44 protein-coding genes, 2 pseudogenes and 1 riboswitch are annotated in these 48,140 nt (G+C 72.5%); of the genes and pseudogenes, 30 read left to right on the forward strand and 16 right to left on the reverse strand.

Annotated features, from left to right (window positions below; genetic code table 11):
- Both IEY93_RS31400 and hpnH read left to right on the forward strand, forming a co-directional pair.
- A partial coding sequence (locus IEY93_RS31400) for a phosphorylase family protein (RefSeq protein WP_444544679.1) occupies positions 1-635 on the forward strand: 635 nt, incomplete at its 5' end.
- Positions 632-1,636: an adenosyl-hopene transferase HpnH gene (gene hpnH, locus IEY93_RS31405; protein ID WP_189166785.1), complete on the forward strand. Its 1,005-nt coding sequence runs from the start codon at positions 632-634 to the stop codon at positions 1,634-1,636. The genes IEY93_RS31400 and hpnH, both read left to right, overlap by 4 nt.
- Before the next feature lie 17 nt (positions 1,637-1,653).
- On the opposite strand, the gene IEY93_RS31410 is transcribed toward hpnH, so the two are convergent.
- From IEY93_RS31410 to IEY93_RS31440, 7 genes and pseudogenes are all read right to left on the reverse strand, one after another.
- Positions 1,654-2,436: an SDR family NAD(P)-dependent oxidoreductase gene (locus tag IEY93_RS31410; RefSeq protein ID WP_229691638.1), complete on the reverse strand. Its 783-nt coding sequence runs from the start codon at positions 2,434-2,436 to the stop codon at positions 1,654-1,656.
- A 96-nt stretch (positions 2,437-2,532) separates the two neighbouring features.
- A complete protein-coding gene (locus IEY93_RS31415; protein ID WP_189166786.1) occupies positions 2,533-3,741 on the reverse strand; it encodes a cytochrome P450 in 1,209 nt (402 codons plus the stop codon).
- 20 nt (positions 3,742-3,761) lie between these two features.
- On the reverse strand, positions 3,762-4,175 hold the full coding sequence (locus IEY93_RS31420; protein WP_189166787.1) for a DUF1048 domain-containing protein: 414 nt from the start codon (positions 4,173-4,175) through the stop codon (positions 3,762-3,764).
- Positions 4,176-4,177: 2 nt separating this feature from the next.
- Positions 4,178-4,507: a PadR family transcriptional regulator gene (locus tag IEY93_RS31425; RefSeq protein WP_189166788.1), complete on the reverse strand. Its 330-nt coding sequence runs from the start codon at positions 4,505-4,507 to the stop codon at positions 4,178-4,180.
- Positions 4,508-4,978: 471 nt separating this feature from the next.
- On the reverse strand, positions 4,979-5,497 hold the full coding sequence (locus IEY93_RS31430) for a cupin domain-containing protein (RefSeq protein ID WP_189166789.1): 519 nt from the start codon (positions 5,495-5,497) through the stop codon (positions 4,979-4,981).
- Between the two features lie 300 nt (positions 5,498-5,797).
- Positions 5,798-5,893 (reverse strand): annotated as a pseudogene (locus IEY93_RS39845) (hypothetical protein); the annotation flags it as partial.
- A gap of 70 nt (positions 5,894-5,963) precedes the next feature.
- Positions 5,964-6,866, reverse strand: coding sequence for an LLM class flavin-dependent oxidoreductase (locus tag IEY93_RS31440; protein ID WP_189166790.1), 903 nt, complete (start codon positions 6,864-6,866; stop codon positions 5,964-5,966).
- 96 nt (positions 6,867-6,962) lie between these two features.
- On the opposite strand from IEY93_RS31440, the gene IEY93_RS31445 reads away from it, so the two are divergent.
- Positions 6,963-7,334: a winged helix-turn-helix transcriptional regulator gene (locus IEY93_RS31445; RefSeq protein WP_203968160.1), complete on the forward strand. Its 372-nt coding sequence runs from the start codon at positions 6,963-6,965 to the stop codon at positions 7,332-7,334.
- A gap of 99 nt (positions 7,335-7,433) precedes the next feature.
- A pseudogene (locus tag IEY93_RS31450) lies at positions 7,434-7,588 on the forward strand (IS5/IS1182 family transposase); the annotation flags it as partial.
- 30 nt (positions 7,589-7,618) lie between these two features.
- Here IEY93_RS31450 and IEY93_RS31455 read toward each other — a convergent pair.
- Positions 7,619-8,053 carry an NUDIX domain-containing protein gene (locus tag IEY93_RS31455; RefSeq protein WP_189166791.1) on the reverse strand — a complete coding sequence of 145 codons (435 nt, stop codon included), beginning with the start codon at positions 8,051-8,053 and terminating at the stop codon, positions 7,619-7,621.
- 143 nt (positions 8,054-8,196) lie between these two features.
- On the opposite strand from IEY93_RS31455, the gene IEY93_RS31460 reads away from it, so the two are divergent.
- Complete coding sequence (locus tag IEY93_RS31460) at positions 8,197-9,438, forward strand: ImmA/IrrE family metallo-endopeptidase (RefSeq protein WP_189166792.1); 1,242 nt, start codon at positions 8,197-8,199, stop codon at positions 9,436-9,438.
- A 2-nt stretch (positions 9,439-9,440) separates the two neighbouring features.
- Complete coding sequence (locus IEY93_RS31465) at positions 9,441-10,091, forward strand: PIN domain-containing protein (protein ID WP_189166793.1); 651 nt, start codon at positions 9,441-9,443, stop codon at positions 10,089-10,091.
- A gap of 84 nt (positions 10,092-10,175) precedes the next feature.
- Here IEY93_RS31465 and IEY93_RS31470 read toward each other — a convergent pair whose 3' ends face one another.
- Both IEY93_RS31470 and IEY93_RS31475 read right to left on the reverse strand, forming a co-directional pair.
- Positions 10,176-11,135 carry a TolB-like translocation protein gene (locus IEY93_RS31470; RefSeq protein ID WP_189166794.1) on the reverse strand — a complete coding sequence of 320 codons (960 nt, stop codon included), beginning with the start codon at positions 11,133-11,135 and terminating at the stop codon, positions 10,176-10,178.
- Positions 11,136-11,662: 527 nt separating this feature from the next.
- Entirely contained in the window at positions 11,663-13,039 is a 1,377-nt protein-coding gene (locus tag IEY93_RS31475) for an NsdA family TPR-like regulatory protein (RefSeq protein WP_189166795.1), read from the reverse strand.
- A gap of 296 nt (positions 13,040-13,335) precedes the next feature.
- On the opposite strand from IEY93_RS31475, the gene IEY93_RS31480 reads away from it, so the two are divergent.
- Positions 13,336-13,941, forward strand: a complete 606-nt coding sequence (locus IEY93_RS31480) for an ATP-binding protein (RefSeq protein ID WP_189166796.1) — start codon at positions 13,336-13,338, stop codon at positions 13,939-13,941.
- 138 nt (positions 13,942-14,079) lie between these two features.
- Here the strand turns inward: IEY93_RS31480 and IEY93_RS31485 are convergent, their stop codons facing one another.
- Complete coding sequence (locus IEY93_RS31485; protein ID WP_189166797.1) at positions 14,080-14,310, reverse strand: hypothetical protein; 231 nt, start codon at positions 14,308-14,310, stop codon at positions 14,080-14,082.
- Between the two features lie 204 nt (positions 14,311-14,514).
- The gene (locus IEY93_RS31490; RefSeq protein WP_189166798.1) at positions 14,515-16,197 is read right to left on the reverse strand and encodes a GAF domain-containing SpoIIE family protein phosphatase; all 1,683 of its coding nucleotides are present in this window, start codon (positions 16,195-16,197) and stop codon (positions 14,515-14,517) included.
- A gap of 559 nt (positions 16,198-16,756) precedes the next feature.
- Between IEY93_RS31490 and IEY93_RS31495 the strand changes: the two genes are divergently transcribed.
- From IEY93_RS31495 to IEY93_RS31505, 3 genes are read left to right on the forward strand one after another with little or no spacing between them, the layout of a single operon-like run.
- On the forward strand, positions 16,757-17,797 hold the full coding sequence (locus IEY93_RS31495; RefSeq protein WP_189166799.1) for a methionine ABC transporter ATP-binding protein: 1,041 nt from the start codon (positions 16,757-16,759) through the stop codon (positions 17,795-17,797).
- Positions 17,798-17,811: 14 nt separating this feature from the next.
- On the forward strand, positions 17,812-18,450 hold the full coding sequence (locus IEY93_RS31500; RefSeq protein WP_189166825.1) for a methionine ABC transporter permease: 639 nt from the start codon (positions 17,812-17,814) through the stop codon (positions 18,448-18,450).
- A 54-nt stretch (positions 18,451-18,504) separates the two neighbouring features.
- On the forward strand, positions 18,505-19,332 hold the full coding sequence (locus tag IEY93_RS31505; protein WP_189166800.1) for a MetQ/NlpA family ABC transporter substrate-binding protein: 828 nt from the start codon (positions 18,505-18,507) through the stop codon (positions 19,330-19,332).
- A gap of 36 nt (positions 19,333-19,368) precedes the next feature.
- Here IEY93_RS31505 and IEY93_RS31510 read toward each other — a convergent pair whose 3' ends face one another.
- Complete coding sequence (locus tag IEY93_RS31510) at positions 19,369-19,950, reverse strand: histidine phosphatase family protein (protein ID WP_189166801.1); 582 nt, start codon at positions 19,948-19,950, stop codon at positions 19,369-19,371.
- 256 nt (positions 19,951-20,206) lie between these two features.
- A riboswitch (cobalamin riboswitch) is annotated at positions 20,207-20,319 on the forward strand.
- A gap of 34 nt (positions 20,320-20,353) precedes the next feature.
- Here IEY93_RS31510 and IEY93_RS31515 point away from each other — a divergent pair.
- From IEY93_RS31515 to IEY93_RS31560, 9 genes are all read left to right on the forward strand, one after another.
- Positions 20,354-20,566, forward strand: coding sequence for a CbtB domain-containing protein (locus IEY93_RS31515; protein ID WP_189166802.1), 213 nt, complete (start codon positions 20,354-20,356; stop codon positions 20,564-20,566).
- A gap of 22 nt (positions 20,567-20,588) precedes the next feature.
- Positions 20,589-21,353: a CbtA family protein gene (locus IEY93_RS31520; RefSeq protein WP_189166803.1), complete on the forward strand. Its 765-nt coding sequence runs from the start codon at positions 20,589-20,591 to the stop codon at positions 21,351-21,353.
- A 240-nt stretch (positions 21,354-21,593) separates the two neighbouring features.
- A complete protein-coding gene (locus IEY93_RS31525; protein WP_189166804.1) occupies positions 21,594-23,978 on the forward strand; it encodes a VWA domain-containing protein in 2,385 nt (794 codons plus the stop codon).
- Positions 23,979-24,035: 57 nt separating this feature from the next.
- On the forward strand, positions 24,036-24,638 hold the full coding sequence (gene cobO, locus IEY93_RS31530) for a cob(I)yrinic acid a,c-diamide adenosyltransferase (protein WP_189166805.1): 603 nt from the start codon (positions 24,036-24,038) through the stop codon (positions 24,636-24,638).
- Positions 24,632-26,179, forward strand: coding sequence for a cobyrinic acid a,c-diamide synthase CobB (locus tag IEY93_RS31540; RefSeq protein ID WP_229691640.1), 1,548 nt, complete (start codon positions 24,632-24,634; stop codon positions 26,177-26,179). The genes cobO and IEY93_RS31540 overlap by 7 nt, the downstream gene beginning before the upstream one ends.
- 79 nt (positions 26,180-26,258) lie before the next feature.
- Complete coding sequence (cbiE, locus tag IEY93_RS31545; RefSeq protein ID WP_189166806.1) at positions 26,259-27,689, forward strand: precorrin-6y C5,15-methyltransferase (decarboxylating) subunit CbiE; 1,431 nt, start codon at positions 26,259-26,261, stop codon at positions 27,687-27,689.
- Between the two features lie 79 nt (positions 27,690-27,768).
- Complete coding sequence (gene cobM / locus IEY93_RS31550; RefSeq protein WP_189166807.1) at positions 27,769-28,524, forward strand: precorrin-4 C(11)-methyltransferase; 756 nt, start codon at positions 27,769-27,771, stop codon at positions 28,522-28,524.
- Positions 28,525-28,558: 34 nt separating this feature from the next.
- Entirely contained in the window at positions 28,559-29,185 is a 627-nt protein-coding gene (locus IEY93_RS31555; RefSeq protein WP_189166827.1) for a precorrin-8X methylmutase, read from the forward strand.
- 7 nt (positions 29,186-29,192) lie between these two features.
- Positions 29,193-31,274, forward strand: a complete 2,082-nt coding sequence (locus IEY93_RS31560; protein WP_443728963.1) for a precorrin-2 C(20)-methyltransferase — start codon at positions 29,193-29,195, stop codon at positions 31,272-31,274.
- Positions 31,275-31,337: 63 nt separating this feature from the next.
- Here IEY93_RS31560 and IEY93_RS31565 read toward each other — a convergent pair whose 3' ends face one another.
- Positions 31,338-32,174: a cobalt-precorrin-6A reductase gene (locus IEY93_RS31565; protein ID WP_229691641.1), complete on the reverse strand. Its 837-nt coding sequence runs from the start codon at positions 32,172-32,174 to the stop codon at positions 31,338-31,340.
- Positions 32,175-32,600: 426 nt separating this feature from the next.
- Between IEY93_RS31565 and IEY93_RS31570 the strand changes: the two genes are divergently transcribed.
- The 3 genes from IEY93_RS31570 (at position 32,601) to IEY93_RS31580 (ending at position 38,961) form a co-directional block, all read left to right on the forward strand.
- Entirely contained in the window at positions 32,601-35,498 is a 2,898-nt protein-coding gene (locus IEY93_RS31570) for a type 2 lanthipeptide synthetase LanM family protein (protein WP_189166808.1), read from the forward strand.
- Positions 35,488-35,739, forward strand: coding sequence for a hypothetical protein (locus tag IEY93_RS31575; RefSeq protein ID WP_189166809.1), 252 nt, complete (start codon positions 35,488-35,490; stop codon positions 35,737-35,739). Before IEY93_RS31570 ends, IEY93_RS31575 begins: the two co-directional genes overlap by 11 nt.
- 282 nt (positions 35,740-36,021) lie before the next feature.
- The gene (locus IEY93_RS31580) at positions 36,022-38,961 is read left to right on the forward strand and encodes a helix-turn-helix transcriptional regulator (RefSeq protein WP_189166810.1); all 2,940 of its coding nucleotides are present in this window, start codon (positions 36,022-36,024) and stop codon (positions 38,959-38,961) included.
- 171 nt (positions 38,962-39,132) lie between these two features.
- On the opposite strand, the gene IEY93_RS31585 is transcribed toward IEY93_RS31580, so the two are convergent.
- Together IEY93_RS31585 and IEY93_RS31590 are read right to left on the reverse strand one after the other, a co-directional pair.
- Positions 39,133-40,251, reverse strand: a complete 1,119-nt coding sequence (locus IEY93_RS31585) for a hypothetical protein (protein WP_189166811.1) — start codon at positions 40,249-40,251, stop codon at positions 39,133-39,135.
- Entirely contained in the window at positions 40,248-40,766 is a 519-nt protein-coding gene (locus IEY93_RS31590) for a SigE family RNA polymerase sigma factor (RefSeq protein ID WP_189166812.1), read from the reverse strand. The genes IEY93_RS31585 and IEY93_RS31590 overlap by 4 nt, the downstream gene beginning before the upstream one ends.
- A 181-nt stretch (positions 40,767-40,947) precedes the next feature.
- Here IEY93_RS31590 and IEY93_RS31595 point away from each other — a divergent pair, with 181 nt between their 5' ends.
- From IEY93_RS31595 to IEY93_RS31630, 8 genes are all read left to right on the forward strand, one after another.
- On the forward strand, positions 40,948-44,271 hold the full coding sequence (locus IEY93_RS31595; RefSeq protein WP_189166813.1) for a type 2 lanthipeptide synthetase LanM family protein: 3,324 nt from the start codon (positions 40,948-40,950) through the stop codon (positions 44,269-44,271).
- Positions 44,271-46,436 (forward strand): peptidase domain-containing ABC transporter, encoded by a 2,166-nt coding sequence (locus IEY93_RS31600; protein WP_189166814.1) that lies wholly within the window; start codon positions 44,271-44,273, stop codon positions 46,434-46,436. The genes IEY93_RS31595 and IEY93_RS31600 overlap by 1 nt, the downstream gene beginning before the upstream one ends.
- Before the next feature lie 80 nt (positions 46,437-46,516).
- A complete protein-coding gene (locus IEY93_RS31605) occupies positions 46,517-46,699 on the forward strand; it encodes a hypothetical protein (protein WP_189166815.1) in 183 nt (60 codons plus the stop codon).
- A gap of 89 nt (positions 46,700-46,788) precedes the next feature.
- Positions 46,789-46,974: a hypothetical protein gene (locus tag IEY93_RS31610; protein WP_189166816.1), complete on the forward strand. Its 186-nt coding sequence runs from the start codon at positions 46,789-46,791 to the stop codon at positions 46,972-46,974.
- A gap of 30 nt (positions 46,975-47,004) precedes the next feature.
- Complete coding sequence (locus tag IEY93_RS31615) at positions 47,005-47,175, forward strand: hypothetical protein (RefSeq protein ID WP_189166817.1); 171 nt, start codon at positions 47,005-47,007, stop codon at positions 47,173-47,175.
- Positions 47,176-47,200: 25 nt separating this feature from the next.
- On the forward strand, positions 47,201-47,380 hold the full coding sequence (locus tag IEY93_RS31620) for a hypothetical protein (RefSeq protein WP_189166818.1): 180 nt from the start codon (positions 47,201-47,203) through the stop codon (positions 47,378-47,380).
- 107 nt (positions 47,381-47,487) lie between these two features.
- On the forward strand, positions 47,488-47,664 hold the full coding sequence (locus IEY93_RS31625; RefSeq protein ID WP_189166819.1) for a hypothetical protein: 177 nt from the start codon (positions 47,488-47,490) through the stop codon (positions 47,662-47,664).
- A gap of 97 nt (positions 47,665-47,761) precedes the next feature.
- Positions 47,762-47,938, forward strand: coding sequence for a hypothetical protein (locus IEY93_RS31630; RefSeq protein ID WP_189166820.1), 177 nt, complete (start codon positions 47,762-47,764; stop codon positions 47,936-47,938).
- Positions 47,939-48,140 lie beyond the last annotated feature (202 nt).

Consider the following 48,140-nt stretch of genomic DNA (forward strand, 5'->3'; position numbering starts at 1 on the left):
CCCGCGCGGCGGCCGCGCTGCCCCCGTTCGACGCCCTGGCCGTGGTCGGCTTCGGCGGTGCGCTCGACGCGCGGCTGCGGCCGGGCGAGGTTCTGGTCGCCACCGAGGTCCGCTACGGCGACCTGGTGATCCCCTGCCCGTCGGCGCGGCGGCTCGCCGCGGAGCTGGCCCGCGCCGGACTGCCCGCCCGGCTCGGCCCGCTGCTGACCAGCGACCACCTGGTCCACGGGGCACAGCGCGCGCGGGAGGCCGCCGGGGGAGCGCTCGCGGTGGACATGGAGACCGGCCCGCTGGCCGCCGCCGCGGGCGGACGGCCACTGGCGGCGGTACGGGTCATCGTCGACGCCCCCGGCGCGCCGCTGCTCAGCCCCGGCACGCCCCGCCGCGCCGCCGCGGCCCGTCGTACCCTCCGCCGCCTCGGCCCGCCCCTCACCCGCTGGTCCGCCGCGGCCGGTTCGTCCATCCCCGCTGTCCCGCCGGCCGCAGAGCCGTCCAGCGCCGTCATCCCGTCCGCCGCCGGTTCCTGCGCCGCGACCGGGCCACCTGCCGCCGATCCGGGCGCGCCGGAGCCGGCGCGTACCGGGGAAGCCCGCCGGACCGTACGGGTTCCGCCCCCGAAGGAGATGCGGTCATGACGATCCCGGTTCGGCAGGGCCTGCGCGTCGCCGGCTACATCCTTCGCCAGAAGCTGCGGCGGAGGGCGAAGTTCCCGCTGCTGGTGGAGCTGGAGCCGCTGTTCGCCTGCAACCTCAAGTGCGCCGGATGCGGCAAGATCCAGCATCCCGCCGACGTCCTGCGGCGGCGCATGCCGGTCGAGGAGGCGGTGGCCGCGGTCGAGGAGAGCGGCGCCCCGATGGTGTCGATCGCGGGCGGCGAACCGCTCATGCACCCGCAGATCGCGCAGATCGTCCGCGAGCTCATCGCCCGGAAGAAGTACGTCTACCTGTGCACCAACGCGCTGCTCATCCCCAAGAAGATCGACGAGTTCGCGCCGTCCCGGTACTTCGCCTGGACCGTGCACATCGACGGCCTGCGGGAGCGCCACGACGCCTCGGTGTGCAAGGACGGCGTGTTCGACGAGGCGGTCGCCGCGGTCCGCGAATGCCGGCGGCGCGGCTTCCGGGTCACCACGAACACCACCTTCTTCAGCACCGACACGCCGCAGACGGTGATCGACGTGCTCGACTACCTCAACGACGACCTGGCCGTGGACCAGATGATGATCTCTCCCGCGTACGCCTACGAGAAGGCGCCCGACCAGGAGCACTTCCCGCACGTACGCCAGACCCGTGAGCTGTTCCGCCGGGCCTTCGCGGGCGGGAACCGGCGCAGGTGGCGGTTCAACCACTCGCCGCTGTTCCTCGACTTCCTGGAGGGCAAGGCCGACTTCGGCTGTACGGCCTGGGCGATCCCGTCGTACTCGCTGCTGGGCTGGCAGCGACCGTGCTACCTGATGGCCGACGGGTACGCCCGGACGTACCGGGAACTCGTCGAGGACACCGAGTGGGACTCCTACGGCCGCGGACGCGACGCGCGGTGCGCCAACTGCATGGCGCACTGCGGGTATGAACCCACGGCCATCTTCGCCACCCTCGGCTCCCTCAAGCAGTCCCTGCGCGCCATCCGCAGCCGCTGACCGGAGTGCGCAGGCGGTCAGCCGAGGCGGCGGACCAGCCGGCGGAACGGGCCGGGGGCGGCGCCGCGCAGCCGGGCGGGCAGACGGAGCCAGCCCGGTACGAACGACTCGGCCCGCTCGTGGCGGATCGCCGCCACGATGCCGCGCGCCACCCGCTCGGGCGGGACCGGCCTCGGGCGGCGGCGGCCGTACGGGACGCCGCGCCGCTGGAAGAACGGCGTGTCCACCACGCCGGGAAGCACCACCGAGACCCCGATCTCGCGGAACGGGCGCAGCTCCTCGTGCAGCGCCTCGGCGAAGATGAGCAGCCCGGCCTTGGTCGCCGAGTACACCGCCTCGTTCCCCACCCCGATCGCGCCGGCGATCGACGCCACGAACACCAGATGTCCCCGCCCGGCCTCGACCATGCCGGGCAGCAGCAGCCGGGTCAGCCCGATCGGAGCGATCAGGTTGACCGCCGCGAGCTCGGCCAGCCGGTCGTGCGGCATCGCGACCAGCGGGCCTGCCCACCCGGCCCCGGCATTGCTGACCAGCACGTCCACGGCCCCGGCGCTCTCGGCGACCCGGCCGGTGTCCGTCGCGAGGTCGGCGACGATCGCCCGCCCGCCGGTCTCGGCGGCGACCGCCTCCAGCCGCGCCCGGTCGCGCCCGGCCAGCACCAGCGCGGCGCCGCTGCCCGCCATCTCCCGGGCCACCGCCGCCCCCACCCCCGAAGAGGCTCCAGTGATCAGCACCCGCGCCCCGGCCAGCCTCACGCCACCCGCCCCCTCGGCCACCCGCCCCCGCATGCCGGCCGTCACCAGGACGCTAGTGCAGACCAGGCCCGGCAGCCCCGCGCCACGCCACCGATGCGGCGGGCCGGACCGTACGAGCCTTCGCCTGGCATCGGCTCGTGGTCATGCGTCCCAGGTGACCGGGAGGCTCTTGACGCCGTAGATGTCGGCGGTCTCCGGGCGCAGGGCGACTTCGTCGGCGGGTACGGCCAGGCGGAGCGTGGGGAAGCGGTCGAACAGCGCGGGAAGCGCGACGCGCAGCTCCACGCGGGCGAGCTGCTGGCCCAGGCACTGGTGGATGCCGTGACTGAAGGCCAGGTGGCCGCCGTCCTGCCGGTTGAGCTTCAGTACGTGCGGGTCGGGGAAGCGGCCGGGGTCGCGGTTGGCGGTGTTGAGGGACAGGATGACCGTCGTGCCGGACGTGATGGTGTGGCCGCCCAGCTCGACGTCCTCCAGCGCGACCCGGTGGAACTGCTTGGCGACGGTCAGGTAGCGCAGCAGCTCTTCCACGGCCTGGTCGGTGATCGCCGGGTCGGCGCGCAGCGCGGCGAGCTGCTCGGGGTTGCGCAGCAGCGCGAAGGTGCCCAGCGCCAGCATGTTGGCGGTGGTGTCGAAGCCTGCCGACAGCAGGATCAGGGCCATGCCCTTCAGCTCCTCGTCGGTCAGGTCACTGTCCAGCAGGTCGCTGAGCACGTCGTCGGTCGGGTCGGCGCGCTTGGCGGCCACCAGTTCGGCGAGGTACTCCTGGGTCGCCACGTAGGCCGCGTACAGTTCCTCGTCGCCGGCCTCTCCGCCGAGGAACGTGTCGATGTTCTCCTGGAAGCGGTCCCGGTCCTCGTACGGCACGCCCAGCAGCTCACAGATGATGACGGCGGGGATGGGCTTGGCGAACGCGGTCACCAGGTCGGCCGCCGGCCCGGCCTTCTCCATCGCGTCCAGGTGCTCGGCGGTGACCTGCTCGATGCGTTCGGTGAGCAGCCGCATCCGCCGGACGGTGAACTTGCCCACCAGCGGTTTGCGGTAGCGGCCGTGCCGCGGCTCGTCCATGAGCAGGAACTCGCCGGGCGGTGCCGGGGGCACCTCGATGTCGCCGTAGTCGATCAGCGGGTGGTGGCGCATGAGCTCCTTGCGCGAGCTGAACCGCGCGTCGGCCAGCACCGATCTGACCAGGTCATAGCCGGTGACCAGCCAGCCCTGGTGCCCGTCGGGGAAGGGGAACCGGCTGATCGGGCCGTGCTCGCGGGCCTCGATCAGCTCCTTGGGCGGGTCGAACGGACAGCCGGGCCGGCGCTCGGCCGGCATCGCCTGGACGGTGTGCAGAGATTCGGTCATGACTTTTCCTCGTCTCGCGATCAGGCGTGTCGGGTGGAGGTCGCGGTGTCCTCGCCGGCGGCGCGCGCGATGGCGCCGGTGAAGCGGTCACGCTCCCGGGTGCGGTACTGGCCGAGGGGGTAGTTGGCCATGAACGCCTCGACGAACTCGATCGGGTCCTCGCCGAAGACGTCGCGGATCGGGGTGCCGTCGGCCGCGCTCTGCTCGAACAACTCGGCGAGGTCCTCGTACATCGTCATCGCGCCGGCGCCGTCCCCCGGCCCGAAGTGCATCAGGTACCGCTCCAGCGCTTCGACCGCGGTGCGGTAGTTCTCGGGAAGCCGCTTGATGCGCGCCTTGTACTGCCGGTAGCGCTTCTTCTCCTCCAGCGACCCGGTGACGACCTCCAGGTACTGCAGGTAGCGGCTCTTCGGCTCGGTCGATTCTCCGGTCATGGTCACTCGCCCTCCTTGCGGAGCTGTTCGAGCCGTTCGGCCAGAAAGCTCCAGGTCCGCCAGAACTCTTCGAGGTACTCCCGTCCCTGAGCGTTCAGGGAGTACACCTTGCGTGGTGGCCCCTTCTCGGACGGGACCTTCTGCACGTCGACCAGGCCGCGCTGCTCGATCCTGACGAGCAGCGCGTAGATGGTGCCTTCGGCGATGTCGGAGAAGCCCTGGTCACGCAGCCGCGCCGTGATCTCGTAGCCGTAGGCGGGACGGGCGGACAGGATCGCGAGGACGATGCCCTCCAGCGTGCCCTTGAGCATCTCGGTCACGAGCTTGCCCATGGTGGAACACCTCCTCTCAGCTACTCGGTGTCGCTGACTACCGGTACAAAGTAACACTGACTACCGGTACCTAGCAACACCAAATAGCGCCCCGGTGAACCCGCCCCCCGTCTGCCTGGCGCCTCTGTTGGCTCGGCAGCGGGCAACCAGTGGGTCAGCGTCGGCCGGAAGTGCTGGGACGTGCGGTCGCACCATGTGCGCGCGGATGTGCGGCAGCTGACCGTCCGCTACGGCCGCCATAGCGTGCACCTGCGGCGACTGCTGCAGACGATCGGCCTGGCGCTGGGCGGCCGAGCCGGAGCCCGACGACCATCCGGGCCTGTGGAACTCCGCCACCCGACGCGACAGTCGGGCCGTCAGCACGACCACCCGCTGAAAAACAAAGTCGGGTTCGGTCGCTACGCGACCGAACCCGACTAACGAAAGCTCGAGGCTAGCAGGAGCTCCATCTCTGCTTCAGGTGGCTTGGGACTATTCCTCCGGAAGGAGGGTGACGTTCTGTTCGAGCAGGTGGTCGACGAGGGCGGCGTACCGCTCGGGGCCCCACGCGGGTGGCTGCTCTCCGGGCTGGGGTTCGTCTCCGTGCTCGACGAAGAACTTCTCGTGCCCGCCCGGGGTGAATAGGACGAGCATCCTCGCGTCCGAGTCGCCCACGTTCGTGAACCTGTGCCGGTTTCCCCGGGGGATGAAGACGAAGTCACCGACTTCCGCCACCTGGAGCTCATCACCGTTGAGGAACTCCAGCCGGCCCGACAGGACGTAGAAGGCCTCGTCCTCGTTGCCATGGCTGTGGGCGACGGGTCCGGCACCGGGCGGCACGGTGGCCTCGATGACTCCGAGGGAACCCTTCGTGTCGTCCGCGGTGACCTTGATGGTGTAGTTGTCACCCGCGAGCCATCGGTGGATGCCCTCGGACCGCCGGACGAAGACACCGCCTCGTGCGGTCCACCGCGGGTCGTTCTTGTCGGGTACCGGGAACGGGAAACTCATCTGTTGCTCCTTTGATCTTTTGCAGGTGACAGGGGGCCGCGTTATAGTGCGCAGCCCCGCGCGGAGTTGGTCGTGGTGGACGGCATCTGCCCGGTGTCGGGGTGCAGATGGGCGGGGGAGACCAGGTCCGATTACGGCACGATGTGGGCCTGCTGGACCGAGACCTCGCCGATGCCGAGCAGCGGTTGGAGGGCCTGTTGGATGGTGGCAGGGCTGTCCGAGACCACGGCCGCGGTGATGGCGGCGAGCGCCGGACAGACCGTGCCCGCCGCTGCGGACCGCGAGCGGGAGATTCCGCTCGCGGGCCGGCCGCAGCGCCGCGGTGACGTCGTCGGCGGATGCGGCGAGGACGACCGCCGCCGGTCGACCCGTGGTGGTGTACGTGGAGCGGAGCAGGGCGTAGCGGCGGTCATCCGGGTGACGATCTTGCCCGTCAGGCCTGCCGGCACCATAGCGAGGCCGGTCGTCATCGCCCGCTCCTCACAGTCTCGACGCGCTCGCGCACCGCCGGGGCGACCTCGGAGGCGAAGAGTGCGAGCTGCTGCTCGGGGTTGACCACGGGCCAGAAGACGAAGGTGTCGAACCCGAGGACGACAGCCCACTCGGTGAGCGTGTCCACCCACTGGCGCACGTCGCCGACGAGCCCCTGGCCGCCCCCGCCGCCCGCGCCGATGACACCGATCACGTTGTAGACGCGGCGGACGGACTGCGGGGAACGTCCCGCCGCCGTGGCCGCCTCGTCGATGATCTGCTGGCGGGAGGGCACCTCTTCCGGCGGGACGTAGATGTTCAGCGGGGAGATCCAGCCGTCTGCCGACCGGCCCGTCACCGCCAGCATCTTGGGCTTCTGGGCGCCGAGCCAGAGCTCGACGGGCTTGGGGGGCACGGGACCGGCGTGATAGCCGGTCACCGCGTGATGAGGGCTCTGCAGCCGTACGGTGTCTCCGGCGAAGGCCCGGCGCATGAGGTGGAGCGACTCCTCGGTGAAGGCGACCATCTGGTCGCCGCGCCGTGGCGTGCCGCCCATGGAGGCGATGGCCTCCGCGAAAGCACCGCCGCCGACGCCGAGTTGGATGCGACCGTCGGTGAGCACGCTCAGCGAGGCGGCGGCTTTTGCGAGCATTGTCGGCGGGCGCAGTTGCAGGTCCGCTACGTCGGTGAAGAACGAGATACGTTGCGTGGTGGCGGAGAGGTTGCTGATGAGGGTCCAGGTGTCGAGGTGTCCCGGTTGGTAGGGATGGTCCTGGACGGCGAGGAGGTCCAGGCCGCCGTTCTCGGCCTGGAGCGCAAGGCGCCGGGTCCGGTCCAGAGCCCCTACCGCAGGGTCGAGACTCAGCCCGAAGGTGAGGGGATGTCCGTAGTCGGTCATGCGTCCACGGTGCCGCAGGCCGTTCCACCTGGCAAAACAGCGGTAAGATACTAATATTTAGTAAGTAGATCGGAATTCGGGAGTGACACAAACGTGGTGAACGCCCAGCCCCAGCCCTCGTCGTTCCTGCGCCTGGAGCGCAGCTCCATCCACGACGACTCCTGCCCGAGCTTCGTAGGCGCTATCGAGCTGGTCGGGCGCCGCTGGGTGGGATCGATCCTGGTGGCAGCAGCCCGAGGTGCCGGCCGCTTCGGTGAGTTCCGGGCCGTGATCGACGGGATCTCCGACCGGCTGCTCGCCCAGCGTCTGAGGGAACTCGAAGCCGAGGGGATCATCGAGCGCACGGTGATTCCCAGCACACCGGTGCAGATTCGTTACGGCCTGACCGAGGAAGGCCGGGCTCTGATCGGTGCCCTGCAGCCGCTGACGCAGTGGAGTGCAAGGCGTGCCGCCCGGCTGGCGCGGTAGCGAGACGTGGTAGCGGAGCGCCGCGGTCGGGGATTCCAAGCGTTCTAACTGACGCTGAACGGAAAATCGATCTTCGGTCATCGTCACTGTCTCGATCTCCGCCGAGGCAACGAGCACGGCTCCGGCCTGGGCAAACAGCGCTGGGTCGTCGACAAGCCTTCGCCCTGCTGCATTACTTCCGACGCCTGCGGATCCGCTGGGAAGTCCGTGAGGACATCCACCGCGCCTTCCGCAGACTGAGCAACGCCGACTAGCAGCACGGCGAAGCCGCCGTACCCAACGCGCTATCGCAGATCCGCAAGGGCGAACACCCCGGTGCCGTGCTCGGCCAGCAGGGCGGCGACCTCCTCCGGCACCAGCGTGATCGAGGTGATACCCGCGGTCGTGAGCGGAACCTCCTGAACGTGGTACTCGCCCCGAGACGGGTCCGCGAACTCCGGCCCGCTGCGCCTGGACAGGTCCCACTTCTCGATCGTGGCCAGGAAGAACAACTGGCGATCCTCCGGACCCTCCAGCACGTGAATCAGCGACCGGACGGACGCCTCACCACCCAGCTCCTCGCGCACCTCACGCAGCAGCGCCTCCGTAAGGCTCGCGTCGTCATCCTCCACGCCGCCACCCGGCAGCACCCAGTACGGAGCCTTCCCGGGGCGTACACGCTTGATCGTCAGCACGCCGCCCCCCGGCGTGACCAGCACACCCCGAACCCGCGTCTTCACGCGTCCCCCTCCGCTCCCGCCGCGACATCAGCATCCCGCGCCAATGCTCGACACGCACGAAGTCCGCGGCCGACCGTCTGGATAAGGATTCTGTGGCCACCCCTGAATCAAGCGAGTAACCTTGATTCAGGAGGTGGGTGCGCATGGATCTGCAGCAGGTGGGCGCACGGGTGAGGCGGGAGCGCGAGCGTGCAGGTCTCACGCAACGAGAGCTGGCGGAGCTGACCGATATCTCGCAGCCGACCCTCGCGCGCATCGAGCTGGGGACGCGGCCCCGCCTCACCATCGCCGAGCTCGATCGACTGGCCATGGCCATCGGCGTCCCCCTGCGCGAGCTCACCTCCGGCAGCCCGGTGAGAGACAGAGTTCGCATCGCCGCACGTACAGCGGGAGTGCCGGCCGTCGCTCTCGAGGCCGCTCTACGGCGAGCCGTCGACATCCTCGTGCTGGACGAGCGACTTGACCGGCTGGTGCACGGTGGGCGGCCTTCAGCTGCAGGGATACGTCCCTTGGCGGCCGATCTCTCTCTTCCCGATCCAAGCGCGTCCGGCGAAGACCAAGGCCGCGTTCTCGCCTTGGCGGTGCGGAGGCTGCTGGACCTTGGCGGTGCCCCGCTGGCGGACCCCGCCGAGCTCGCGGAGCGGCTCGCGGGAGTGGATACCGCGGTCGTGGATTTCCCCGCAGGAATCGATGGGTTCACCCTCACTGACCCCGTCCGCGCCGTTACCTTGATCGTGGTGAGTACGAATGCGGTAACCGAGCGACAGCGATTTACATATTGCCATGAATTGGGGCATTTTATTTTCGGCGATGGCACCGAGACCCACCTGCTGGATGGTGGTCGCACGTCGGCCGAGCTTCGTTGCGATGCGTTTGCGCGTCACCTTCTCGCGCCCCAGGACGGAATCAGAGCATGGCTCGGCGTCAACGGCCCCGGGGGGGAATCCGCCTTCGACGAACGCAGATGTGCGCTACTGGCCCGCCATTTCGGGGTAAGCCTGATGGTGATCCTCATCCAGTTGGAACGCATGGGCATGATCACCGGCAGGCAGGTGGAGCGGCTCCGTGGGCCCAGTGGCGCACAGCTGGCGTGGCGCTATGGATGGGGCCCTCAATACGCCGGTAAGCAGGAGATCAGCCGAACCGTCCGTCCACCGCAGCGAGTGCTCGAAAGGGCCACAACCGCCTACCAGGCCGGCAAACTCGGCATCCGTGTGCTCGCCGACCTGCAGGGCCAGGACCCTACGGTCACCGAAACCGCCCTGACGGCGGCAGGCGTCATCCCCGAACCTCCACGGATCCGCCGTGCGGACATGCACCGTCTCCTCACCCGCACCCGCTCAGCGGCACCTCTACAGCACCCATCGCGCGAGCAGGAGGAGTAGCGGTGCTGGAAGCGGAGGAAGGATCTTCCTGCCTATCCGAAGAGATATGCATCCTCGATGCGGTGGTGTGTGTTCACTTTGTCGGCGCCAACCTGCAGTCAATCCTGATCGACGTACTGCACAGTTCTGGCCTGGTGCTACAGGTCCCTGAGGAGGTATGTGATGAGGTCGCCGCGAAAGACCGAAAGTATCCGGGGATACGGCAGCGCTGGGCGAGACTTCAGGCCAGCGATCACATCAAGGTGCTCCCACGCGTAGAGGTCGAGACCGCGCAGCCTCGAGTGGTCGAGGTGATCGAAGAGATTCGTGGGATGGAAATCGAAGAGGCTGTCCTCGTCAGGCGTGATCTAGGTGAGGTAATCGTCATCGCGCACTGTGTCCATCTCGCGGAGCAGGGATGGAACGTTACAGCTTTGATCGACGACCAAGGTGGCCAACATATAGCCGCGCGTTGGAATGTCCCTGTTCTCACCATCGAGGATGTGCTGACACTGGCAATTCACAGAGGACATTTCCCAGGTCGAGCCGATCTGCGCAGGGTATACGACAAACTGCGCGAGTACGGTGACGGCATGCTCCCGTTGGAGAAGAGCGGCCTAATCGAAGAACATCAGCAATGGGCGGCACAGGCCGTGTATGGGAGCGCTTCATAGGCAATAGATTGTCATCTGTGTGATGTGGCCATCAGCCTGGGCAGCCCCGACGTCGGGGGTCGTGGCTGCCTGAGACGTCTTCTTTCAGGTGATCGCGGTGAGGTCGATGACCAGGAACGTGTCGTCGCGGGGGAAGGTCAGCAGGCGTCCGTCGGCGCCGGGGAGATAACGTCCCCTTTCCGTGCCGAGCTTCAGTTCCGCCCCGGCACCGGTGGCAGTGTCGTAGAGGGCGGTCCATCCTGGGCCGTCGGCCGTGAGGAACCGGTCGCGGAGAAGCACCTGGGGGCCTGCCGGCGGCAGTGTGAGCTTTCGCTGCTCTCGCCCGCCCCGGTCGAGGACGGTGGCCGTCCCGGCTTGGGGGTCTCGGGTGACGCATCGGGTGATTCCGCATGCCAGCACCTGAGTGTTCTGGATGCCGCTGAGGTCGTGCCGTTCGCCGGTTTCCACGTTGAGCAGGGACTGGAAGGGCGCCGCGTCCCTGGCGCGCGGACCGGGTGTGCCGATCCACGGCCAGGTGAGGATGTGCTTGCCTTCGGTGCCGTCTATCTTCTGGGCCTGGCCGCCGGTCAGCGGGGCGCGGTACACGCCGGTGGTTCCCGCCGACCAGGCGATGCCGTCCGGTGTGACGGTCAGGTTGTTGATCAGGCCCGTCCGTGACCGTGGGGGCAGCTCGGCCGAGGTGACGACGGCAGGCTTGCCGCCGTTCACCGGGACCGACCAGATGTCGGCGATCTCCTTGCCGTTCACCCTTCGCGCGGTCCACCAGATGATGCGGTCGTTTCCGGTGGCGAATCCGTCGGCGTACAGCACGGTGTCCTTGGGAGTCGGGACGTCGGCCAGCTTCGTGGCCTGTCCCTTTTCCAGGTGGTAGGCGTAGAGGGCGGCCGCCTCCTCGGAACGCGATTCGACGGTGATCAGCAGAGTGGAATCGTCGAGGAACAGACGCGGCCGGAGCTTGCGGCCGTCCGGCAGCGCGCGGGGGATCTCGTGAGCCGCGCCCGGCCACAATTGCTCGATCGTCTGCGGTGGGCGTGCCGGCGCCACGTCGGCTCCAGCGGCTCCGGCGTTTACGGCGGAACGCGAGGCCGAAGCGATGTATGCGCCACCTGAGCCTATGAGCACAATGACGGCACCAACGGCGAGCGCGGTCATGAGCGCCTTACCGCGCCTCTGACGCGGAGCGCTCACCACGGAAGTGTCGGATAAGTTCTCCTCGAGCGTCGTCATATTTGACCTCTCTTGCCGCATCGACAGGACCGAAGCCGGTCGGCCCTCGGTCGTCCAAGCATCGTGCTGCTCAAGCTTTCTCGCACCCAGATGACGCCCACCACACGTGCAGGGCTTCCCGCACACAGCCCGCCGGGCCGGACGTACGCAGGCAATGGTGCACCCGGGCCGGCTCGGACTCTCCGCGCGGAGGCAGGCCGTATCCCCGGCTGTGGTCGCCTGCCGGCTCTTCGTATCCCCGGTTGCGATCGCCGAACGGCTTGCAGACCCGTGTGACGTCCTTCTCGCTACTCCGATGTTGTCGCGGAGCCGGCGGGTACGGACCCTGACGTGAGGCCTCCTGGTCAGGCGGCGAGTTCGGCCTTCAGGTGGTCACGGAACTCTCGGACCATGACCGTGTCGGCGTACGGCTCCAGGCGTTCGGCGAACTGGTGCATGAGGTCGGTTGAGCGGTTGGAGGTGAGGCTCTTGGTCAGCGGGATGGCGGCGCGGGCGCAGGTGAGGGCCTGCTCCAGCTCTCCCATGCCGAGGTAGGCCTCGGCGGCGTGGATCTGGTTGAACTGGGCGGTCCGTGGCACCCGGTCCTTGAACTCGCGTACGGCCTTCTCTGCGCGGTCCGCCGCCCGCTGGTGCTCGCCCAGAAAACTCCAGCAGCGCCCCGCCTGGGCGTCCAACTCGGCCACCTCGTACAGGGCGGTCCAGGTGGGGTCTCGGTCGGAGGTGCCTTGCTCATGGGCGCGCTCGGCTTCGGCGAGCAGCCGTTCGATCTTCTTCGCGCTATGGCGGTCGGCGGTCTCTGCGGGCTTGGTCTGCAACGAGGTGGCCCATGCCTCCCTGACCAGGACCAGCGACATGGCACGCGGAGGCGCGCCGGCCCGGCGGGCGGTGTCCACGGCAGCCCTAGCCAACCAGACGGCCCAGGTCGGCTGCTCCAGGTGGATGGCCTGTCTGGTCAAGGTGGCCAGGATCCAGGCGCCGGTGAGGGGGTCGTTTGCGGTTTTGGCGAGGTGGAGGGCGTGGCCGAAGTGGTGTTGGGCTTGGCCGTGGTGGTTGATGTCGAAGGCGGTCCAGCCGGCCATCCAGCTCATGCCGGCCGCGGCGCTCATCAGCGCCGAGCCGACCTTGTCGTCGTACCGGCCGCGGAGCAGTGGTGCCACGTTCTCATTGAGGTAGCGCAGCACCACGGGTCGTACGAGTCCGGCGCCGAAGCGCTGGTCCATCTGGCTGAAGGCGGCGCGGGCCTGGTTGATGCGCTCGACGTCGGCCAGGCCGACGGCTCGTCCGGGGCCTTGGTGCGCGGCGGACGGCGTGGGGGTGCCGTAGTTCCAGGACACCAGCCATTCGGCCAGGGCCGAGGGGACGAAGGGCAGCGTCGCCAGCAGGTGACGGCGGGACGGTTCCATCTCCAACCTCCACAGATGCGCGGCGGCCTTCACCGTAGCCACCAGCGCGTCGCCCGCGCTGTCGGTGGACGGCCAGGTTGATGTCGCGGTGAAGGCCGAGCCTTCTATCCACTCCTCGACCTGGGCGGGTTCGGCCTTGAACGCGGCGGCGATGCGGGCCCGGTAGCAGGCCCGCACCCCTTGCTCGCCGCGTTCCCATCGGGCCCAGGTGTTGACGGCGACTCCTACCGCTTCGGCGGCCTGTTCCTGGTTCATGCCGAGCAGCTTGCGAGCTCGTACCAGCTCGGGCCGTCCGGGCCGTCGCCGCGTGTCCCCCACGATCGCCTCCCTGTGATCGGATGACTACACATTGTCATTAGCGATCCCTGGCCGCCGCCACCATCCTGGAAAACGACCAGCAATCGACCACCTTCCGGCGGGTCGCCCTCCCGCCGGTCAGGTGTATGTGGATGGCGGTAGGTGGGCCGCTTCGACGTGTCCCTACGGTCGCCCGGCGACCACCTTGGGCAGCCGATCGTCCGCTGCGGCGGGTACGGACGGTTGTCGGCGTTCAGCTCGCCGCCCTCGGCGCGTTTCCTTCTCTCACGGCAATCGACAGTGAATGGAGCGCGCCAATGCGGCCGGTCGAGGGCATCCCCCCGCACACCCCCCACCTCATCACGCCAGGAGTTCCCGAGCGATCTTCGCTAGAACCGCCACCGCGATCCGCCTGGCCGGAGCCGGGTGGTCCGCACTCCACGCCGCATCCCGGGGCCGCCCGGGTGCGGGTGCTGGTGCGGACGCTCCAGCCCGGGTCGGCGTCCCGGCGGGCACGGGAGGTGATCAGGGAGGTGCTGGAGGCGGCCGGGGTGGCGGACGAGGCCGTGTCGGACGCCGAGCTGATCGTGGCGGAGCTGGCCGCCAACGCCGAACGGCACGGCCGCCCGCCGTACGAGCTGCGGATCTTCACGGCGGACGGCGTGCCGGCCTGGGGCGAGATCGTCGATGGTGACCCCGACACCCACGAGGTGGCCCTCATCCTGAACCTGCTGCGTTCGGTGCGGGAGATCGGCCTGCCGCTGCTCGCCGAGAACGGCCGCGGCCTGCTGCTGGCGCACCGGCTCTCCGGCGGCCGGTGCCACGTCCACTCCGTCGCCCTTTCGGGCACCGGGGCTCCGGGCAAGGCCGTCGCCTTCGCCCTCCCTGCCCCGCCGGAGGCCCGCCGAGAATGCCGCACGTAGTGGCTGAAGCGGAGGCCGCCGTGGCTCCGTCGCCTCGCCTGCCGGCGCGGCGACGGAGCCTTCACCGCCTGGAACCGGACAGGTGCCAGGGATCGCGAGCCGGAGGTAGTGCAGCGGTGGGGCTAGGGGAGGGTGGGGTCACCGGTCGGGGGTGGAGCGGCCGGGGGGCTCGTTGTAGAGGGTGATGGTCCACTCTTCGGTGAATCCACCTTGCGGTGCGGGCTGGAGTCGGTTGACGAGTTCGACGCCCAGCCCTATGGTCGCCGCGGCGCGGACCAGTTCAACGAACTGCTCGAAATCGCTGCCGATGACGCGCTTGACTACTTTCGGGGTGTAAGAGGTGTCGGTCGAGTCGGGATGGGTGGACAAGGACCCTCCTGTTGGCCGCTGAGCTGCGTGGACGCCATGCCATGGCGTCCATCATCCCTGTCGTTTCGCCGTGCAGGAGATTGTTTTCGGGTGATTCGTGCGTTGGCGCATGCTCGCATCGGCCGGAGAACACCCCGGCCTGAGTGGCGAAGCTGAGCCGGACCTGATGCCGGTGTTCGCCTGTGTAGGGACGGCCTGGCCTGGTCAGGAGGGAGGTGTGGTTCGGGTGAGGAGGAGGGCCACGTCGTCGTCCCGGCGGGGGAGTGCGGTCATGATGGCCTCGCAGGTGGCTTCCAGTGTGTCGCGTGGCGCGGCGAGCGCGTCCCGGAGGGTGGCGATGCCGCGGTCGATGTCCTGCTCGCGGCTCTCGACCAGGCCGTCGGTGTAGAAGGCGAGGGTGCTGCCGGGTGGCAGGCTGATCTCGACGGTGGTGAAGTCCCGGGGGAAGGCCGCGTCGCCGAGGCCGAGTGCCAGCCCCGGCGGCAGGTCGATGACCGAAGCGTCGCCGCCGGGGCCGGCGAGGATGGGGGGCGGGTGCCCGGCGCAGGCCAGCGCGCAGGTGTGGGTGGCCAGGTCCACCACGGCGTACAGGCACGTCGCGCACTGGATGGAGTCCATGTCCTCGGCCATGCGGTCGAGCCGCCGCAGCACCTGGTCGGGCGGATGGTCGTTGTCGGCCAGGGCGCGCACCGCGGCGCGCAGTTGCACCATCGCGCCGGCGGCGGCCGGGCCGTGTCCTATGGCGTCCCCGATGACCAGGGCGATGCGGGTCTCCGACAGCGAGATCACGTCGTACCAGTCGCCGCCCACCCGCTCCTCGCTCGCGGGGTGGTAGCAGTGGGCCACATCGAGCCCTGGCGGGCCGGTGAGCGTGGGCGGCGGCGCGAGGTTCTGCTGGAGGGCCTGCATCGTGCGGTTCAGGCGGGTGTAGAGGCGGGCGTTGTCGATCGACATGGCCGCCCGGAGGGCGAGGTCTTCGGCGAGCGCCTTGTCGTGCTCGTCGAAGGGAGGGCGGTCGGGGAACCGGGTGAGTCCGATGAAGCCGACCACGATGCCGCGCGCGGTCAGCGGCACGGTGAGGAACGAGGACATCTCCAGGAAGCGCGCGGCGGGCTCGCCGAGCACCGCGACGACCCGGTCGAGGTCTTCGACGCGCAACTCCGGGGCAGTGCACCGGATCGGGGCGTTGCCGGTCATGCAGCGGGTGGCGGGATGCCAGGCGGGGTAGGTCACCACCTCGTCCAGCGGGAAGGCGTCCAGCCACAGGCGCTCGTCGGTCTGCCGGGTGCCGAGCTTGAGGGCGAGCCGGCGGACGCGTACCGAACCGTCGACGGCGAGCCGGGGGCGCGCCTCGTCCCTGAGCAGCCCCTCGACGACGTAGAGGTTCGCGGTGTCGGCGAGGCGGGGGACGGCGACGTCCACGAAGCCCGCGGCGGCCTGGCGCGGGTCGAGCGGGGCGCCGATGTGCACGCTGAGCGCGTTGAGCAGGGCCACGCGTTCGCGGGCGGCGTCGTCCGCGGCGTCGTGACGAGGGGCCTGGGACAGCGCGGTGTCGGTGGCGGTGACCATGACGGCTCCCCAGACGCCGGGCAGGTCCAGCGGCTCCCAGTGGAAGGTGAGGTCGCGGAGGTGCCCGCCCGAGCATTCGGCGGGGAGCAGGTCGCTCCAGGCGCGGCCGGCCACCGCCTCGGCCAGTGCGTGGCGCACTCTCTCGCGGGCGGTGCCGCGCAGCAGCAGGTCGCAGATGTGACGGCCGACGGCCCTTTCGGGCGGGAGCCCGAACAGCCGCACCGCCCCCGCCGGCCACTGAGTGACCCGGCCGACGGTGTCGAGCAGCATGGCGGCGTACCCGGATGGGTGCCGCACCCCCGGATGCGGACGCGTCATGTCGTCCACCGGTGACCCTGTTCTCGCCGTGCGCGCCACCAGACCCCCTGGAAGACAGAAGGGATATCGAGTCCGGTACCGCGACGATGTGCGAGGACCCCTCTCCCCGCAGGTCTGCGGCTACCGAGAGTAAATTAGCACCCACGCTTCGGCGTCTTTCGTGAAAACCCCTCAAGCCCGGCCTGGTGGGCGGGACGACGCGACAGCGGGTGGGCCTGAGGTGTGTGCTGTGGAACGGGCCACCGGTTTCGCGGACGCGCACTCCGGCGGCTTTGAGCAGGGCCGATTTGGTCGGTGTGTGGCGCGGGAGCCGGCGAACGGGTGGGTCGAGTGGCCGGTGTCACACTGCTCTACGGGAATTGTGCGACCAGGTGGAACGGTTGGCCCGGACGTGACGCCTGCCCTGCCGTTGACCTGGCCATTGCTCGAGGCCATGGGTTCGCCGTGCATGTGCCGCTGTCGCCGCCACCCGGTCTGACGCGAGATCTCGCGCTCCCGGCCTCTCCCTCTGGCTCTTATCTTCGCACGCCCGCCTCCTAATTCAGGATATAACCTACCTGTGATACATGTTTCCGGCCTGCGCAAGGTCTACGGCAACGGCGTCGTCGCGCTCGACGGGGTCGACCTCGACGTCCGTGAGGGCGAGATCTTCGGCGTGCTCGGACAGAGCGGCGCCGGGAAGAGCACTCTGCTGCGATGTGTCAACCTGCTCGAACGTCCCACCGCCGGCACCGTGACCGTCGACGGCCGGGAGCTGACCACGCTCGGCCAGGCGGAGCTGCGCCGGGCCAGGCAGGGCATCGGCATGATCCACCAGCACTTCGCCCTGCTGTCCTCCCGTACGGTCGCGGGCAACGTCGCCTTCCCCCTGGAGGTGGCAGGCGTGCCGCGCACCCGGCGCGCCGCCCGCGTCCGCGAGCTGCTGGAACTGGTCGGGCTGGCGGACAAGGCCTCGGCCCGCCCCGCGCAGCTCTCCGGAGGGCAGAAGCAACGCGTCGGCATCGCCCGCGCCCTCGCCGCCGGGCCCAAGGTGCTGCTGTCGGACGAGGCCACCAGCGCCCTGGACCCCGGCACGACGCAGTCGATCCTTGCCCTGCTCAAGCGCCTCAACGCCGAGCTGGGCCTGACGATCATGCTGATCACCCACGAGATGCACGTCATCAAGGCCATCTGCGACTCGGTGGCGATCATGCGGGACGGGCGGATCGCGGAGGCGGGCACCGTGGCGGAACTCGTCGCCCGGCCCGGCTCGCTGCTGACACGTGAGATCTTCCCGCTGCCCGAGCCGGCGCCGTCCGGCACGGTCACCCTCACCTTCGCCGGGCGGGCCGACGAGCCGGTGATCTCCGGGCTGGTGCGCAGGTTCGAGGTGGACGTCAACGTGCTCGGCGGCTCGCTGGAGGAGCTCGGCGGCCGCACGGTGGGCCGGCTGCGCGTACGGCTGGACGGTGGCGACCGCGCGGGCGCGCTCGCCTACCTGCGCGGCCGCGGCGTGCTCGTCGAGGAGGCCGGGCCGGAGGAGATCTCCGCCGAGTCCGCCGGAGGCACCGGGACCGCAGAGCCGATCGAGGCCGCCGGCGTCGTGGAGGAGGCCCGGTGAACGCGGACGAGTTGATGCCAGCCCTGGGGCAGGCGACCGGCGAGACCGTCCAGATGGTGTTCTGGTCGGCACTGCTCACCCTGATCCTCGGCCTGCCGCTGGGCGTGCTGCTGGTCATCGCCGACCGCGGCGGCCTCGTCCCCGTCCCGCCGGTGAAGGCCCTGCTCGGCGGGGTCGTCAACGTCGGCCGCTCGCTGCCGTTCATCGTGCTGATGGTCGCGATCCTGCCCTTCACCCGCCTGGTCACCGGCACCACGATCGGGACGGTCGCCGCCATCGTCCCGCTGACCCTCGGAGCCGTGCCGTTCTACGCCCGGCTGGTGGAGACGGCGCTGCGCGGCGTGGACCGGGAGGTCGTCGAGGCCGCCCAGGCCATGGGCGCGAGCCGCCTGCGCGTCATCGGCCGGGTGATGCTGCCCGAGGCGCTGCCCGGCCTGGTCGCCGGGCTGACCGTGACCATCGTGGCGCTGATCGGCTACTCGGCCATGGCGGGCGCGATCGGCGGCGGCGGGCTCGGCGACCTGGCCATCAGGTACGGCTACCAGCGCTTCGACACCGCCGTCATGGTCGTCACGGTCGTCCTGCTCGTGGTGGTCGTGCAGGTGGTGCAGAGCGTCGGCGACCTCGTGGCCCGCCGGCTGTCCCACAAGTGAGCCCGCTCGCGAACCCCTGTGAATGGAATGTCCCGATGAGAAGGAGAAGTCCGGATGCGTAAGTTGATCGGAGTCGTGGCCACCGCCGTGCTCGCCCTGACGGTCGCGGCGTGCGGCGGGCAGGGCGGTTCCGAGCCGGCCGCCGCCGGTGACGACGTGCTGACGGTCGGCGTCAGCCCTGTGCCGCACGGCGAGGTCCTGAAGTACGTCAAGGACAAGCTGGCCCCCGCCGCCGGGCTCAAGCTGGACATCGTCGAGTTCACCGACTACGTCCAGCCGAACGTCCAGCTCCAGGAGGGCAGGCTGGACGCCAACTACTTCCAGCACCGGCCCTACCTCGCGGACTTCCTGAAGTCCAAGGGCGGCGCCGAGCTGACCTTCGTCCAGGCGGTCCACCTGGAGCCGCTCGGCCTGTACTCGCGGAAGGTCAAGAGCGCCGGCGAGCTGGCCTCCGGGGCGACCGTGGCGGTGCCCAACGACGCCACCAACCTCGGCCGTTCGCTGAAGCTGCTGGAGGATAACGGCCTGATCAAGCTCAAGCCGGGCGTCGGCACCGCCGCCACCGAGCGGGACGTGGCGGACAACCCGAAGAAGCTCGAGTTCAAGCCGCTGGAGGCCGCCCAGCTTCCGCGCTCCCTCGAGGACGTGGACGCCGCCGTCATCAACGGGAACTACGCGCTGGAGGCGAAGCTCACCCCGGCCTCCGACGCCCTGGTGCTGGAGAAGGCCGAGAACAACCCCTACGCGAACGGCCTGGTCGTCCTCAAGGGCCACGAGAACGACCCCCAGATCAAGAAGCTGGCGCAGCTCCTCGCGGGCCCCGAGGTGAAGAAGTTCATCGAGGACACCTACAAGGGCTCGGTCATCTCCGCGACCGGCTGACGCCACCCCCTGCGGACGCGTCGTGGTGGGCGGGCGTCAGGTGGGGCGGGGGAAGCGGAGGCGCCAGCGGCCGCCGGCGGTGGTGAGCCGGACGGTGGCCAGGGGTTCGACGTCGATGGCGGAGAACGCCGTGGTGGCCGCGTCCAGGACGTGGACGAGGGCGGCTCTGATCACATCGGGGTGAGTCACGGCGATCACCCGCCCGGACGGCTCGCGGCGGGAGGCGAGCCAGGCGGCGACCCGCTCGACCAGGGCGAGGACGGATTCGCCGCCGTGCGGGGCGGCCGCCGGGTCGGTGAGCCACGCGGCCGGCCCCGCAGGGTCCTCCGCCTGGATTTCCGCCAGGCTGCGGCCGGCCCACCGGCCGTGGTCGCGGTCGCGCAGCCGATCGTCCACGACCGCGGCGGCCAGGCCCAGGCCCTCCGCCGTCTCCCGGCAGCGGCGTGCGGGCCCGCACAGGACGACGCCTTCCGGTCGCCCGGGGGAGGCGAACGAAGGGGCGGCACGGGCGGTGTCGCGGTGGCCGCCCTCGTCCAGCCCGTCGTCGTCGGTGGGGAACACCGCTCGCCGGAGTGCCTCCGTGGAACCGTGGCAGACGAGGGTGATTCGGACGGTCATCGTGCGTGCTCTCTGTCGTCGGGTGGGGATGCCGCTCGCCGGTGTACTTCCGTTGAACCGTGCCAGAGCAGGGTCATTCGGACGGTCGTCGTGGGTGCTTTCTGTCGTCGAGCGGGAGCGTCGGCCGTCGGCGCGCTTCTGATGGGCCGTGGCCGACCAGGGCGATTCGGGCGGTCGTCGGGCGTGTTTTCTGGTGGACGGAAGGGGGGTTTGTCGGATTCGCCGCATTGACGGGGTGGCCGTTCCCGCGTACCGTCCAAGCGACATCGTTGACGGTGTGGGGAAGCCAGCGAAATTCTGGCACGGCCGCGCCACTGTGACCGGTCCCGCGGGACCGGAAGTCAGACCCTCCGTCGTCGCAGCCCCATCCACAGGGACGCGTGATCCCAAGGAGGCGACTTCCATGGCCCAGCCTGCCATTTCTCACCCCCGGTCTGTTCCGCTCAGCATCCCCGTCCGCGACGTACTGCCCTGGGCGATCTTCGCCGGCGTGCTCGCCCTCGCCCTGATCTACTTCGTCGGCGCGGAGCAGGGAGCGACCTCGCTGATCTCCGGCGACCTCGTCCACGAGTTCGTCCACGACGGGCGTCACCTCCTCGGCTTCCCCTGCCACTGACCCGGCGACCGGTACTCACAGCATGGTCAAGAACCTGCTGGTCCGCGGCATGCTCGCGGGCCTCGCCGCCGCCGCCCTCGCCCTGGTGTTCGCCTGGATCTTCGGCGAGCCCCAGGTCGGGGCGGCCATCGCCCTCGAAGGCCACACCCCGCACGGGGGGCATGACCCCGTGGCCACCGTTCCCGAGGCCGGGGCCGATGACGGCCCGGTCAGCCGGACCGTCCAGTCCACCATCGGGCTCGCCGCGGCCGTCGGCGTCTACGGCGTCGCCGTCGGCGGGATCTTCGCGCTCGTGTTCGCCCTCGTGTACGGGCGGCTGGGCGCGTTCGGAGCCAGGGCCACGGCCGCCCTGCTCGCCGTGGGCGCGTTCGTCACGGTGAGCCTGGTCCCGTTCCTGAAGTACCCCGCCAACCCGCCGGCGGTCGGCCACCCGGACACCATCGGCCGGCGCACCGCCCTGTACGTCACCTTCGTGACGATCGTCGTCCTGCTCGGCGTGGGCGCGGTGCTGCTGGAGCGGTGGCTGGCGCGCCGGTACCGCAACGCGGACGCGGCGGTCCTCGCCGTGGTCGCCTTCCTCGCCGCGGTGACCGCCGCCGCGCTGCTGATGCCAGGAGTCGAGGAACTGCCCGCGGAGTTCCCCGCGGGGTTGCTGTGGCGGTTCCGGCTCGCGTCGATCGGCACCCATGCCCTGCTGTGGAGCGGTATGGGGCTGTTCTTCGGCCTGCTCGCCGAACGACTGCTCACCCCGTCCGCTATCAGGGCGAACGCCCCGTCCACCGTCTGAGCGCCCCCCGGGCGAACGCGTCCACCCCTTCGATCTCCGGGCGAACGCCTCGTCCACCGCGTGAGCGCTCTTAGGTGAACGCCTTGTCCACTGCCTGAGCGCTCCTGGGTGAACGTCCCGTCCACCGCCTGAGCAATTTCCGGGCCAACGCCTTGTCCACCGCTTGAGCCGATCTCCCTCGTCCGGTGCCCGCCGGCCCCGTCGGCTCCGGCGTGGGCGCCGCTGGAAGGACCATCTGACATGCCGGACCGGCCCACGACGGCCGTACGTCACACTCCGCAAGCTGCCCGCCCGGCGGAGCCCGCCGGTTCCGCCGGGGTCGCGCACTATCCGTTCACCGCGGTCGTGGGCCACGACGACCTCAAGCTGGCGCTGATCCTCAACGCGGTGTCCCCGCGTACCGGCGGTGTGCTGGTCCGCGGGGAGAAGGGGACGGCCAAGTCGACGATCGTCCGGGCCTTGGCCGCGCTGCTCCCGCCGGTCGCGGTCGTCGCGCGATGCAGGTTCTCCTGTGACCCGGCCGCACCGGACCCCGGCTGCCCGGACGGCCCGCATCACCTGGACGGACCACACCATTCGGAAGGTCCACGCTCCGTGGACGGTCCGCGTGCCCAAGATGGCCCGCACGATTCCGACGTACCGCGTTCCCAGGACGGTCCGCGCTTCCAGGACGGTCCGCGTTCTCTGGAGGGTTCGCGTGACGAGGCGTCCGCGGTCGTCCGGCCGGCCCGGCTGGTGGAACTGCCGGTCGGCGCCTCCGAGGACCGCCTCGCCGGCGCGCTGGACCTGGAACGGGCGCTGACCGAGGGCGTCAAAGCGTTCGAACCGGGTCTGCTCGCGGCGGCCCACCGGGGCGTCCTGTACGTGGACGAGGTCAACCTGCTGCACGACCATCTCGTGGACCTGCTGTTGGACGCCGCCGCCCTCGGCACCTGCTACGTGGAGCGCGACACCGTGTCGGTGCGGCACGCGGCGCGCTTCCTCCTGGTGGGCACGATGAACCCCGAGGAGGGCGAGCTGCGTCCCCAGCTCCTCGACCGCTTCGGCCTGACCGTTGAGGTCGTGGCCTCCCGGGATCCGGCCGAGCGTGCCGAGGTCGTGCGGCGCAGGCTGGCGTTCGAGGACGACCCGGACGGCTTCGTCCGGCGGTGGCGGGAGGAGGAGCGGGCCCTGGCCGCGCGCATCGCCGAGGCGAGGGCACGCCTGGCCCGCATTCAGCTGCCGGACGCCGCCCTGCGCACGATCGCCACGGTGTGCGCCGGTCTGGGCGTGGACGGAATGCGCGCCGACCTGATCACCGCGCACGCCGCGGCGGCGCACGCGGCCTGGCGGGGGGACATCCGGGTCACCGAGGAGGACATCCGGCAGGCCGCCCGGCTCGCTCTGCCGCACCGGCGCAGGCGCGACCCGTTCGACGCGCCCGGCCTGAACGAGGACGAACTGGACGACCTGCTCCGCGACGCCGCCTCCGGCCTGGACGACGACCCGGATCCGGGGCCTCCCGGTGGTGGCCAAGACGGCTCCGAGGCGGTGCCAGGGACGTCGTCCGATCGCGGGACGGACGCCGACCGACGGCAGGACCCGCTGCCGGAATCAACCGTGCCCCACGGCCGAGCGTCGGGCCAGGGACGTGATCGATCTCAGGCCGACGACGATCTCCATCACGGCCCGGAGCGAGACCGAGGCCGGGACCACGAGCAAGGCCGGGAGCAAGACCCCGGCCGGGTTCAGCAGGACGGTACGGGTCAGGGGCAGGACGTCCGGCCGGGAGCGGCGGCGGCACCGAACGGTGCGGCGGCGGACGTTCCAGGACAGCCGGCCGCGCCGCCCGGGGACCCGTACCGGGTACGGGCGCTCACCGTCCCCGGGCTCGGTACCGGCGCCCCCGGACGCCGGTCACGCGCGCGCACCTCGCATGGACGGGTCACCGGGGCACGGGTGCCGTCCGGCCGTCCCGGTGTCCCGCATCTGACCGCGACGGTCCGCGCCGCCGCCCCGTACCAGCGGGAACGCGGCAGGACCGGGCCCGGGCTGGTCATCCGGCGCGCCGACGTCCGCGAGGCGGTACGCGAAGGACGGGAGGGCAACCTCGTGCTGTTCGTCGTGGACGCGAGCGGATCGATGGCGGCCCGCCGCCGCATGGGAGCGGTCAAGGGAGCCGTACTGAGCCTGCTGCTGGACGCCTACCAGCGCCGCGACAAGATCGGCCTGGTCACCTTCCGCGGGGCCGGCGCCGAGCTGGTCCTGCCGCCGACCTCGTCGGTGGAGGCGGGAGCGGCCCGGCTGCGCGACCTGCCGACCGGAGGGCGCACGCCGCTCGCCGAGGGGCTGCGCCGTGCCGCCGGGGTGGTCCGCGCGGAACGCCTGCGCGACCCTTCGCGCAGGCCGCTGCTCGTCGTGGTCACCGACGGGCGCGCCACCGCGGGCACCGAGGGGGACGTGCGCCGCGCCGCCGCGCCGCTCAGGGGCGTCGCCGCCGTGGTGGTCGACTGCGAGACCGGCCCGGTACGGCTGGGGCTCGCCGCGCGCCTCGCGGCACTCCTGCGCGGAGAGTCCGTCCACCTGGCGGACCTGGCGGCCGGCGGGCTGCGCGATCTCGTCCGCGAACGACGGAAGGCGGCCTGACATGCGGGCGGACCGCCCCAGGGCTGCCGCGCCGACCAGGGGAAAGGCAGGCTGAGGATGCCGCAGGGGAAACCGGAACAGGTGCCGGACGACGGCCTGACGACGCGGCAGCGCCGCAACCGCCCGCTCGTCCTGGTGCACACCGGGCCCGGTAAGGGCAAGTCGACGGCCGCCTTCGGGCTGGCCCTGCGGGCGTGGAACCAGGGCTGGCCGATCGGCGTGTTCCAGTTCGTCAAGTCCGCCAAGTGGCGCGTCGGGGAGGAACGTGCCCTCGCGGTACTCGGCGCGTCCGGGGAGGGCGGCACCGTGGCCTGGCACAAGATGGGCGACGGCTGGTCCTGGGTCAGGAAGGGCGGGACCGAGGAGGACCACGCGGCCGACGCGCGCGAGGGCTGGGCGCAGATCAAGCGGGACCTGGCCGCGCAGACGTACCGGCTGTACGTGCTGGACGAATTCACCTATCCGATCAAATGGGGCTGGATCGACGTCGAGGACGTCGCCGCCGCGCTCGCCGCCCGCCCCGGCGGCCAGCACGTCGTGATCACCGGGCGGGACGCGCACCCGCGCCTGCTGGAGGTCGCCGACCTGGTCACCGAGATGACCAAGGTCCGGCACCCGATGGACGCGGGACAGAAGGGTCAGAAGGGCATCGAATGGTGACCGCGCTTCCCCGGCTGGTCATCGCGGCGCCGTCGTCAGGCGCGGGCAAGACCACGGTGGCCACCGGGCTGATGGCCGCGTTCGCCGCGCAGGGGCTCGCGGTCTCACCGCACAAGGCCGGGCCCGACTACATCGATCCCGGGTACCACTCCCTGGCCACCGGCCGTCCCGGGCGCAACCTCGACCCGTGGCTGGTCGGCGCCGACCTGATCGCCCCGCTGTTCCTGCACGGCGCCGCCGGGGCGGACATCGCGGTCATCGAGGGCGTCATGGGCCTGTTCGACGGCGCCGCGACCCCGGCGGACGACCACCCGGCCACGTCCGGGACGCACCACTCCGTCGAGCCCAGGACGGACCAGGTCGCCGCCTCCGGAGAGCACCAGGTCCGCACCGGCGGCGCGCGGCATCCGGCCGCGTCCGCGAGGGAGAAGGTGATCACATCCGAAGCGGATCGGGTGGACGACGTGGCGTCCACGGCGCATGTCGCACGGCTGCTTTCGGCTCCGGTCGTTCTTGTGGTGGACGTGTCCGGGCAGGGCAGGTCCGTGGCGGCGCTCGTCCACGGGTTCATCGCGTACGACACCCAGGTCCGGATCGGCGGGGTGATCCTCAACCGGGTCGGCTCGCCCAGGCACGAGCGGATCTGCCGGGACGCGCTCGCCGACACGGGCGTCGAGGTGTTCGGCGCGATCCCGCGTACCGAAGTGGCGCGGACGCCGTCCCGGCACCTCGGCCTGGTGCCGGTGGCCGAACGGGCGACCGCCGCGAGCGCGGCCGTGGCCGCGATGGGAGAGCTGGTGGCCGCCACCTGCGACCTCGCCGCCCTCGCCCGCCTCGCGCACAGCGCCCCCCGCCTCGCCGCATCCCCCTGGGACCCGCACGAGGCCGTCGCGCACCTCGTCCCGGCCCTCGGCGCGCCGGAACCCCACGCCGAGGACGGGCGTGCGTACGGCGGCGGGGAGGTGGTGGTCGCGGTGGCCGGTGGGAGGGCGTTCACCTTTGGGTACGCCGAGCAGGCCGAGCTGATCCAGGCCGCCGGAGGGACCGTCGCCGCGTTCGACCCCCTGCGCGAGGAGAGCCTTCCGGAAGGGACGGGCGCGGTCGTCCTGCCCGGCGGCTTCCCCGAGGTGTACGCGGCGGAGCTGTCGGCGAACGAACCGCTCCGCCGGGCGGTGGCCGCGTTCGCCGGGCCCGTCGTCGCCGAGTGCGCCGGCCTGCTCTACCTCTGCCGCGAGCTCGACGGGCTGCCGATGTGCGGGTTGCTGGACGCCGCCGGCACGATGACCGACCGGCTGACGCTCGGGTACCGCGACGCCGTGGCCGTGCGCGACTCGGTGCTGACCCGCGAGGGCGAGCGGTACCGGGGCCACGAGTTCCACCGCACGCGGGTCGTCGCCGCCGGGGATCTCGCGCCGCTGTTCCGGTGGCGGGGCGGCGCCGACGGGTACGGCGGTCGCCGGCTGGCCGCGTCCTACCTGCATCTGCACTGGGCGGGCAGCCCGCATCTCGCCCCGAGGCTGGTCGCCGATGCCCGCCGATGACCTCTTGGCCGGCCGCGCGGAGCAGAGCGGACGCCCGTGCCACCCCACACCCGCGCCCGGCGCAGGACACATGGCCTCGATGCAGGCACACCACGTTGCCGACGCGGGTCCGGCGGCGGTGTCTCCGGACGTGCCCGCGGGGTGCGCGGTCACCGTTGTCGGCATCGGCGCGGACGGCTGGGACGGGCTGCCGCCCACCGCACGCGCCGAGATCGACGCGGCGGAGGTGCTCATCGGCGGCGCCCGGCAGCTCGCGCTCGTACCGCCCGGCGTGCGGGCCGAGCGCCTCGCCTGGCCCTCGCCGATGCTCCCCGCCGTCCGCGAGCTGCTGTCCCGGCACGCGGGCCGGCGGATCTGCGTACTGGCGAGCGGCGACCCCATGTTCCACGGTGTCGGCACGACGCTCGTCCGGCTGCTGGGCATCGGACGGGTGCGGATACTGCCGCACCCGTCGTCGGTCTCGCTGGCCTGCGCCCGATTGGGGTGGCCGGTCGAGGACACCCCGGTCGCCAGCCTGGTCGGCCGTCCGCTCGAATCGCTGAACCGCTTGCTGCGGCCGGGTGGGCGCGTACTGGTGCTGAGCGCGGGCGCGGCGACTCCGCGCCTCGTGGCCGGCCTGCTGTGCGCCCGCGGGTACGGCGCGACCGCGATGACCGTGCTGGAACAGCTCGGCGGGCCCGCGGAGCGCGTCCTCGCAGGCGCGGCGGATCGGGTGGACGAGTGGGCGGAATCCGTCGATTCCCTGAACATCATCGCCCTGGAACTCCGCCCGACGCCCGGCTCGGTCTCCAGCGTGGCCTCCGGCTCAACGTCTGGCGTGGTGCCTTGCTCGGCTTCAGGCCGGACGTGCGGCGTGGTGCCCGGCTCGGCTTCTGGTGTGGTGTCTGGCTCGGTCTGCGGCGGCGAGTCCGGCGTGGTGCCCGGCGGGGCTTGCGTACCGGTGCCGTCGTCCTTCGTCGCCGGGCTGCCGGACGAGGTGTACGAGCACGACGGGCAGCTCACCAAGCGGGAGGTGCGGGCCGTGGCGCTCGCGTCGCTCGCGCCGCTGCCGGGCCGGCTGCTGTGGGACGTCGGGGCGGGCGCGGGCAGCATCGGCATCGAGTGGATGCGCGGCGCACCCGGCTCCCGGGCGATCGCGGTCGAGGCGCGGGCCGATCGCGCGGAGCGCATCACGCGTAACGCCGCGTCCCTGGGCGTCCCTGGCCTGCGCGTCGTCACGGGTACGGCCCCGGCGGCCCTGGCCGGACTGAAGGCGCCGGACGCCGTCTTCGTCGGAGGCGGCGCGACCGTCCCCGGCCTGGTGGAGACCTGCTGGGACGCGCTGCGCCCCGGTGGCCGGCTGGTGGTGGCGGCGGTGACCGTCGAGTCGGAGGCCGTCGTGGCCTCCTGGCACGCCAGGGCGGGCGGCGATCTCACGCGGGTGTCGATCCAGCGCGCGGGCCGGATCGGTGGCTTCACCGCCTGGCGTCCCGCGATGCCGGTCACCCTCTGGACGGCGGTCCGGCCATGACCGGGGCGACCTGTTCGATGGCCGGCCACGGCCGGTGGAGACGCGCCCGGAGGGACCGGGCGGAGGAAGGAACGACGGCGTGACCGTGCATTTCATCGGAGCCGGGCCCGGTGCGGCCGATCTCATCACCGTGCGCGGGCGCGACCTGATCGCCGCCTCGCCGGTGTGCCTGTACGCGGGTTCCCTGGTGCCGGAGGAACTCCTCGCGTACGCGCCCACGGGGGCGAGGCTGGTCGACACGGCCCGGCTGACGCTGGACGAGATCGTCGCCGAGATGCTCGACGCGCACGCCGCAGGGCGGGATGTCGCGCGGCTGCAGTCGGGCGACCCGTCGATCTTCAGCGCCATGGCCGAGCAGATGCGCCGCCTGGACGCGGCCGGGGTCGCGTACGACGTCACGCCGGGCGTGCCCGCGTTCGCGGCGGCCGCGGCGTCACTCGGCCGGGAGCTGACCGTGCCCGGGGTGGGCCAGACCGTGGTCCTCACCCGTACGTCGGCCCGCGCCACTCCGATGCCGGAGGGCGAGGACCTGGCCACGCTCGGTCTGAGCCGGTCGACCATGGTGCTGCACCTTGCGGTACAGCGCATCGAGGCCGTCGTGGCCGAGTTGGTCCCCGGCTACGGCGCCGGCTGCCCGGTCGCCGTCGTCGCCCGGGCGAGCCGCGACGACGAGATCGTGCTGCGCGGCACTCTCGGCGACATCGCGGAGCGGGTTCGCGAGGCGGGGATCGTCCGCACCGCGGTGATCGTCGTGGGGGCCGTTCTCACGGCCTCGGAGTTCCCCGACAGCCACCTGTACTCCCGGGAGCGGCTCCGTGACCGATCCGCCCTCTGAGCAGCGGGTGCCCTTCGCCGGAGAGGGAGGTGCCGTGGCGTACGAGTACGAGCGGGACGGGGGTGAGATCTATCGGCGGTCGTTCGCGACGATCCGGGCGGAGGCCCGGCTGGCGGGGCTGCCGGACGATGTCGCCCGCGTCGCCGTCCGCATGATCCACGCGTGCGGGATGGTCGACCTGGTCGACGATCTGGCCTGGTCGCCCGGCGTCGTGTCCCGGGCGAGGACGGCGCTGCTGGCCGGGGCGCCGGTGTTGTGCGACGCGGCCATGGTGGCCTCCGGGGTGACCCGGCGGCGGCTGCCCGCCCGCAACGAGGTGATCTGCACGCTCGGCGACGCGCGGGTGCCCGAGCTGGCCCGCAGGCTCGGCACCACGCGGAGCGCGGCGGCACTGGAGCTGTGGCGCGACCGCCTGGACGGGGCCGTGGTGGCCGTCGGCAACGCGCCGACCGCGCTGTTCCGGCTCCTGGAACTGGTGGCCGAGGGCGCGGGACGGCCGGCGGCCGTGCTCGGCGTCCCGGTCGGGTTCGTCGGTGCCGCCGAGTCGAAACAGGCCCTGGCCGAACATGGCGGCCTCGCGTACCTGATCGTGCGCGGGCGCCGGGGCGGAAGCGCGATGGCGGCGGCCGCCGTCAACGCGATCGCGAGCGAGGAAGAGTGATCGGGCTATGAGTGACCTGCGCGCGACCGGGCAGGTGGGCGGGTCCATCGGGGCAGGTGAACCGGTGAAGCCGGTCGACCCCATGGAGACGGCCGACCCGGCGGAGACGGCTGAGCCCGTGCAGACCGGTGAACCCGTGGAGACGGGTGACCCGATGGGGGCGGGTGAACCCGTGCAGGCCGGTGACTTCGCGGAGATGGGTGACGCGGTGCGGGCGGTGGGACGTCTGTGGGGGGTCGGGCTGGGGCCCGGTGATCCGGAGCTGGTGACGCTGAAGGCCGTACGGCTGATCGGGGCGGCGGACGTGATCGCCTACCACAGCGCCCGGCACGGCCGCAGCATCGCGCGCGGCGTCGCCGAGCCCTACCTGCGGGCCGGCCAGATCGAGGAGCCGCTGATCTACCCGGTCACCACCGAGACGACCGACCACCCCGGCGGCTACCGCGGCGCGATCGACGAGTTCTACGCCACCTGCGCCCGACGGCTCGCCGCCCACCTCGACGCGGGACGGGACGTGGTCGTGCTGTGCGAGGGCGATCCGCTCTTCTACGGCTCGTACATGCACCTGCACAAGCGGCTCGCCCACCGGTACCCGGCCGAGGTCGTCCCGGGGGTGACTTCGGTGAGCGCGGCGTCGGCGGCGCTCGGGCGTCCCCTGGTGGAGGGGGAGGAGACGCTGACCGTCCTGCCGGGAACGCTGCCGGCCGACGTCCTCGCCGACCGGCTCGCCGCCGGCGGGCCGGCCGCCGTCCTGAAGCTCGGGCGTACCTTCGGCTCGGTGCGCGAGGCGCTGGCCCGGTCGGGGCGGCTGGCGGAGGCCTGGTACGTGGAGCGGGCCAGCACGGGCCGTCAGCGTGTCGCCCCGCTCGCCGAGGTGGACCCTGCGGAGGTGCCGTACTTCTCCATCGCGGTCCTCCCCAGCCCGGCGGCCCAGCCCGCAAGCCGTCCGGCCCTCGCGAGGGGCGCGGGGGTCGGGGTGGCCGTCGCAAACGGGGCCCCAGGTCAGGACCCGCTGGTCGCCGCCATGCGAACGAAGGGCGAGGACGGCTCCGTGCGCGACAGAAGGCAGGCCGGGTACGCGACCTCCCACCGGAAGACCGCGGAGAACTGGAGCGAAGCGGCAACGGTGGCGGCCGGTGGCCAGGCCACGTCGAGAGCGGCCGGCGAGCCGCGCCGCGTGGCGGCCGTTGAGGCGCCCGGCGGACTGGACGGCCGGCCAAGGGGGGCGCACGACGAGGCGGTCGGCCGACCGCACGGCGTGCCGCACGACGGTGCGCACGGCCGGCCGCATGGCGGCGCGGACGGCGGAATTGACGGTGGTGGGGTCGGCGAAGCGGGTGGCGGGCGGGGGGAGGTGGTGGTCGTGGGGCTCGGGCCCGGCGGTCGCGCCTGGCTCACCCCCGAGGCGCAGGACGCGCTGGCCACCGCGGACGACCTGGTGGGATACGGGCCGTACCTCGACCGGGTGCCGCCCAACCCGCGGCAGCGCCGGCACGCCTCGGACAACCGGGTGGAGGCCGAACGGGCCGCGCACGCCCTGGAACTCGCCGCGGCCGGGTCGCGGGTGGCCGTGGTGTCCTCGGGAGATCCCGGGGTGTTCGCCATGGCGAGCGCCGTCCTGGAGGTCGCCGGCGCCGACCGGTTCGCCGGGGTGCCGGTGCGCGTGGTGCCCGGGCTGACCGCGGCGCAGGCGGTCGCCGCGCGGGCGGGGGCGCCACTGGGGCACGACTACTGCGTGGTCTCGCTGTCCGACCGGCTCAAGCCCTGGGAGGTGATCGCCGGGCGGCTCACCGCCGCGGCGCGCGCCGACCTGGTGCTGGCGATCTACAACCCGGCGTCGCGTGCCCGCACCTGGCAGGTGACCGCGGCACGCGACCTGCTGCTGGAGCACCGAGCGCCGGACACCCCCGTGGTGATCGGACGGGACGCCGGCCGGCCCGGTGAGAGCCTGCGCGTCACCACCTTGGCCAAACTGGACCCGGCCCACGTCGACATGCGCTGCCTGCTGATCGTCGGCTCGTCCACGACCCGCGTCGTCGAGCGGCACGGCCGCCCCGTGGTCTTCACCCCGCGCCGCTACCCCGCCTGACCCTCCGGCCTGACCCTCCGGCCTGAGCCGGGCGGTCCTGCCGGAACGGGGGCACAGGGGCCGTCATCCTCGCAGCAAGCGAGGCTGTGCTCCTTCGTCGCCGCACGTCCGGTGCGCACGGCCGATGGAGAGGGTGTCGAGCCAGGTCAGGGCGTCGGGGATGGTCGTGGCGGTGTGCATGCCGCCGGTCGGCGGGGTGGGGAGGGGCGGGCGGCGGACGATGACGACGGGGAGGCCGAGTTCGCGGGCGGCCGTCAGTTTGGCCGCGGTCATGGTGCCTCCGCTGTCCTTGGTGACCAGCACGCCGATGCCGTGGGCGCGCATCAGCGCCCGCTCGCCCGTCACCGTGTACGGCCCGCGGTCGAGCAGGAGGTGGTGGCGGCGGGGGAGCGGCGGCTCGGGCGGGTCCACCGTACGGATGAGGAACCACGACTCGTCCAGGTCGGCGAACGCGGGCAGCCCCTGCCGCCCGGTGGTGAGGAAGACCCGCTCGCCGAGCGCCGGCAGCGCGTGGGCCGCCTCGGTCAGGGACGTCACCCAGTGCCAGTCGTCTCCCGGCTCGGGCGTCCATCCGGGGCGGCGGAGCACCAGCAGCGGCACGCCCGCCGCGGCGCATGCCCGGACGGCGGAGGCGGTGATCCGTTCGGCGAACGGATGCGTGGCGTCCACCACCGCGCGCACCTCGTGTTCGCCGAGCCAGGTGGCCATGCGCTCGGGCCCGCCGAACCCGCCGACGCGCACCTCGCCCTCGGGCAGCTTCGGGTCGGTCACCCGCCCCGCCAGCGACGACACCACCCGTACCCCGGGCCGCCCGGCCAGCTCGGCGGCCAGCCCCCGGGCCTCCCCGGTGCCCCCCAGGACCAGAACGGTCCCCGCCACTCCTGCGCGCCGATCGTCCACGGTCCCTGGCCCTCCCTTCAAGTGCGCCACTATTCTCCCTGAGCCGGTGCGGGGGTGACGGTTTTCCTTGAGCCGGTGCGGCAGTGGCGGTTCTCCTTGAGCCGATGTGGGGGTGACAATTCTCCCCGGGCCGGTGGGGGTGACGTTCTTTGCGGGCCGGTGTGAGGGGGGCGGTGGGCTGGTGCGGTGACCACGTACGTTCGCCGGGCGCGGCTCCGCTCTTCGGCCATGTGCCGGTGTGTTCGCGCGACCCCGGGCCGGCGGGCCGTGGTGCCGCGATGCCGGCGCCGGCTACGGCGTCCGGCCCGGTGAACGTTCGTGGAGAGTCCACCGGGGAATGTATGGGGGTGGCGGTGGGGGCGTAGGAGAAATATGGGGGCATCGCCCCCATGTCGCGGGTCGCGCGGGGACGCGATACTCAACGCCGTGAACCGATCCAGCCAGTGCGTCACAGAGCCGCCCCAGCCTCCGGCCCCGGCCGGGGACGCGGCGCGTCCTCCCGCCTGGAACGCCGCCCTGGAGGCCGTCCCGGACCTGCCGGAGGGCTCCACCGGGCGGACGGCGGGCCTTTCGGACGCCCTGCGGCCGCTCGTCGGTCACGCGGCGGACCGTCTGGTCGCCGGCGCCGCGGGTCTGGACACCGAGCTCCGCGAGCTCCGCGAGCTCAACGGGCTAGGCGGGCTTCGGCTCGACTCGATCAGGAAGCGGTTCGCCGCCGACCTGTCGGCCCGGCTGACCCGGATCGCCTCCCGCGTGCTGGTGTTCGAGCTGAACGCCCGGCGGGTCAGAGGAGAGCTGGCCGGCGGCACCCCCGCCGAGCGGTTCGCCCACTTCGTCGGCCAGATCGGCGAGGGGGGAGGGCTCGTTGCGCTGCTGGTGGACTATCCCGTACTGGGCCGGCTGCTCGACCAGACCGCCGACCAGGCGGTGCGGGGCGGGCTGGAACTGCTGACCCGGTTCGCGGGCGACCGCACCCACCTGCGCGAGTTGGTGGGTGCCGACGCCGGGGACCTGGTGGAGTTCACCGCGACGGGCGACACCCATCACGACGGCCGGGCGGTCGCCGTGCTGAGCCTGTCCGGCGGGGCGAAGGTCGTCTACCGGCCGCGGCCGGTCGAGGCGCACCTGCGCTTCGCCGAGGTGCTCGGCTGGCTCAACGAGCGCGTGCCGGGCCTCGACCTGCGCACGCCGAGGGCGCTGTGCCGGGACGGCTACGGCTGGAGCGAGTTCGTGCCGGCCGCGCCGTGCGCCGACGCGGCCGAGGTGGAGCGGTTCTACCTGCGCGCGGGTGCCCTGCTCGCGCTGCTGTACGCGGTCAACGCCATCGACGTGCACTACGAGAACCTCGTCGCCTGCGCGGGCCAGCCCGTGCTGGTGGACGTGGAGACGTTGTTCCACCCGGCGCTGCCCATGGAGGCGTCCGCCGACCCGGCGCTGACCGCGCTGCGGGACTCCGTCCAGCGCACCGCGTTGCTGCCGAAGGTGATGGTCGGCGACCAGGGGGCGCTGGACATCTCGGGGCTCGGCGGTGACAAGGACGGGGTGTATCCGTTCTCCACCCCGGTGTGGGAGGGGGACGGGACGGACACGATGCGGCTGGTGCGCGGGGTCGCCCGGTTCACCGGGGGCGTCAACCGTCCGCGGCTGAACGGGGTGGACGCCGACCCGGGCGACCACGTGCCGAGTCTGCTGGCCGGGTTCCGCCGGGCCTACGACGCCATCGCGGCGGGGCGGGAGGAGTTCCTGTGTGGGCCGCTGGCGCGGTTCGCGCAGGCCGAGGTACGGGTGCTGCTCCGGCCCACCCGGTTCTACGCCGAGTTGCTGACCGAGTCGACGCACCCCGATGTCGTACGGTCGGCCGCCGAGCGGGACGCGGTGTTCGGCGTACTGGACAGCGTGTCGGCCGGAGACCCGGCGCGGTCGGCGGCGGCGCCGGCCGAACGGGCGGACCTGTGGGCGGGGGACATCCCCTGCTTCAGTGCGAAGCCGGGCATCGCGGAGATCCGCGACAGCGGGGGAAGGCCGCTGTCGTGGCGCCCGGCGCAGAGCGGGCTGGACGTCGTCGCGGCCAAGCTCGCACGCATGGGCGCGGTCGACCGGGACCACCAGGAATGGCTCATCCAGGCCTCGATGGCGGCCAGGGTGACCGCCAGGACCGGCGGAAACGACCGGAATGTCGGGAACGGGCGGCACGAGCCGGGGGAGCCGTCCGACGCGCCGCTGCAGGCCATGGTTCCTCATCCAGAGGCGCTGGTGGCCGCGGCACGGGGCATCGCCGACCGGCTGTGCGCCACCGCGCACCGCGAGGGCCGGACGGTCAACTGGCTGGGCCTGGAGCCGCTGGAGCACGGCCAGTGGTCGGTCATGCCGCTGGGGGGCGGCCTGGCCACCGGGTACCTTGGCGTCGCGCTGTTCCTGGCGCAGGCCAGCCGGGCCACCGGCATCTCCCGCTATCTGGACTTCGCCCGGATGGCGGTGGAACCGCTGCCCCGCCTGCTGGAGCAGATCACCGCGCACGACGCCCTGCTGCGCGCGGTGGGGTGCGGCGGGTTCGGCGGGCTGGGCGGCATCGCCTACGGCCTGTCGCAACTCGGCGTGCTGCTCGGCGACGGCGAGGTGGCGGGCTGGGTGGAGCCCGCGGTGGCCGCTGCGGGCGCGGCGGTCACCGACGAGGCGCCGCTGGACGTCCACGACGGCCTGGCGGGGTGCCTGGCCGCGATGCTCGCCGTCCGCGACGGCACGGGGTCGGCGGCGGCCGGTCGCGTGGCGGAGGCGTGCGCCGAGCGCCTGACGGCGGCGGCCCCCTCGGCCGCGCTGCCGCCGGGGTTCGCGTTCGGCGCGGCCGGCGTCGGATGGGCCCTGGTCAGGAACGGGCCGAGCCTGGAGGGCGCCCGCCTGCTCACGGGCGCCGCCGCGCAGGTGACCGAGGGGGGCACCTGGTGCCATGGCCGGGCGGGAGTGCGCCTGGCCCTGGCCGACGCGGCGATGCCGGGCGACACCGCCGGTCGCCCCGCCGCAGACGTTCCGCTCGGCGGGCACGGCCTGTGCCACGGCGAGACGGGACGCCTGGAGGCGATGAGCGCCCTCGCCAAGAGGGGGGACACGGGGGCACAACGGTCACTGCGCCGCCACGCGGGCAGGCTGCTGGCCTCGCTGGACACCCACGGAGCGCTGTGCGGCACTCCCCGCCACGCGCCCACACCGGGCCTGCTCGACGGTCTGGCCGGCATCGGCCACGGACTGCTCAGGCTGGCCCTGCCCGAAAGAACGGCTTCGGTGCTCCTGCTGAAGCCCACTGTTGAAGGAGAGACCCGTGGACTTTGAGAACAACGTGACCGCCGAGAGCGCGGCACCGTCGTGGCAGGAGCGGCTGGGCAAGCCGGCCGGAGAGATCATGATCAGGGTGGCCGGGGTGTCTCCGGTGACCCGGGCCCTGGTGCTGACCGGGCTGGCCGCGGGGGCGACCCTCGCGTTCGGCTCGCCGGACACGGCGGCGCACGCGCACGCGGTGCTGGCGGCGGGGAACGAGGACACCGTCAACCCGGTGACCATCAGCACCAGCTGACGCCGGACCGGCCGCCGGGTGACCCTTGTGCCCGGCTCGCCGGAGACGGCGGCGCCCGGGCACGCGGTGCCGGCCGCCGCGTACGGCGACAGCCGCCTGCGGTACCCGCTGAAAGCGGGCCGACCACGGGGGGACACGCGTGGTCGGCTCGCCGGACGACGGCGGCGGGTGCGTACGGGCGCGAGGCCGGCCGGTGGGAAGGACGACACCGTCGACCGGATCGCTATACACCGCCTACTAAAACAGTATATTTCGTGACATGGCGGCAGATAATCTGTCGCCATGTCATTCACCGCCCCCATTCTGGTGGGTCGAGAACGTGAATTAGCGCTGCTCGACCATCGCCTGGCCGCCGCGCGCGAAGGCCGCGGCGGCGCGGTGTTCCTGCTCGGCGACCCCGGAATCGGCAAGTCCCGCCTTTCCGCGGAGTGCGCCTACCGGGCGTACGACGCCGGAATGACCGCGTTACGGGGCCGCGGTGGCGGGGTCAGCGCGGACATCCCGTTCAAACCGCTCTGCGAGGCGCTGCTCTCCTACACCCGGACCAAGGAACCGCCCGACGACCCGGCCCTGCTGCCCTACCTGCCGGCGCTCACCAAGCTGGTTCCCGAATGGCGGCGCGCCGGGGTCGCCGACCACCTGGAATCGGTGGTCGTGCTCGCCGAGGCCGTCCTGCGGCTGCTGGCCGTGATCGGCCGCGACGGCGGCTGCCTGCTCGTCCTGGAAGACCTGCACGAGGCCGACGCCGACACCCTCGCGGTCGCCGAGTACCTGGCCGACAACCTCGACGGGGTGCCCGCGGTCCTGCTCGCCAACCTGCGCAGTCACGCCGGGCCGGCCCGCGCCGTCGCCGAGGCGTGCGCGCAGCGGCGCAGCGCCGCCCTCATCGACCTTCCCGCCCTGCGGCCCGACCAGCTCGGCCGGCTGACCGCCGCCTGCCTGGGCACCTCCCCCGACGACCTGCCGCAGCAGCTCCTCACCCGCTTGGAACGTGACACCGGAGGCGTCCCGTTCGTCGTCGAGGAGCTGCTGGCCGCCATGGCCGGCGTGGGCGCGCTGGAGCACGACGGCCGGCGCTGGCACCTGAACGGCGACCGGGCGATCGACGTGCCGACCACCCTGGTGCGCAGCATCACCCTGCGCGCCGCCCAGCTCGGCGCCACCGCGCAGGAACTGCTGCACACCGCGGCCGTCTTCGGCTCGCGCTTTCCCATCCCGGTCATCCAGGAGGCCACCGGCCTGGACGACCGCGAGGTCATGGCCTTCCTGCGCGCCGGGACCGCAGAGCGGCTCATCATGCCGGACGACTCCGCGAGCGACTGGTACGCCTTCCGGCACGCCCTGATGGCCGAGTCCCTGCTGTCGTCGCTGATCCCCGCCGAACGGGCCGTGATCGCCAGGCGTGCCGCCGAGGCGCTGGAGCGCCTGCACCCCGGGCTGCCGGGCGAGTGGTGCCAGATCGCCGCCACCCTGCGCCTGGCCGCCGGCGACACCCTCGGCGCCGCCGGGCTGCTCGCCGACGCCGGCCGCCGCCTGCTGGGCGAGGGCGCCGCCGACCTCGCCGTCACGCTGCTGGAACGCGCCTACGGCATGCTCGGCTCCGCCCCCGCCGACCTGCGGGCGGGCACCCTGCAGGCCCTGCTGCACGCGCTGACCGAGAGCGGGGAGGCCGACCGCGCGTTCGCCCTCGCCAAGGACCTCCCGGTCACCGGCGGCCTGTCCATGACCATCCCGTACGAGATCGACCTGCGCACCAAGCTGGCGTGGGTCGCCGCCGAGATCGGCGGCACCGCCGACGGCCTCGCCCACGTGGCGGCGGTCCGCAGGCTCCTCGAGATCAGCCCCGACGAGGCCCGTACCGCCGCGATCGACGTGATCGAGGCCCAGCTCATCGTCCCCGACCACGGCGTCCTGCAGCAGAGCCCGCAGCGGATGGCCACCGCCGAGGCACTGGTACGGCGCGCCGCGGAGGTCGCCGAACGCGTCTCGCTCCCCGAGGTGGCCTGCCAGGCGTGGGAGCGCATGGCGATGTTCTCTCGCGTCCGCGGGTTCGACGAGCCCGACCGGTGCCTGACCCGGGTGCTGTCCATCGCCGACGCGAGCGGCCTGAAACTGTGGAAACTGCGGGCCATGCTGCGCCTGGCCGCCAACCACGCGCTGCGCACCGGCGAACGGGCCCCGCTGGAGGAGGTCGGCCGGGCCGCCGCGCACGCGGGCGCCATCAGCCTGGTCCACGCCACCCAGGCGTCCCTGGTGATGACGGCCGTACTGCGCGGCGAGTACACCGACGCCCACGAGCTGGCCGTGCCGTGCGTGGAGTCCACCATCCGGCTGGGCCACACCGCCTACACGCAGTACCTCCTGCTCGCCCAGGCCACGCTCGCCGCCCACCAGGCCAAACGCACCGAGATGGAGCAGGCGCTGGAGCGGTTCCGCCGGTGGGGCGGCGAGAGCAGCCTGCACATGCCCGTGGTCCACGGGCTGTGCCAGGCCGTGTGCGCCCTGCTGGAGGAGGACCGCGGCCAGTGCGCCGAGATGCTCACCAAGGCGCGGGAGTGGGAGGACGACAACCCCACCGTCTACTACCTCACCGGCAGGCACGGCCTCGGCGTGCTCATGGACGTGCTGGCCGGCCGGGCGGGCATGGCCGAATGGGAGGCCGCCGACCGCACCTCCGCCGCCGAACTCGCCTGGAACCGCCACTTCCTGCACCTGGCCAAGGCCGTGCTGCTCGGCCGGCAGGGCGAGGCCGAGGCGGCGTCCGCGGAGTTCGGCCTGGCCGCCGCCGTCGCCGGTCCGCACCCGCTGGCCCGGCACCTGGGCCTGCGCCTGGTCGCCGAGGCGGCGCTGGCCGACGGCTGGGGCGAGCCGCTGGTCTGGCTGCGCACCGCCGAGGAGTACTTCCACCAGGCCGGCGTCCCCGCCGTCACCGGGGCCTGCCGCGCGCTGCTGCGCGGAGCCGGCGCCGCGGTGGCACAGCGTCGCACCGGACGGGAGCAGGTGCCCGGCGTGCTGCGCAACCAGGGCGTCAGCGTGCGGGAGTACCAGGTGCTGACCCTGCTCGCCGAGCGGCGCGGCAACGTCGACATCGGCAAGCGGCTGTTCATCTCACCCCGCACGGTGGAGAAGCACGTGGCGAGCCTGCTGCAGAAGACCGGCCTCCCCGACCGCGCCGCCCTCTACGACCACGCCGCCGACCTCATGCGCGCCACCCCGCCGTGAACCGCCGCCCGTGTACGGTCGCCCCCGCGTGATCGTTCCCGGACCGTCGCGACGGGCCGCGCCGCTGAGTACGGTGCGGCCCTCGCCGACCGGCCGCTTTCTCGGTGAGGGCCGTTCGCAGGCGTGCTGCGGCCCGCAGGGGTACGGCGCCGGCCTTCGGGGGATCTCCGCTCAGCTGCTCGCGAGCCCCGGCAGGACCAGCCGCGTCTTCGGGTGGTCGGCCAGCAGGCGGGCCCGCCCGGTGCGGGTGTCGACGCGGTAGGCACGCGTGCTCGCCTCTTCGATCCACACCGTGAGCTCCGATCCACTCCGCCAGAGACCGGTGATCCAGACGGGTTGCCCCTTCGGGAGGCCGCGGATGGGCACCTTGGCCCGTTCGCGCCCGGTTCTGGTGTCCAGCAGGGTGAGGGTGCGCATCTCCTGCACCCAGTCCGACATCGTGTCGTCGTTTCTCTCGAAGGCGGCGACCGTGCGGCCGTCCGGAGCGAGCTCGCTGAAGCCCATGAACGTGCCCTTGAAGCGCACCGGCTTGGACCCGCCGGTGACGGGCATCAGCCACAGGTCGGTCTTGCGGTACCGGACGAGCTCGGCGACGCCGTTCCGCACACTGACCGCTTCGTACTTGCCGGACACCTCCACCGTCTTGCCGGTGCGCATGTCGATCAGCAGCCCGGGGTCCTTGCTCCCCTCGCGCGGGTCGAACATCAGGTGGCGGCCGTCGTCGGAGAGCACGAGCATCGAGCCCGGGCCGATGCGCGTCTCCTTGAGCCGAACAGGGGACGTCACCTGCGAGCCGCTCACCAGGTCGCGCACCACGTGCGCCTGGGCCTGCGGGCTGTAGTAGGCGAGCATGCGCCCGTCACGGCTGATCGCGATGGGCGCCTGATTGTTCTGGGCGGTCCTGGCGAGCGCCTGCCGCAGCCGGTAGGTCCTGCCCGTGTGGGTGACCACCCGCCACCCGGCGACACTGCAGTCGAGGTGCCGTCGCTCCCCGTCGACCTTGCAGGGCGTCTCGTACGCGTAGTCGAGTGGCCCCACATCGCCCGCGGGCAGGTCGGGCACCGCTTCGGCCTGTCGCGGCGCGGCCGGCTGGGGGGACCGGGACGGCACCAGGGCGGCCGTCACCGTACCCGTCGCCGCCACGGTGGCCACCGTGGCGACGGCGGCAAGCAGGGCGCTCGCGCGCCGTTTGCGCCGGTGCCCCGCCACGGCCAGGTCGACCAGGCCGTTCAGGTCCACGGCGGGTGCCTCCTCGGCGATGCCGCTCAGTGCTCTGCGAAGCCTCGTCATGGTGCCACCTCCTGGAATTCGGAAAGAGACCGCGAGTCGGTCAATTCAGGCGCGAGTGTGCGTAACCGGGCCAATGCTCGGTGGGTCTGGCTCTTGACGTTGCCGACCGAGCAGCCGAGCGCCTCGGCCGTCTGCGCCTCGGTGAGGTCCTCCCAGAAACGCAGCACGATCACGGCACGCTGCTTGCGCGTCAGCTTGGCCAGGGCCTGGCGCAGCACGATCCGGTCGACCGACTCCTCGTCGTAGGAGACACCGTGCTCGGGCGGATCGGCGCTCGGCCACTCCCGCCGCAGCCGGCGCCGCCACGAGATGTACTGGTTCACCAGCGCCTTGCGCGTGTACGCCTCGGGGTTGCCGTTCGCGGACAGCTTCGGCCACTGGCCCACGACGTTGATCAGCACGCTCTGCAGCAGGTCCTCGGCGAGGTGAGCGTCTCCCGTGAGCAGGTACGCGGTCCGCGTCAGCGACTGCCGGCGGGCGAGTACGAACTCGCGGAAGCCGTCATGACGATCCAATGTGATCTCCTCTCGCCCGTTCCCAACGCGATCCGCCGGGCGAAAGGTTGCAGGGGGGCGGTGGCCTGCGCCGCCGCGCGCCGATGCGGTGCGCGCCCCCATCGGCCCCCATCGCGCGGTCGCAAATATGGGGGCGGCGCCCGCATGTGGGGGCATGCCCGCCACCGGCACAGTTCTTGCCATGAGCGCAGATCTGATGACCCCCGGGGCCACGCGCGCCGGGCTGGACACGGCGTGGTGGGCGGGCGGCCTGACGCTCGCCGAGCGGCTGGACCGGTCCGGCGGGCGCTTCCCCGCCGGACGGTCGCCGGAGTCGGCCGGCGAGACGGCGCGCTGGCGGCTGCGGGAGTGGCAGAACGCGCACCACCTGCTGGAGGAGGGGCAGTTCGGCCGGCGGCTGGCCGCGGCCGGGCTGACCGTCGCGGAGCTGACCGCGCTGCTGGAGGAGGACTCCGCGGCGCTGGCCCGCCGGGTCACCCGCCCCGCCTGGGCCAGGTGGACCACCGAGGCGATCGCCGCGGCCATCGACCCGGCCGCCGTTCGTACGGCGACGCCGGCCGATGAGGGGTTCGGGGCGATCGTGGCGCCGTTCGCCGAGGAGGCACTGCGCCGGCTCGCGACCGCGCTGAACGCGTGCGGCCCGGCCGTACAGGCGGACGGACTGCTCGCCGACTGGGGCGTCGAGCTGCGGCAGCGGCTGGTGTCGCTGGCCTCGCGCACACTGGTGCTGGAGCTCAACGTCATGCGGGTCTCGCGCCGGCTCGCGGGGGAGACGCCCGAGGAGCGGTTCGCCGACTTCGTCCGGCACTTCCAGCGCCCTGAGGCGCTCGCCGCGCTGTGCGAGGAGTACCCCGTGCTGGCCCGGCTGCTCGCCGAGACCGCCGGCCGGTTCGCCGTCGCCCGCACTGAGATGCTCCGGCGCTACGCCGCCGACCGGGACGCCATCGTGCGCACGCTGCTCGGCGGCGCCGACCCCGGCCCGCTGACCGACGTCTCCGGCAGCGGCGACACCCACCAGGGCGGCCGGGCGGTCAGCGTCCTGACCTTCGCGAGCGGCGCGCAGGTGGTCTACAAGCCCCGCCCGCAGGCCGTCCACCGGCACTTCAACGACGCCCTGGCCTGGCTCAACGAGCGGGTCACCGGCCTGGACCTCACCCGGCTCGCCGTACTGGACCGCGGCGGGTACGGCTGGGTGGAGTTCGCCCCCCACCTGCCCTGCCGGAGCCGCGAGGAGCTCGGCCGCTACTACCACCGGCTCGGCGCGCTGCTCGCGCTGCTGCACGCGCTGGACGGCGCCGACTTCCACTGCGAGAACCTGATCGCCAGCGGCGAGCAGCCCGTGCTGGTCGACCTGGAGGCCCTGCTGCACCCGGTGGTGCCCGGCCCTGGGTACGAACAGCTGACGCAGGACCCCGCGTCGGTGGCCCTGGAGGCGTCGGTCAGCCGCAGCGGCCTGCTGCCCGAGCTGATGGTCGGCGAGAACGGCGTCATCGACCTGTCCGGCATGGGCGGCGACAAGGACGCCATGCTGCCGATGAAGACCCCCACCTGGACCGGTCTCGGCACCGACGAGATGCGGCTGGTCCGCGACCACGTGGCCTTCCCCGGCGGGCGCAACCGCCCGCGCCTGGGCGAGGACGAGGCCGACCCGGCCGACCACCTCGACGACCTGCTCGCCGGGTTCGGCCGGGCGTACGAGGCCATCGTGGCCGACACGCCGGCGGTGGTCGGCCTGCTCACCGCGTTCGCCGACGACGAGGTCAGGGTCGTCCCCCGGGCCACCCGCACGTACGGCAAGCTGATGATGGAGGCCACCCACCCGGACGTGCTGCGCCACGCGCTCGACCGCGACCGCGTGCTCGACTACCTGTGGGCGCTGACGCGCGGCGACGAGACCCGCGAGCGGCTGATCGGGTACGAGATCGCGGACCTCTGGGCCGGCGACATCCCGATCTTCACCACCCGGCCGGGCAGCCGCGACCTGTGGACCTCCGGCGGCGACCGCGTCCACGACATCCTGCCCGAGTCCGGCCTGCGGCGCGCGATCCGCAAGGTCCGGACCATGGGCCGGGCCGACCGGGACCGCCAGGAGTGGGTGATCCGGGCGTCCATGGTGACCCGCGACCGCTCCGGCCTCGCCGGCGTCGCCACCCCTACCGCTTCCGTCGCAGGCGCCGAGGCGCCCGCGGGCGGCGGTCCGGCGCCCGATGTCCTCGCATACGCGCCGCCCCCCGCCCACACCGGTACGGCCCCCGAGGTTCCCGGCTCCGCGAAGGCCGCCGAGGGCGCCCGCACGGTGCCCGCCGTCCCCGGCCCCCTCCGGCCGTACGAGGACCGGCTCATCGCCGCCGCGCGAGACGTCGCCGACCTCGTCGAACGCCACGCCTGCACATCCGGCCCCGGCGGGCGGGTCAACTGGCTGGGGCTTGAGCTGGTCGACGAGAAGTACTGGATGCCGCAGCCGCTGAACTGGAGCCTGTACGGGGGCTACCCCGGGGTGGCGCTGTTCCTGGCGCAGGCCGCCGCCGTCACCGGCGAGGAGCGGTACGCCGACCTGGCCCGCCGCGCGGTCACCCCGCTCGCCCGGCTGGCCGACGACCCGCCGCGGGAGGGCGTCATGGGCGCCTTCACCGGCCTCGGCGGCGTGGCCTACGCGCTGACCCACCTGGCCGTCCTGCTGAACGACCCGGGGCTGGCCGATCCGGTCGAGGGCCTGGTCGAGCTGTGTGCGAAGGCCGCCGGCCAGGACGAGGCGCTGGACGTGATCGGCGGCAGCGCCGGGACCCTGGCGACGATGCTCGCGGTCCACCAGGCCACCGGCTCGGCCGCGGCCTGGCGTACCGCGCGGGCGTGCGCCGAACGGCTGCTCGCCACCGCCACCCCCACCGGAGCCGGAGTCGCCTGGCACACCCCGATGAGCGACGGCCGTCCGCTGACCGGCTTCTCCCACGGGGCCGGCGGCATCGGCTGGGCGCTGCGCCGCTACGCCGACGCGGGCGGCGACCCGCGTGCCCGTGAGACGGCCCTGGCCGCGTTCGCCTACGAGAGCGAGCACTACCGGCCCGACCTGCGCGGCTGGCCCGACTACCGGAAGGGGCAGGGGCCCGACGACGTGCTGCACGCCTGGTGCCACGGCGCCCCCGGCATCGGCCTGGCCCGCGTCGGCGGCCCGCCGTCCCCCGACCTCGACCGCGCGCTGGCCGCCGAGCTGGAGCGCGACCCGATGCCCAACCACAGCCTCTGCCACGGCGAGCTCGGCAACCTCGAACCGCTGCTGCACCTGTGCGACCGCCCGGAGGCCGCCGAGCTGCTGGCCGCCCGTACGGCCCACCTGCTCGGCGACCTCGCCCGCCGCGGCCCCCGCTGGGGCGCGCCCGGCGCCGCCGCCACGCCCGGCCTGATGAACGGGCTGGCCGGCATCGGCCACGGCCTGCTCCGGCTCGCCCGGCCCGGCAGCGTCCCGTCCGTCCTGCTGCTGGAAGCACCCGTGAGGAGTGACCGCTGATGGCCAGGGTCCCGCTCAGACACCAGCTCACCTCCACCGAATGCGCCGCCGCCTGCCTGGCCATGATCGCCAGCTTCCACGGCCGGGACACCCGGGTCGCCGAGTGCCGCGAACTGCTCGGCATCGGACGCGACGGAGTGTCGGCGGCCCACCTGATCTCCGCCGCCCCCGGCATCGGCCTCTACGCCCGCACCGAGCGGGCGGCGCGGGTTGAACGGGTGGACGCGCCGGTCATCGCCTACCGGACCGACCACCACTTCGTGGTCGTGGAGAAGGCCACCGCGCGGCGGGTCCGGGTGGCCGACCCCGGCGCGGGCCGCATGTGGCAGAGCAGGGAGGACTTCGACCGGCGCTACGGCGGCGTGCTGATCCACGTCGTGCCCGGCCCGGAGTTCACCCGGCGGCGCACCCCGGTGCGCGAGTGGCTGATGCTCCGCTACCTCAGGGACTTCGTGGCGATGCCCGGCAGCCGCGGCCTGCTCGCCGCCGTGCTCGCCTGCGCCGCCGTGCTCAAGCTGCTGGCCCTGGTGCTGCCGTTCGCCACCCAGAAGGTCGTGGACTCCTTCGTCCCCGCGCACCGGATCGACGTCCTGCCGCTGTTCGCCGCGGTGGTGCTCGGCACCACCGTCCTGGCCGGCCTGACGACGCTGCTGCGGGAGATGGCGGTGCTCACCCTGCGGGTCCGCGCCGAGGCGACGCTCGGCAGGCGGCTGATCCGGCACATGCTGCGGCTGCCGCTGTCGTTCTTCATCCAGCGCCGCCGCGGCGACCTGCTGGCCCGGCTCGGCAGCGTCTCCACCACGCGGGAGACCGTCACGCAGCGCCTGCTGATGCTGGTGCTGGACGCCGCGCTGCTGACCGGATACCTGATCGGCCTGATCGTGCTCGCCCCCGGCTACGTGCCGGTCGTCCTGGCCCTCGGTACGGCCCACGTACTGCTGGTCGTCCGCATCTCGCCGCGGGTGGCGGCCGTCTACCAGCGGGAGCTGACGACCAAGGCCGAGGAGCAGAGCTACCTCACCGAGACGCTGGAGGCCGTCGTCCCGGTCAAGGCCAACGGGGTCGAGGAACGCGCCGAACGGCACTGGGCCGGGCTGTTCGACACCTACCGTGGCGCCCTGGTCGTCCGCGGCCGGATCACCGCCGGCCTGGAGGCCCTCCACCAGGCCCTCGCCACCGCGGCCCCGCTGCTCCTGCTGCTCACCGGCCTGGCCCTCGTCCTCAACGGGAGCATGACGATCGGCTCGGCGCTCGCCGCGAGCACCGTCGCACTGGCCGTGCTCGCCCCCCTGCAAGGGCTGGCCAGCGCGGGCCAGAGCTACCCGATGCTGCGCAGCCAGATCGAGCGGGTGTACGACATCGTGGACGCGGCCGAGGAGCCCGCCGGCCCGGTGCGGCTGCCCGCGCACACCGCGAGCGGCATCGCGGTCGAAGAGCTGGTCTTCACCTACCAGGCCGACGCGCCGCCGGTGCTGTCCGAGCTGACCTTCGCCGTCCCGCCCGGCGCCAAGCTGGGCATCGTGGGCCGTACCGGCTCCGGCAAGAGCACCATCGCCCTGCTGCTCCTCGGCCTGCTGCGCCCCACCGCCGGCACCGTGCGCCACGACGGCCACGACCTGGGCGAGCTCGACGTCCACGACCTGCGGTCCAGGTGCGGCGCGGTGTTGCAGGACCTCAACCTGTTCAACGGCACGATCAGGGACAACCTCGCCCTCGGCCGCGAGGACGCCACCGAGGCCGAAGTGGTGCGCGCCGCCCGCATCGCCGGGCTGCACGACGACGTGACCGCCATGCCCATGGGGTACGGCACGCTCGTCGGCGAGGCCGGGGCCGCGCTGTCGGCCGGTCAGCGTCAGCGGGTCGCCCTGGCCCGCGCCCTGGTCCACCAGCCCCGTCTGCTCATCCTGGACGAGGCCACCAGCCACCTCGACCCCGAGACCGAACGCCGCGTCGACGCGGCGCTGTCCGGGATCGAGGTCACGCGGATCGTCATCTCACACCGGCTGAGTGCGATCCGCGACGCCCACCAGATCCTCGTGCTCGACCGCGGCCGCATCGTCGAGCGGGGCACGCACGAGGAGCTCATCGCACGAGAGGGGACCTACCACCAGCTGTTCGCACACGACGCGGCGCCCCGGCGGCACGCCGAGGCACTGAACGCGTAAGCCGCGCGCAGGGCTCCGCCCGCGCGCATGGACCGAACTCCGGTCACCACGAAACCCAGATGCGAAATGGAGAGTCCGCCATGTCCGAGAACGAGCTGATCCGTCAGTGGAAGAACCCGCAGGCCCGTACCGCTGACCTGCTGCACCCGGCCGGGGAGATCGCCCTGGACGACGCCAAGGTGGTCGCCGGCGCCCCGCCGCGCACCGAGTACGCCTTCTCCCTGGGCTGCTGCCCCACCGGCACCTGGTGCGGCGGGCTCTGATCCCCCCGGCCTTCGCGGCCGCCCGCCGGATTCGCCGGCACCCATTCACGAACACCTCTCAACCTCAACGAAGACCAAGGAGTCACGAAATGTCCGACAACGAGCTGATCCGTCAGTGGAAGAACCCGCAGGCCCGTACCTCCGGCCTGCTGCACCCGGCCGGGGAGATCGCCCTGGACGACGCCAAGGTGGTCGCCGGCGCCCCGCCGCGCACCGAGTTCGCCTTCTCCCTCGGCTGCTGCCCCACCGACGCGTTCTGCGCCGGCGGCTTCTGATCACCACGACGTAGCCGAAGGGGCCACGAAATGTCCGACAACGAGCTGATCCGTCAGTGGAAGAACCCGCAGGGCCGCGCCGAGGGCCTGGTCCACCCCGCCGGGGAGATCAGCCTGGACGAACTGGTCGGCGGGATGCCCCCGGCCACCGAGGGCATCGCCTCCTGGGGCTGCTGCCCCACCGGCGTGTACTGCAGCTGAGCCGCGTACGCCACGGAGGCACCAGATGTCCGACGACGAGCTGATCCGCCAGTGGAAGGACCCCCGGTCGCGTGCCGGGGGAGCCGGCCACCCGGCGGGTGAGATCGACCTCGACGAGCACATCGCACGCGTCGTCGGCGGCATGCCGCAGGAGACCTGGCCGCCGGTGATCTCGCACAAGTGCTGCACCCTCGAGATCTGCTAGCAGGCCCGGAGCGCGGCGACCGGTGACGGTCACCAGAAGAACGCCGGCCCGCCCGAGCCACCGGACGGGCCGGCACATCGAACACCAACTCTCGAACAGGAGACATCATGTCCGACAACGAGCTCATCAGCCAGTGGAAGAACCCGCAGACCCGCGCCGCCGACCTGGTCCACCCGGCCGGTGACATCAGCCTGGACGACGTGGTCGGCGGTATGCCCCCGCAGACCGAGTCCTTCATCAGCATCGGCTGCTGCGCCACCCGCACCCTCGCCTGCCCGGTCTAGCGGCGCCGGGCGGCCCCGCCGCCCCTGACGCACTCCGGCCCCGCCCTGTCGCGGCGGGGCCGTACCCCTCGCCCGAAACCAAGCTAGGAGCTGTGAAATGTCGGACAACGAGCTGATCCGTCAGTGGAAGAACCCGCAGGCCCGCGCCGAGGGCCTGGTCCACCCGGCCGGAGACATCACCCTGGACGAGCAGGTCGTGGGCGGCATGCCGCCCGCCACCGAGGGCCTGTTCACCTGGGGCTGCTGCAAGCCCACCTGGGGCTTCTGCATCTGACCCCCCTCCCCGGGCGAACTCCCGGGGAACCGAGCGACCGAGATCCCGCCCGGCCACCGGCCCAGGCGGGATCTCGCGTTCCTTGGGACCTGAAGACCCCGAAGGGCGTCGGACGCGTCGAGCGAACGGAGCCGTACACATCAGGCGGAACCGGATGGGCGGGCGGAGGCGTCAGGCCACGGGAGCGCCGAACCAGTGGGGG

The sequence above is a fragment of the Sphaerisporangium melleum genome, assembly GCF_014646695.1.
In the GTDB taxonomy this organism is placed as follows: domain Bacteria; phylum Actinomycetota; class Actinomycetes; order Streptosporangiales; family Streptosporangiaceae; genus Sphaerisporangium; species Sphaerisporangium melleum.

Excerpts from the sequence above, each read along its gene's own strand:
- cobO (WP_189166805.1), top strand. The coding sequence starts at position 24,036 with ATGCCGCAGGGGAAACCGGAACAGGTGCCGGACGACGGCCTGACGACG.
- IEY93_RS31460 (WP_189166792.1), top strand. The coding sequence starts at position 8,197 with ATGGATCTGCAGCAGGTGGGCGCACGGGTGAGGCGGGAGCGCGAGCGT.
- IEY93_RS31560 (WP_443728963.1), top strand. The coding sequence starts at position 29,193 with ATGAGTGACCTGCGCGCGACCGGGCAGGTGGGCGGGTCCATCGGGGCA.
- IEY93_RS31505 (WP_189166800.1), top strand. The coding sequence starts at position 18,505 with ATGCGTAAGTTGATCGGAGTCGTGGCCACCGCCGTGCTCGCCCTGACG.
- IEY93_RS31540 (WP_229691640.1), top strand. The coding sequence starts at position 24,632 with ATGGTGACCGCGCTTCCCCGGCTGGTCATCGCGGCGCCGTCGTCAGGC.
- IEY93_RS31585 (WP_189166811.1), bottom strand. The coding sequence starts at position 40,251 with ATGACGAGGCTTCGCAGAGCACTGAGCGGCATCGCCGAGGAGGCACCC.
- IEY93_RS31610 (WP_189166816.1), top strand. The coding sequence starts at position 46,789 with ATGTCCGACAACGAGCTGATCCGTCAGTGGAAGAACCCGCAGGCCCGT.
- cbiE (WP_189166806.1), top strand. The coding sequence starts at position 26,259 with ATGCAGGCACACCACGTTGCCGACGCGGGTCCGGCGGCGGTGTCTCCG.
- IEY93_RS31500 (WP_189166825.1), top strand. The coding sequence starts at position 17,812 with ATGCCAGCCCTGGGGCAGGCGACCGGCGAGACCGTCCAGATGGTGTTC.
- IEY93_RS31490 (WP_189166798.1), bottom strand. The coding sequence starts at position 16,197 with ATGACGCGTCCGCATCCGGGGGTGCGGCACCCATCCGGGTACGCCGCC.
- IEY93_RS31525 (WP_189166804.1), top strand. The coding sequence starts at position 21,594 with ATGCCGGACCGGCCCACGACGGCCGTACGTCACACTCCGCAAGCTGCC.
- IEY93_RS31520 (WP_189166803.1), top strand. The coding sequence starts at position 20,589 with ATGGTCAAGAACCTGCTGGTCCGCGGCATGCTCGCGGGCCTCGCCGCC.
- IEY93_RS31600 (WP_189166814.1), top strand. The coding sequence starts at position 44,271 with ATGGCCAGGGTCCCGCTCAGACACCAGCTCACCTCCACCGAATGCGCC.
- IEY93_RS31580 (WP_189166810.1), top strand. The coding sequence starts at position 36,022 with ATGTCATTCACCGCCCCCATTCTGGTGGGTCGAGAACGTGAATTAGCG.
- IEY93_RS31415 (WP_189166786.1), bottom strand. The coding sequence starts at position 3,741 with ATGACCGAATCTCTGCACACCGTCCAGGCGATGCCGGCCGAGCGCCGG.
- hpnH (WP_189166785.1), top strand. The coding sequence starts at position 632 with ATGACGATCCCGGTTCGGCAGGGCCTGCGCGTCGCCGGCTACATCCTT.
- IEY93_RS31440 (WP_189166790.1), bottom strand. The coding sequence starts at position 6,866 with ATGACCGACTACGGACATCCCCTCACCTTCGGGCTGAGTCTCGACCCT.
- IEY93_RS31625 (WP_189166819.1), top strand. The coding sequence starts at position 47,488 with ATGTCCGACAACGAGCTCATCAGCCAGTGGAAGAACCCGCAGACCCGC.
- IEY93_RS31515 (WP_189166802.1), top strand. The coding sequence starts at position 20,354 with ATGGCCCAGCCTGCCATTTCTCACCCCCGGTCTGTTCCGCTCAGCATC.
- IEY93_RS31510 (WP_189166801.1), bottom strand. The coding sequence starts at position 19,950 with ATGACCGTCCGAATCACCCTCGTCTGCCACGGTTCCACGGAGGCACTC.
- IEY93_RS31430 (WP_189166789.1), bottom strand. The coding sequence starts at position 5,497 with ATGAGTTTCCCGTTCCCGGTACCCGACAAGAACGACCCGCGGTGGACC.
- IEY93_RS31630 (WP_189166820.1), top strand. The coding sequence starts at position 47,762 with ATGTCGGACAACGAGCTGATCCGTCAGTGGAAGAACCCGCAGGCCCGC.
- IEY93_RS31425 (WP_189166788.1), bottom strand. The coding sequence starts at position 4,507 with ATGGGCAAGCTCGTGACCGAGATGCTCAAGGGCACGCTGGAGGGCATC.
- IEY93_RS31615 (WP_189166817.1), top strand. The coding sequence starts at position 47,005 with ATGTCCGACAACGAGCTGATCCGTCAGTGGAAGAACCCGCAGGGCCGC.
- IEY93_RS31595 (WP_189166813.1), top strand. The coding sequence starts at position 40,948 with ATGAGCGCAGATCTGATGACCCCCGGGGCCACGCGCGCCGGGCTGGAC.
- IEY93_RS31620 (WP_189166818.1), top strand. The coding sequence starts at position 47,201 with ATGTCCGACGACGAGCTGATCCGCCAGTGGAAGGACCCCCGGTCGCGT.
- IEY93_RS31480 (WP_189166796.1), top strand. The coding sequence starts at position 13,336 with ATGCGGCCGGTCGAGGGCATCCCCCCGCACACCCCCCACCTCATCACG.
- IEY93_RS31605 (WP_189166815.1), top strand. The coding sequence starts at position 46,517 with ATGTCCGAGAACGAGCTGATCCGTCAGTGGAAGAACCCGCAGGCCCGT.
- IEY93_RS31420 (WP_189166787.1), bottom strand. The coding sequence starts at position 4,175 with ATGACCGGAGAATCGACCGAGCCGAAGAGCCGCTACCTGCAGTACCTG.